We start from the raw sequence: 57,671 nt of genomic DNA on the forward strand, positions 1-57,671 counted from the left end.
GTGGGGCCGTCCCTCCCTTGCGGAGTGGTGCAAAGATAGGGACAAAATACGTTCACTTCCAAGGGGGAGGCCAAAGTATTTTTACCGCCGCCAGCTAACTCGCTGTAGCATTGCCAGATAATTTTTCCAAAAGACGGGGAAATACCGCCAAAAGGGGGCAACCGGGAGGGTTCCCGGGCCATTCCATGGTCTTGGCCCATCCTCCAATCCCTTTAATCCTGGTTCAAAAATTCTCCCCTTTCCACCTGACCTCATTCGACCCACATTCCGAAAATTCGCAACGCGAGCGACCAAATCCCCTATGCGTCCTCGGGTACGCTCCGGCCGGTTTACCTGTTCTCTCCGGACCATTCCCGAACATGCCCCGAACGAGTCCCGAAGGAGAGCCACAAAAAAACACCTCAATTCCAATCCAAAAAGAAACAAAAATCGGTTCCCTCCCCTCCAGCATCCTGAACAAAAAACAAAAAGGCCATCTTGAAATATTTCAAGATGGCCTTTATATCTTATCTATATATAAACTACTGCTTAAATACCCAAAACCTTTGGAGCGTATAATTGAACCCTAAAGAGACAATGATCTCCACAATAAGTTTGGACAGCAGGAAGTGCAAATGCCAGATGTCTACCAAAAGATGGATCCCCAAGGATTTAAGAGTAATGCTACCGACAACAACGATGATAAACTTCCACAGTTGGCTACCAATGGATTTCTGTGTATTCCCAAAGGACCAATACCGGTTGATGGTAAAATTAACAATGGCACCCAAGCTTCCCGAGATCACGTTGGAAAAGGGGGCAGTAAATTTCAGTACCGTATAACAAAACGTGTATATCCCAAAATCAGAAAGTCCGCCAATAAAAGCGGACAGCTGTGCTCTGAGAAATACCCTTAGTTTGTCGGACATGTCTTATTCTTTAATCTCTGTTTCCTTTAGCTTGTTTGCTTTTTCTTCCAGATCCTTTGCATCCCCAAGATCCAGTAATTTCTTGGTGTCGGTAATATTAATGAAGAACAGAATAATACAGATCAGCAATACCGAATAGTTAATGGAACCAGGAACGATAACTTCCAAGACCATGACCAAACTGATGATGACACGGATTTCGGTCGGGCCTAATAATCCGGCATCGATCGTATACTTGTCGGTGATCCTATACCTCAATTGGGAGATGATCATCGCCCATCCATATAATGCCACCAAGGTAAAGCCAAGGTATTTAAAATCACCGGTTGCATAAAAAACATAACCCAGTCCGATCATCACGGTTGAGATCCAGTCCATGACGATGTCAAGCGCAAAACCATACCATTTACGGGATTTATTCCTATAGAAAGCGATCCTTCCGTCCAAAGAGTCCCCGAACCATTGCACGAAGAAACCTACGATACCCAAGAAAAGGAAATTAATGTTCACATATTCTGCAAGCAAGAAACTTCCCAGGATCATAAAAGAACCGAAAAGACCGATGGCAGTCAGGCCATCAGAAGATATCCATGCGGGGATCTTAGGAACGAGATAGGATATTAACTTCTGTTCCGGATTACTTAAAATATTAGTACGCTTTCTGTCTTGAAAAAGCTTTTTATTAATTTTTTGTCCACTCATTTCAACTGAAAATTTAGAGCCACTTATTTTCTTTATACCAAAATAAACTCTCCTTCAATCCTTCATCCAATTTATATTGGGGATCAAAGTTTAAGTTCTGCATTGCATGTGTTATATCACATCCCCAGTTTTCTGCGGTTAGCTCTCTTAGTCTTTCGGGGTAGATGACGGGAGTTTTGGATGAGTTGCGATATAGTCTTTGTGAGAGTTCGGCAACGCTTTTCACCAGACTTAATGGAACATGCATTCTGAATAGTCGTTTGTTCAGGACTTCCTTGAAAATCTCAGCCATGGCATATCGGGAATAGACCTCGCCATCACTGATATTATATATCTGGAGTCCATCTTGTTTTACCATGCAACCTTTCAACAGTACGTCAACAAGGTCCTTGACATAGATAAAACTCAATTTCTGTGGATTTTTCCCGATATAGGGGTCCAATCCTTTGTTCATTGTATCGAAAAGGATAAAAATATCCTTTTCGCGGGGTCCATATACGGCCGTTGGGCGGAATATGGAAATTGGGGCATCGGGATATTTATCCTGAATCATCAATTCAGAAGCTTCCTTGCTCCTGCCATACACCGTCAATGGGCGATATGGCGTTGATTCGGTGATCAATTGGTCACTGCTGTAGGGAATCGGACCGATGGCTGCCAAGCTACTTACGTAACTGATCCTTTCCAAAGGCATGATATCCGCAGTTGCCGCCGACAGAATAGCATCTGTATAGCCAACATTGACTTCCCGCATTATATTTTCATCTTTAGCCTTAGTCATTGCAGCGGCATGGATGATATAATGGTACTGTTCTTTTTCGAAAAGTGCTTTTAATTCTTCCTGATTTCCCAGGTTGGGATAGACAAACTGATCGACATAGGGCTGTATATCTTGGATTTTGCTGGATTTACGAACCGCAGCGTGCACCTCAAGACCTAGGTTTTGGGCAGCCTCAACAAGGTGAGAGCCAACAAAACCACTCGCACCAGTTATGAAAATCTTTTTTTTCATATCGCTTTTTCGAAAAGGCGATAGCGCTTGTAAAATTCAGCGTTGATCTGTTCAATAGCGTGATTCATGAGGTAGTTGTGGTCCAACATCCAGGAACATTCCGCTTCGACGATTCCCGATGGGATTGCATTCTTGATGATCCGTCCGTAAAGACAGGCTTCAATACCTAATTTCCTGTAATTGTCCAGCACCCCTAACATTAAAACCCTTACAGATTTTACTTTTTTCAAGCCAAACAATAGCTTAAAGATACCGGTTGGGAACAACCTGCCGCGTTTGATCTTGATCTGGATTTCGTTGACATTTGGAATCCCTAGCGCAAATCCAATGATATCATCCCCTTTTTCTGCCACAATGCAATACTTAGGGTCAACGATCATTTTCAAATCTTTTGCGGTATGCATAAACTCCTCATCTGTCATGGGAACAAACCCTAGGTTTTTATCCCAGGCTTTATTATAGACTTTCTTGATCTTATCGGCTTCCCTTGCGAAATCTTTCATGTTGATTTCCCTCAGAATGATTCCAGAACGTTTCAGTCTAGTTTCCAATTTATCCAAAAGGAGAACAGAGCGTTTATTTGAGTTTTCCTTATTTACCAGGTAAGCCCTCAGGTCCACTTTCTTAACGAAGCCGGCAGCTAAGATCAAGTCTTGGTAATAAGGGGGATTATAAGGCATCATGGCCATTGGAGGCCTATCGAAACCTTCAACCAAAAGACCCACGCTGTCATTGGTAGACAGGTTGATGGGCCCCACCATATTGTTTGCACCCTTTCCTTTCACCCAGGCTTCAGCAGCTTGGAACAATTTATCGGCAACCTCCTGATCATTTACACAATCAAAGAAACCGAATTGCCCTTCATTTACATTATTAAACTGATTATGGTTTGTATTGTAAATTGCTGCAATCCGCCCGACAATCTTTTCATCTTGATAAGCCAAGAACAATTGCACGGATGAATGCTTATAGAACGGGTGTTTAGCGGGATTCAACATATCATCCTGTGCAACAAAAAGCTCTGGAACATAATTTGGATCTCCTTCATAAAGGTCATGAGGAAAATCGATAAATTTTGCTCTTTGTTTTTTGCTTTCAACAGGAACTATAGTAATCACTTTTATCTGATTTTATTCACTAATAAAACTTTCAACTTCCAATGCTTTGAACACTTTGGTCATTTTCTCGACAGCTTCATCGATTTGATCGAAGGTATGTGTAGCCATCAGGGAGAAACGGATCAGGGATTCTTCAGCCGGAACTGCAGGAGCAACGACAGGGTTTACAAAAACTCCGTCATCCTGAAGCATTTTAGTAACGATATATGTTTTTTCGTTGTTTCTAACGAAAACAGGTAAGATTGGGCTTTCGGTAGCACCAAGGTCAAATCCGTTTTCCAACAACAATTTTTTAGCATAGTTGGTATTCGCCCACAATCTTTCTATATGCTCAGGTTCTGTCTGGATAATTTCCAATGCTTTCAATGTTGAAGCTACAGAAGCAGGCGTCATACTTGCACTGAACATCAATGAACGGGCACGGTGTTTCAAGAACTCAATGGTATCACTGTCTGCCGCAACGAAACCGCCTAATGAAGCCAAGGATTTACTGAAAGTACCCATGATCAAGTCAACCTGGTCGGTCAGACCGAAGTGGCTTGCCGTACCTGCACCGTTATGACCGATTACGCCTAAACTATGGGCATCATCACATAATATTGCAGCATCAAACTCGTTAGCTACTTGAACAAGTTCAGGTAATTTTACGATATCACCTTCCATACTGAAGATACCATCAGTTGCAATCAACTTAAAGCTTTCTTCAGGAAGGCGGGAGATTTTATCTCTCAGGTCTTCGATATTGTTGTGAGCGTATTTAATAACTTTTGAGAATGACAAACGGGAGCCGTCGATAATCGAGGCATGATCACGTTCGTCCAAAAGGATGTAGTCATGACGACCCGTTAAGCAAGAAAGGGGTCCTAAGTTAGATTGGAAACCTGTACTGAAAAGGATAGCTGATTCCTTGCCGACATAATCAGCAAGTTTCTCTTCCAGTTCCACGTGGATATCCAACGTACCGTTTAAAAAACGGGAACCAGCACAGCCAGTACCGTATTTTTCAAGGGCATCCTGAGAAGCTTTAATAATTCGAGGATCGGTCGTCAGTCCTAGGTAAGAATTCGAACCAAACATTAATACTCTGCGGCCGTCAATTTTTACTTCGGTATCCTGTTTAGATTGGATCGGTCTAAAATAAGCATATAAGTTTTTTGACTTGATATCTCCTAACTCGCCATTTAAAAACCGCGCAGTTCTTTCGTTTAATTTTCCCTTGCTCATTCGTCAGGTATCTATTTTCTCAATAATATTTACTTTTTGAACTTTTAACAAAAATCGTCAAAAATCCCACAAAGGTACAAAACAAGTTCTATTCACATAAATTAAATCATGTTTATATTACTTTTTACTACCTTTCTTTACAAAAAATCGACGCAAACATACAAAACTTAAACCTCAAATCATGTTTCATTTGACATATAAATATCATAAAATTAAATTAATATTAAGAGAATGTTTAGTGTATATTACATGGAAATTTTGCAAAATTTCATAAATTCTTACATTTGTGCTTCAATATAATTAATAAAAATGGCAATTTCATCAACGGTTAACATTAAAAACAAACGCGCATCCTTTGAGTATCACCTACTTGACACGTATGTTGCGGGCTTAGCTTTACTGGGTACCGAGATAAAATCCATCCGTCAAGGCAAAGCAAACATCAATGATAGTTTCTGTGCCTTTTTTGAAGATGGCCTTTACATCCGTAACATGCACATCGCTGAATATTCATTTGGATCATTCTATAACCATGAATCCAAAAGAGACCGTAAATTGCTCTTAACCAAGAAAGAGCTGAAGAAATTGCGTGAAAAGGGAGAAGAAAAAGGCTTTACCATTGTACCATTGCGCATCTTCATCAACGATCGAGGTTTTGCCAAGGTAGAGATCGCCCTGGCACAGGGTAAAAAAGATTTCGACAAGCGTGAAACCATTAAAGAGCGTGAAAGTAAGAGAGAATTGGACCGCGCTATGAAACGCTAATATCTATTTTTCGCTGGTAATTACCTGGAGTCATATTTTCCCGAGCCTTGAATAATCGGCTGAAATAATTGACATCGGTAAAGCCACACGCGTAACAAACTTCCTTAATAGACATATTCGCACTCAGCATTTCCTTTGCCTTCCGCAAGCGTTCCCGAATGACGAGCTCCATCGGAGTAATCCCATATTCATCCTTAAACATCCTAAAGAGCGTAGCCTTGCTCATGTTAGCCTTTCGGCTTAGGTCTTCAATGGTAATTCTTTCCGTTAGGTTTTCCCTAATATATCTTTTCAGGTTAGACATCTCATCATTAGTTGTTGAATGAGGTTCAACCAGTTCGCCTAATTGCTGTTGCTGAATAATCCTAATCAACAGCTCCTTGAACAGTAGATCGGCAAGTACATCCTTAAAAGGATCGTTGCTGATCATATTGCTAAATAATTTATTGGTCAAACTTGCCAGTTCATCGGTATTTACCAAATGGAACTTGTTCCAGGAGAAATCCCAGGAAAGGCTATTATTTATTTTAGGGTATGCATTATTCAGGTAATCGATGGTTTCTTCGATTTTATCGGCAGAAATCAACAAGGCCGTACATTGGGTGGGCTCCATTATCTTTGCATCAGGAAAATCAATTTTCATGGATCTATCAGCAGGGAGCACGAGGGTTTCTCCAGGGAGATAGTCAAAGGCAGGCACATCTTCGAGGTGCATAATTTTCTTTCCCTTCAGCATATTGATAATGACCATATCATTAAACTGTAGGGGTACCAAGTGGCTCGGTTGATAAGTTTCATACACATTCAACTCAAAATTGTTCAATGTATACGCACGTCTATTTTCAACCAACGTGTTCAATTCCCTCTCCGACGAATAAGGAAGCTCTCGGACTAAATTATTCTTTCCCATACGACTCTATTTTATAATTGGCTGTTAACCAAAAATAAAAAAAAGTAAACAAAATCAAAAAACAAGCTATTTGAAAATATTATGCTATGATTAGCGACGATAATGCTATATAAAAAAATTGCCTCTTGGTAAATTTGAGAAAGAGTCCAATATAAACTATTAAAAACACAGAACTATGAGCGCATTAAATAGACCAACGTTCAAAGAGCGTTACGATAATTACATTAATGGAACCTTCGTTCCGCCCACTCAAGGAAAATATTTTGACAATATCTCCCCTATAGATGGCAAACCATTTACACAGGTTGCCCATTCCACAAAGGTGGATATTGATAAAGCTGTTGAAGCAGCAAGCAAGGCTTTTGAAACTTGGAGCAAGACCTCATCAACGGAACGCAGCAATATTTTATTCAAGATTGCAGACCGTATTGAACAGCACTTGGAACAGGTTGCCATTGTAGAAACGATTGACAATGGAAAAGCAGTACGTGAAACATTGAATGCCGATATTCCATTGGCAATTGATCATTTCCGTTATTTTGGTGGAGTGATCCGAGCTGAAGAAGGATCATTATCTGAATTGGATAGCACAACGGTATCCTTAATCGTTAATGAGCCAATCGGTGTAGTGGCACAGATCATACCTTGGAACTTTCCGATCTTGATGGCCGTATGGAAATTGGCTCCTGCTTTGGCTGCGGGCTGTACCGTAGTCCTCAAACCGGCAGAGAGTACACCTACATCCATCATGGTATTGATGGAAATCATTGGCGACTTGCTTCCTCCGGGAGTAATAAACGTAGTAAATGGATTTGGATCAGAATTAGGTAGACATCTAGTGACCCATCCGAAAGTAGCGAAAGCTGCCTTTACTGGATCAACTGCTACAGGTAGAATGGTCATGCAATATGCTACGGAGAACATTATCCCGGTTACCTTGGAATTAGGTGGTAAATCACCGAATGTATTCTTTGAGTCTGTCATGGACGAAGATGATTCATTTTTGGACAAAGCAATCGAAGGAGCAGTATTGTTTGCCCTGAACCAAGGTGAGATCTGTACCTGTCCATCTAGGTTATTGATCCAAGAGTCCATCTATGACAAGTTTATAGAGCGCGTCATTGAACGAGTGAACCAGATCAAAGTTGGAAACCCATTGGATCCAACCGTGATGATGGGAGCCCAAGCTTCCAAAATACAGAAGGACAAAATTATGTCCTATATTAAATTAGGAAAAGAGGAAGGTGCAGAAGTATTGACTGGAGGCGATGAAAACCACTTAGGTGGGGATATCGACGACGGATACTACATCAAGCCTACCCTATTCAAAGGGAACAATAAGATGCGCATTTTTCAAGAAGAGATCTTCGGCCCTGTATTGGCCGTTACGACCTTCAAGGATGTAGACGAGGCCATCGCCATTGCGAACGACACCATTTATGGTTTAGGAGCAGGTGTATGGACCCGTGATGCCCATGAATTGTATATGGTCCCTAGAGCCATTCAGGCTGGCCGTGTTTGGGTAAACCAATATCACAGTTATCCTGCAGGAGCTCCATTTGGTGGTTATAAACAATCCGGCATAGGACGTGAGAACCACAAAATGATGTTAGCCTATTACCGTCAAGCTAAAAACATGCTCATCTCATACAGCAAAGAAAAGCTTGGATTCTTTTAATAGAGTTTAATAGTTAAATGTGTGAAAAGGGGTTATGCTCTATAACCCCTTTCTTAAAACTGCTAGAATTATGATCTCAAGGATAGATGTAACCGAAAATGCGAAAGCCGTAATCAAGGAATTAGCGGAAAAGCATGGCCCATTGATGTTTTATCAAGCAGGTGGCTGTTGTGAAGGAACCCAACCACAGTGCTTTGAAAAGGGTGGATTTTATCCCAGGATGAACGATGCCATGATAGGCCTGGTCGAAGGTTTTGAGTTTTGGGTAGACCGCGATCTTTTCGAATACTGGAAGTTTTCACATTTTACATTGGATGTACTGGATGGGTTTGGACCAGGAGGATTTTCATTGGAAACCCCTATGGGAAAAACGTTCAAGATCCACTATCGGTTATTTACGGAGGAAGAACTGAAGGAATTACCTGAGGTCATCCGGAATGAATAATAAAAATTATTCTTTTTGGGTTCAATTGCTTTCTGAAAGTCAATAAACCCTAATTATGCTGTTTTTTTGATAAATGATCTGTAAATTTAATGAAAGGTCGAATTTATTAAACCCAGAAAAACAGATGACAAGCCCTTCCCTATTCTCTTCATTAAAACTTTCCCATTTAGAACTCAAAAACAGAATCGTTGTTTCGCCAATGTGCCAATACAGTGCAGTTGATGGCTTTGCCAATGATTGGCATTTGGTACATCTCGGCCAATTTGCCATTGGACGTGCAGGAGCAGTGATCCAAGAGGCGACTGCAGTAAGTCCTGAAGGCCGGATTTCTTATGGCGATCTCGGGATTTGGAAGGATGAGCATATCAAAAAATACAAACAGATAACCAATTTTATTAAAAGTCAGGGAAGCCTAGCGGGGATCCAATTGGCACATGCTGGAAGAAAGGCAAGTACGGATCTGCCGTGGATAAGCAGGAAACAATTTTCTCCAGATGAGGAACATGGTTGGCAGACTGTTGCTCCCTCTCCTATTCCTTACCATGAAAAAGAACATCCACCCATTGGTTTAAGCCAGAGCGAGATCCAAGAAATCATTGCCCAATTTAAGGACGCAGCAGCAAGAGCAGTTGAGGCTGGTTACCAGATCATAGAAATCCATGCCGCCCATGGCTATTTGATCCATCAGTTCCTTTCACCACTGGTCAATTTCAGGGAAGATGGGTATGGAGGTAGCTTCGAAAACAGGGTCAGGTTTCTGTTGGAAATCGTAGATGCCATCAAATCAGTTTTAAAAACTGAGCATTCGCTATGGGTCCGCTTATCGGCGACCGATTGGGCAGATGGCGGTTGGGACATTGAACAGACAGTTAAATTGACCCACCTCTTGAAAGGGAAAGCTGTTGAAGTGGCTGATATTTCTTCTGGAGGAGCTGTATCCTTCCAGAAAATCCCAGTTGAACCAGGTTATCAGGTACCCTTTTCCGATCAGGTCAAACAAGCCTGTGGGATTGGGACAGGAGCTGTAGGCTTGATCACTAGTGCCAAACAGGCACAGGATATCCTAGATCGAGGTGCTGCAGATCTGATTTTATTGGGCAGGGAATTCTTGCGACATCCCCACCTTGTCTATACTTGGGCCCAAGAATTGGGCGTACAGCAGAGCTGGGCACCTCAATATGCAAGGGCAAAGATTGAATAGGAATTATTCTACATCCAAACCTTCCAAGACTGGAATAGGCTTTTTGTCATCTCCCAAAGCTACGAAGGTAAAACGGCCTTGGATCGCCAGTTCGCGACCATCTTCATACATACCTTCTCTAAAGATTTCTACATAAACCTTTAGGCTTGTCCTTCCGACGGTCTCTACACGGGCTACAGCTTCTACAATGCTTGCAGAAGGTATAGCTTTATGGAAATCGATTTTGTCTGTAGATACTGTAACGAGGGATTTTCTACAAAAACGAGTAGCACACATAAAGGAAACCTCATCCATGATCGCCATGGCTTTACCACCGAACAAGGTGTCATGATGATTGGTAAGGGAAGGAAACACAGTCATGGTAATTCGTGTTTCACTTTGATCGATACGTTCTTGAATAGTCATTTTATGAATTGAGCCGCAAAGTTAATCAACTTTTTCGCTTTCTACGACTATTCCGATGCCTTTCAGCAGCATCGAAGCGTTAAAGATGGTACATGCACCATCCTTTAATTTGTAATCAAACAACATTTCAGAACCATGCACCTGTATATCAAAATGATAATTTTTAAGGTATCCCGGATAATCATTAACGAGTTCAGAAAGTTGAAGGTCATGGGTGGCCAACATTCCGCGTCCATGTAGTTCAATCAACTTCTTGATGATTGCTTTTGATCCCAAATATTTATCCACGGAATTGGTTCCCCTTAACATTTCATCGATCAAGAAATAGCTTGACTTAATATCCTGTACCCGCTCCAAGATAAATTTCATGCGATCTAATTCGGCCTTAAAGGTTGAAGTGCTTTCGTTCAAGGAGTCCTTGATCCGCATGTATGTCACCAATTGATAGATTGGGAGGGCGAACTTCTTGGCACAGACTACAGCACCAGTATAGGCTAATACCGCATTTATACCTATTGTCCTTAGGAAAGTACTCTTACCGGCCATATTGGAGCCTGTGATGAGCGCTATTTTATGGTCATGGGCATCATAATCATTTGCAATGGATTTATTGGCTGGGATCAAGGGATGATTGATATCTTCAGCAAAGAGTTGGTCTTTTTCAAAATCCTCCAAAATACTTGGCTGTGTCCAATCTGGATGGTTGTACGCAAGGATGGATAAAGAGACCAGACTTTCATATTTTGCCACAGCGTCAAAACCAGACAGAATGGAATCTTCATATTGATCTTTCCATTTGCTGATGGCCATGACCTGCTTAAAATCCCACAGGGCAAGCATGTTTAAGATGGCACCTATCAGCATATTATTACGTACGTCCAATTTATCGATCAACTTACCCAGTTCATTGATGATACTGGAAAGTTTCTTTTGCTGAGCGTCTACTTCGATCTTTTTTTGAAGCTCCTGATTTAAGGCAGCTGTATACTTTTTATCTTCCATCAATTTGATGGCATCGGCAAATCCAATCAATGATACGCCAATCTTATCGATCTTATTGGAGAAATGGCTGACCTTGCCGGCTTGGGCCATCGTCCATAACAGGTGGATGATACCTAAGCCTAGGAGATAGCCTCCAATATTATGGACAAACACAGAAAACAAGATTCCAGCCAAAAATATCCATGGAACTATGGGAACATACATTCTATAGAAGGCGTTGCCAAATTGGAAAGATTTATCGTGGAAATAGCTATAGATATAGGATCTTAAGTTGATCTTGGAGCCTAGATTGAACAACATTTTGGTTTGGAAAGCCTGCAGATGTTCAGGGTCTGCTTTCAGTTCCTGAACCGCTTCCTGCCTTGCAGATATCTCTTTTTTGTTAGATGGAGCGTCCATCCATGAATGCAAAACCGCAACTCCATCTTTTGTCGCACAACGGTTGACCAGCTCGAACAAGGAATTAGGGCCGAATATATCCAGGTCTGAACTATAGGGGTGTTTAGGGTCTTCGAATGCCTCCCCATCATCGTACATGTTCTTCTTACGGTCTTGAACATGCAGTTCATTTTCATTGACACTCAAAAAGACTTTTGCCTCCTGCAGTTTTCGATCCACCTTTGCCTGTCTATATACCAGGAATGCAAAGAGAAAGATAACCAATAGAAAAGCACCCAAGACCAGAAAGATATTGTTCAGGGAGAACAGTTGCCAAATACCTATAGCCCCAAGGACCATTAGCCCCAAACGGAGAAAGGCATTTTTATTGATTTGCTTCTCTAATGATTTTATTTCCTCTTTGGTCCTATTGACATTGCTTTGGTAGAAATCTGCACTCATAGGAGCTAAGGTAGGTATTAGATATGAGAATTGAGATGTGAGTAATGAGATTAATCTCAGCTTTAAAAACAAAAAAGACGCCATTACAGACGTCTCATATCTCTTATCTCCTATCTCAAATCTTCGGTACTACCAAGCCTGATCCCCTACAAGAGGCACGAACCTGAAGGTATCGAGTTCGATTCTTTCGAAGTCGTTTTCACCTACTCGAAGGATGGTGACCATTTTTTGGAATTTCTCATCACCTACAGGGATAACCAAAAGACCTCCCAAACGAAGTTGTTTCAGCATTTTTTCAGGTACAAAGGGAGCCCCGGCAGTTACGATGATTTTGTCATAGGGTGCTTTTTCGGGGATACCTTTGGAACCATCGCCCAAGAAAAAGTTTGGCTTATAGCCCATATAGGGCAATACCTGAATGGTTCGATGGTAAAGGTTTTCCTGACGCTCAATGGTATACACATCAGCTCCCAATTCCATAAGGATACAGGTCTGATAACCAGAACCCGTACCGATCTCCAGGACTTTATCACCTTTTTTGATGTGCAGCAATTGGCTTTGATAAGCTACGGTGTAGGGTTGGGAAATCGTCTGGCCATCACCGATTGGAAATGCAATATCCCGGTAAGCTTGGTTCCAGAAGGTTTCATCAAAAAAGAAATGACGAGGGACTTTTGCAATTGCCTGCAACACCTTCTTATCTTCAATCCCACGTTTTTCGAGATGTTTCACCAACTGCTTCCTTGCGCCCTGTTCCCGGTAATTGTCTATAAACTTATAAGCCATATGTCTCAAAATTACCCTTATTTTACCATATTATTAAGGTTAAAATGCAAAACATTCAAGCTCAGAACGGTTCTGAAAAATGAGAAAGAAAATATCCCTAAGCTTTATTTTTTGTACTTTTATACGTCTAGGAAATTAAAAAATAATATTCCTGGCCCTCACCCAAAAAATTGATAGAATGAAAAAACTGACTATTTATCTGTTTATCATATTACTGCAGTTTCAAGTAGTACTTGCTCAGGAGACTTCTCCGAACGATGATGATGTCATGAAGGTCCTTGCGATAGGGAATAGCTTCTCCGAGGATGCCCTAGAAAATTACCTACATGAGTTATCCACTGCTGCAGGCAAAAAGATTGTTATTGGCAATTTATATATCGGAGGTGCACCACTAGACCTGCACCTTAAAAATGCCCACAATAACCTGAAAGCGTACAGCTATCGAAAAATAAGCATGGACGGTTCCAAAAAGACTACGGAACAGACCAGTATTGAAGATGCCTTGGCAGATGAAAACTGGGATTATGTGAGCTTGCAACAGGCTTCACCACTTTCTGGAAAGTACAATGTCGTTATGCAAACCTTAACCGACCTTTGGACGTATGTATTTGCACATGTCCATCCAGATACCAAACTCGTTTATCACCAAACATGGGCCTACCAACAGGACTCTAAACATGAAGGCTTTACTAACTATGACAATAGTCAGAAAAACATGTACGACAGCATCATGAGCGTCACGTCGAGATTAGAAAAAACTGGTGATTATGGCTTTATCGTTCCTGATGGCACTACCATCCAGAATGGAAGGACCAGTTCCATTGGTGACCAATTCACTCGCGATGGTTATCACTTGAACCTGGACTATGGTAGATTTGCGGCTGCACTGACTTGGTATGCTAAACTTTTCGACCTTGATCCCACGAAAACAGACTATAAACCCGAAAAGGTGACGGATCTACAGGCGAAGATTGTAAAGGAAGCCGCAAAAAAGGCTGTGAAGAAACCATTTAAAGTATCAAGAGTAAAAAAGTAGATTAATAACATTTACTTAAAAGAAATTTAATTTCATGTTAACTTGCTTTGAAGGCTGTTGTTTTGTAAGTTTAGAATAGAACAAACAGGTGTGATATGGCAACTTTAAAAAATGGAAATCAAATCCCACTTAATGGAAAGGTGGGATTTTTTGTTTACAGTAGTAACAAAAGTCCAATCGCGACAAACCCAACTCAATTAAGATTGACCAAGGAAAGGATCTTTCCAAAGAAAAAATCAGACTCCAAATTTAATTTTCTCAAAGCATACATTGCGGAGATCCTCCCCTATATCCGGTTAGGGTTTAAAAATTATAATAATGGATGGACCAGCTATCAAGCTGCCATGTCGTATAATTTTAAACATTCCGTTCTTGAAAAGGAATCTAGGTTTGAACTGAATTGGGAGAAATTCAGTATCAGTAGAGGTTTTGAAAATCCGATCCAGGATGTCAAAATCAACTTATGTCATGATTCGGATTCATTTAGGATTTCTTGGGATTACGATAAAGTTCTATCTAGTGCTTATGGTATGGAAGGTTATAGGATCATGATCCTACTTCAACCGGAAATTAATGGGCCCAATAAAATCTACGGTATGGTAAATGGGAACCTTTTAGTGGAAAGACAACAACACCTCTTCTTAAGGAAACACAATAAGAATGCGATTTATCATATGTATGTTGCTTTTTTATCTAATGACGGCAGCTATAATTGTACAAATAGTTTGTACCTGGGGGAAATATAAATTAGGCGGATTGCCAAGAGTAAATAGCTTAATAACAAAAAAATATAATATTATTTAATCTGGGCTTTTGTAAATAAGGGGAGATTATATAAATTTGGCGCAATTTATAATTGTTCTAAATAAAAATAAGATGCACTACCTATACAAATTGTTAACGAAAACCCAGCTTTTACTGTTCCTGATTTTTCCAATTTCTTTAACCGCCCAACAACTGGAAATCCAGGTAAATAATGAAAACTCGGGTAGACAAGCCGATGTTAACATTAAGGTAAATGGAAAAACCATAGGAAAAACAGATAATAATGGATCATTCCTTATCAATTATGAACAGTTCAAACTACCATTAAACCTACAGATCAGCCATTCGGGCTATTTAACCCTATTTCATACCATTTCACCTGACACTGTAAAACAGCCACTGATCTTTACCCTGCAGGAAAAAAATGATTTGGATGAGATCGTAGTTACAGCAAGTCGCAAACCTGAACATATTTCAACAGTCCCATCTTCCATTTCGATATTAACGAGCAAAGAGATTGAAGCTCAAAGCCAAATCAACACGAATATTTCCAATATTTTGGGTAACAGCATTCCTGGTTTAGGGGTAAGTAGCAATAAGGCAACCAATACCGGACAAACCCTAAGGGGTAGGTCTGTTCTAGTGCTTATTGATGGAATTCCGCAGTCTACTCCGTTAATGAATGGAGCTAGAGATATCAGGTCTATTGATCCTTCAGTAATTGAAAGAGTGGAAGTAATCAAAGGGGCAACATCCATTTATGGCAATGGTTCTGCCGGAGGTATTATCAATTATATTACAAAAACCAATAAGGATGCAAACAAGGCAATTTCTGGAAGCAGCAATCTAAGAAGCATAATAAACCCTATCCATTCTTCAGAGACCATAGGCTATCGATTTGATCAAACATTATTTGGAAGGGCAAATAAATGGAATTATACAATCAGTGGTACAGCTGAGTATAATGGTCTCCAGCGGGATGCCGATGGCATTGCTCTTGGTCAGGTGGACGGTCTATCGAATTCACATCAGTACAATGCCTTTTTAAAGGTAGGATATGATATTAATGAGAATTCGGGTATTTCTGTTCTGTACAATTTTTTCAACAGTTCTCAACATGCCAAGTACATTAGTCAAACCGGTAAATATGGGCAAACTCCAACTATTGGAATCAAAGGTGAAGATCCAGGAAAACCTACAGGTACTCCATATAACCATAATGCCATGTTAAGTTATTTCAACAATAATTTAATAGGTTCTACTTCCATTCAGGCCTCCTTGTATTATAATACTTTTCGCTCAATGAATAGATATATTGAGAAAGGAACTGCTTGGTATGGCCCGGGGCAAACACAAATTAATTCAGAGAAAAAAGGTTTAAGGCTTAACCTGAACACACCCTTTAAGCTATTCAATGCCAATTCCGATATCACCTACGGATTAGACCTGCTGAATGATGTAACTGACCAAAATTTAACGGATGGACGTATCTATATCCCAGATATGAATATGGTGAACATAGCACCATATGCTCAATTGCGTGTTGATGTGTTAGAAAACCTGATTTTAAAGGGAGGTGTAAGGTATGAAAATGCTACAGTGAAAATCAAGGATTTCAATACTATCGCTACAGGTCCTAACAACGAAGGCAGTATCGCGGTGACTGGAGGAAAAATACCCTATAAAGGAGCAACATTCAACGCTGGACTTCGATACAATAAATATGAAATATTCAATCCATTCATTAGCTTCTCCCAAGGCTTTGCCATCAACGAGTTGGGAAGAATCGTAAGAAGGGCAACCGACAATGATCTGGATAGTATCAAAACTGACCCAGTAATCACCAATAACTACGAGATAGGATTTTCTAGCCATTACAGTATATTCAATTTCTCGGCATCCTATTACTATAGCACTTCAAAGATGGGCGTTGAATTAGTAGATGTTGGCGGATATTTAGTGGCACAGCGCCTACCTGAAAAAGTACAGGGACTAGAATTTACTTTGAATGCCGAGCTTTCCAAGCAATGGACCATAGGCGGAACATTTGCTCACGTGGAAGGAAAAGCAGAGGACTCTGAACAGGTATCTCACTACCTCAACGGCACGAGGATAGCTCCGAACAAAGCTACAGCCTACCTGATCTATACACCGACTGATGCATTAAATCTACAATTACATTGGATACATACAGGTTCTAGAGATCGTTTTGAACGCAATGATAAAGGCATTTACAAAAACAGCGAAGGTCCGATCAAAACCATAGACCTATTCAACTTATCAGCGAGCTATAGGATCAACAAACAATGGGGACTTGGACTTGGTGTGGAAAACCTATTGAACAAGGATTATTACCCGGTCATCAGTCAGTACAGGGCGGTGGATGCAGAATATGTAAAAGGTACTGGGACTACCGCATCATTAAATATTAATTATCGATTTTAAATGGTAAAAAGCTTCATCCTTTGGTTGCATAAATGGTTAGGCCTCACAACAGGAATCGTTGTTGTCATTTTAGGTCTGACTGGTTGTGTATACACGTTCTTTGATGAGCTAAAGTTAGTTTGTTATCCTGATCGATATATTTTAGATCAACGCTATCATTCTAGTGAGGCCCTCCCCCTAAGTCAACTTAAAGAAATTGCCGGCAAACAATTAAATGATGGCGAGTCCATTTCTAGGGTTGATCTGTATCCGGAAAAAAACAGGAGTTGGATTTTTCGCGTTCAGGAAATTGATCCCGATGCATTTGGTTATTGGAATTACTTCAAGACCTATAAAAGGATCTTTTTAAATCCATACACTGGAGATCTACTCTTTGTGGAGAATTCGAAAACCGAATTTTTCCAAGTTATTTTGCAGATGCACATGAACCTGTTGTTGGGCAATAAATACGGGACATGGGTTGTTGGAATCTCAACCATTATTTTTGTCGTCATCCTAATTTCTGGAATGGTCCTTTGGTGGCCAAAAAGATGGAAAGGAAAACCGTTGAAACGCAGTTTATGGATAGATTGGAAATCGAAATGGAAAAGGCTAAACTATGATTTGCACAATGTTTTAGGCTTTTATTCTTTTCTAATTTCATTGGTTTTAGCTATCACGGGTCTGGTTTTTACCTATCCTTCCTTTAAAAAGGCCTACATTTCATTTTTCAATTCCTTTGATGGCTCTGAAATCAAGAAGCTTGAAGGAGAACCTTTTAAAATCCCCAACTATTATCCAGAGGGTGAACAGCTTGATAATGCGCTCCACTTCCTATTGGAAAAGTATTCCAATGCTGGAATGATGTCCATTAGAAGTAGCAAAGCAGAAGACGAAACTTTTGATGTTCAGATCAGGATGACGGAAATGAAGACTGGTGATTTTAGATGGTATTACTTCAATAAAAAAGAAAACAATATTGAAAAGGTAACTTCTTCCGAAAATTTAAAAGCTGGTGACCGAATTGGGACATTAAATTACGACATCCATACGGGCAATATTTCTGGGTTGCCAACAAAAATCCTGGCTTTCCTTATTTCTTTAATTTGCGCGAGCTTACCAATTACAGGATTTGTGGTTTGGCGCAATAAGGTAAAAGGGCAAAAAAGAAAGGCAGAAAAGCAGATTAAAAAGCGTGATTTATTGAAATCCAATCAATAAGGGTCTACATCGACCTGAACGCGGACGCCCTTGTTTTTCTTATCCAAATCAAAATGCAATAATGCCTGTTTGATGAGTTCCTTTACTTTCGAAATAGAAATGTTCTTCCGTTCAATCTTCAAGGTAATGGTCTGAATAAAGTTATTCCTTACCCGAGCGACAAGCGGGGGTTCTGGCCCAAGGACACGTTCAGCTAACTGCTGTCTCAGTAGGGACGCTAATCTCTTTGCTGCATCATGTACAAGATCTTGATCGGTATGTTTTACATCAAGCTTGATCAATCTATAAAAAGGTGGATATTGATAATTCTTTCTTTCCGTAATTTCAGCCATAAACATGGCCATGTAGTCATGATTGGTGACCTGCTCGAGGATGCGATGGTTTGGAGTATTGGTTTGAATAATCACTCTTCCCTCCGACTGCCTTCTTCCAGCACGCCCTGAGACCTGTGAGAACAAAGAAAATGCCCTTTCATATGCCCTAAAGTCTGGAAAATTGATCATTCCATCGGCGTTAATAATCCCAATTAAGCTGACATTCCCAAAATCAAGCCCTTTCGTGATCATCTGCGTTCCGATCAACACATCGAACTCTTGATTATCGAAAGCCGAAATGACTTTATCAAAACCATATTTCCCTTTCGTGGAATCCAGGTCAAGGCGTCCAATTCGCAGATCAGGCAGTTGGATTTCCAACTGCTCTTCCACTCGTTCTGTTCCAAAACCTTTGCTCTGCATATTTGGCAATCCGCAGGCTGGACAAGTCTGCACCAGTTCTTCTGAAAAGCCACAATAATGGCAATGCATCAGGTTACTGGTTTTATGGTAAGTCAAACTAACATCACAGTTCACACATTTAGCCACATATCCACAAGTGCCACATTGCAAAAATGGCGTATGTCCTCTTCTATTTTGAAACAGGATCACCTGTTCTTTATTTTGAACAGTTTCTTCAATGGCCTTCAATAGCTTCAGACTAAAATAAGAGTACATCTCTTCCTTTCGGCCAGCTTCGGCAATATCCACAATTTCGATTGTCGGCAGCTTGGCCTCACCAAATCGTTCCGTCAATTCAATCAGACCATATTTACCGGCCTTAGCATTGTAATAGCTCTCCACTGAAGGGGTAGCAGAACCCAATAGAACTTTTGCTTGATGCTGATGAGCCAAGTAAATTGCCGTATCTCGGGCATGATACCTTGGAGCAGGATCATATTGTTTATAGGAGTTCTCATGTTCTTCATCCACAATAATCAACCCTAGGTTATGGAAAGGAAGGAAAACAGAGGATCTCGCGCCAATGACTACCTTAAACTCACCCTTATTTACTTTATGCCTTACTTCTGCACGCTCATTGTCATTGAATTTTGAATGGTAAACACCCAATTGATCCCCAAAATGCAATTTCAAGCGTTCAGTTATCTGTGCTGTCAAGGCAATCTCCGGTAATAGGTACAATGCAGATTTACCCTCTCGAAGCACAGCTTCAATCAAACGGATATAAATTTGGGTCTTCCCAGAAGCCGTTACTCCATGGAGCAAGGCAACATCTTTCTCAGCAAAGGAATTATTGATTTCATCAAAGGCCTGTTCTTGGGCTGGATTAAAACTAAAGTCTGGAGATAACAGAACATCCGTACCCTCAAATCTACTGACCACCTTTTCCTCAACTGTAAAGACACCTTTATCGATCAGGGCGGTTATTGCACCAGCTCCTGAACCGGAAACTTCCATGATATCCTGTCTGCTGACATCATTCTTTGTTTTGATAAGTTGGAGGAATGCAATGATTGCATCCTGTTGCTTTGGAGCTCGATTTAAACTATCCAATAATTCCCGTCTACCCTCCGGATCATTGAATTCGGAGGCTAACCTCAGAAAAGCTTTGGTTTTTGCCTTATATTTCTGCTTGATTTCTTCAGAGATCAGGATATATCCATGTTCAAATAGGTTCCTCAATAAAGGGAAAACCGTTTTTTGACCTAAGATTTTGATGACATCGTTTACCGTCAACTCACCAGCAAGATCCAAGGCTTCAAGAATCATATAGCCTTTATCTGAAAGCGAAGAACGATCTAAATTAGGGTCATCTGATGCGACGATTTTAGTTTCAGAGGCCATTTTTAGGGCTGCTGGCAAAGCCGCCTGCATCACATCACCTACATAACACATGTAGTATTCTGCGATCCAATCCCACATCTGCAATTGAGTTTCATTGACAATGGGATCATTGTCTACAACATCTAAGATATATTTGGCTTCATATTGATGAGGAGGTTCAGTCGTGATATTCTTGACCACAGCTGAATAAATCTTGTTCTTACCGAACTGTACGATCACCCGAACTCCTACTGCTACCTTATCATTCAATTCAAAAGGAACTCGATAGGTATAGGACTTAGCAATCGCCAATGGCAAAATAACCTCTACAAAATAAGTGACACGACCAGGAGCCGTTAAATCCAGTTGAGACATAAACAAAGGTAATAATAGTATTTATTAATAGCATTCAGTATAGGGAGCATGCTTGCCTGTTATTGATTTATTATTCGACAATAATCAGCCTTGCTAAGCAAAAAGGCACCAATGGTGCCTTTTTCAATTCTATTTTGAGAATAGTCAATACAGATTAAGCTCTATTTCTCATTGCTGCAATGAACAAGGCAACCCAGCCGACCATAAAGCATAGTCCTCCTAAAGGAGTCACCGGACCAATAACAGAGATATTTTCAATGCCAAGTAGGTTTCTTGTGCTCAACAGGTATAAGGACCCTGAAAAAAGGAATATACCGATAGTGAACATGATATACGAAACTTTAATGGACTGGCTTTTTGCTCTAGAAAATGTGGATAGGAATAAAAGTGCCAAGGTATGATAGAAATGGTACTGATTTGCAGTACCCCAAGTTTCTAGTTGTTTCTCAGAAATCTTACCTTCAAGACCATGTGCACCGAATGCACCAAGTATTACAGCTAACAAACCGAAAAAAGAAGCAGTTAGGATAATTTGTTTGTTCATAAATAAAGCTAAAATAATCGCTTATGATTTTTCGTTTATAAATGTATAAAATAACTTCTTAAAAAGCACTCCTATTTTTGCAATTTTGTCTATATTGAACACTAAAACAAACAAAAGGAAGACTATTCGTCCATGAGAAATACAATAATTGTTTCAATCCTTCTATTTATTGCGGTGGTGGTTGCGTCGGTATTTTACTTTGGGGATTTAAACAAGGAACAACAAGAATACGTAGGACCAGTACAGCATTTGCCGGAGGACACCTATTTAATCGCATCATTCCTAAATGATGCAACAACAGACAATATCTTCAAGGATTTTGAGATTTTTGAAGCCATGCTGGGCAAACACGCCATGCATGAACTCAAACAACTGAAACAAAACTTACTTCGTAACAAAGAACTGTCTCCATTGGTTGGAGGAGCTGAAATCTTGATGTCTTTCCATCCAGAGAAAAAAGGAATAAGCACCTTGTTTAGCATCCATAGCATGGATCAAGTCGACCAATCTGTATTGGATCAGACCTTCCTTACCCTGAGCAAAAAGTATAAAGTAAATACTGCCGATACAGCTGGAATACGCATCTATGAATTCAAGAACATCGAAAAGGACACGACTTTCAAGGATGACAAAAAACTGGACTCCGTTTTTTATGTGACCTACCAGGAAAATACCTTCTTCTCCAGTTTCAACAAGGGACTTTTGGTCAAAGTAAATGACAAGAAAGTTGAAAAACTTAAAAAAGAGCAGGTTACCTTCTTTAATGAACATAACAATCGGAATGCGCCATTTACCATTTATGTTCCCCAACAAAACATCGCATCCTTCATTTCTGTATTCAAGGAAAATCGCCCCGGTGATTTCTTAAGGCAATTTGTAAATCTAAAGGGAGAAACCGTTTGGAACATCAATTTCAAACAAGACGCCCTGATGCTGACGGGTGAAAGTCAGCTGGTTGATAAGGATAGCGAGTATATTGGACTTTTTGCAAACCAAAGCAAAACCAACCAACGCTTATACAATTATTTCCCTTCAAATACCATGATGTATGTGGAGTACTCTTTCAGTGATTCCAAATCTTGGTTTGAAGACCTAGCGATCTGGCAATCCAAGCAGGATAACTTCCAGCAATTACAGGGACAAGCCAAGGAAATCAACAACAATCGGGAAGGTCTATTGGCAGACTTCCAGTCAACCTTGGCTGGCAACTTTGCTGTTGCTGAGCAGAGCAATTCTGATTATTTAGGTTTCATCACCATTCAGGACAGCAGCAAACTGAATGAGATCATCGATAATATTGCGGAAAACGTAAGTGATAGTACTTATAGATTTAGATTTGCCAATATTCCTTATCGTTACTTTGGGGAAGGACTTAAAGCTTTTTCAAGACCATATTTCGTACGTATCAATGATATGCTAGTCATGGCAAATCAATTATCCACAGTGCAGGAATATGTGCGCAAATGGAAAAACAAGGATTTGTTGGTTGCGAGTCTAGGTTTTAAGAATTATGAACAAATACAGGGCAACGAGGCCAATGTCACCTTCTTTATCAATACTAAAAACGGCGGCAACTTCATTAATAACACCTTGAAATCTGAATATAGCCGTAAGTTCAGGGACGATGATGAATATGGATTCCAGGATTTTTATTCTTGGTCTTTACAATTATCAGGAAATACAGGGAATTTCATCAGCCGGTTCTACGCCATCTATAAAAGTAAAAACCGATTGGGAGTGACTCCCGAATGGACTTATGATATGGGCAGTAGGTTGATCAATGGCCCTTATGTTTTTGAACATTCCGATACTTCCCAATTCATCCTCGTACAGGAACAAGACCATACAGTGCATGCCATCCATCCTTCTGGGAATAAACTATGGTCCTCCGTGTTTTCGGGTAGAATTGTTGGCAAGGCAAAACAATTGGCCGACCGGAGTCTGTTATTGGTTACCGACAGAAGGAGATTATATCGATTCGATACCAGTGGAAAAACATTACAGGGCTTCTCCACCAGTGTTTCTTCTGAACCTACAGGAAGTCCAACCATCGCGGAGTTCAGTGGTGAACAGATCATTTTGATCCCTGCAAAGGACAGGATAATGGCATATGACATGGAAGGCGGACCGGTCAGCGGATGGGACAATGCAAGAATAGAAGGTGAACTTCTTGGACCAATTCACTTTATTGACCAGCAGGCCGTGGTTGCCAGCAGTTTCGGAAGAATTTATTTCTTTGACCAAACTGGCAATAAAACAAAGGAAATTGACATTCCAGGGGATGTTACGTTTGTGGGTTCGATGGGAATAGTGAACAAGGAAAATAATTATGAGTTTTATTGCACAGATAATGAGGGTAAATTACACCAAATAAAGGCAGACGGAACAAGCAAGGTCGTTCTGAATGGGGAATGGAAAAAAGGCTATGATGCTTACTTTGAAAATATCAATGGTACCACTGCTCCAGAATTGATCATAGTAGATGGCTCCTACCTTCAGGTTTTAGAACTTGGAGACAGCCCAAGACAACTTTATGACTATACGTTCACCCAAAATATAGATGCAGAACCTAATTTCTTCCCGGTTTCCAGCAGTATGTTTCAACTTGGAATTGCAGACCAAGAGAATTTAGTCTATCTATTTGCTGAAAATGGATCATTGGCAGACGGCTTCCCTGTGGAAGGATTACCACTGTTCTATTACGGCAAAATCAATTACAATTCTGGCAATTATTTATTAACGACAAAGCGAGATTACAAAATCTACGCCTTCCGACATTAACAGACTAATTTTCAATTGATTTAGATTGGCGATAATTTAAATAAAGTAAGATATTAAGCCGTAAAAATTTTTAATTGCAAACTTTTTTTCATTAGGTTTGCATTCACAAAAAACGTATGCTACAAGGAGAAGAATATTTAGAAGAGCTTTCCAGACCTAAAAAGATAATAATTACCACTCATCATAAACCCGATGGAGATGCTTTAGGCTCATCATTAGGACTATTTCACTGGCTTAAAGGAAAAGGCCATGAGGTGAATGTTGTGCTGTCATCTGATTTTCCAGACTTTTTAAGCTGGATGCCTGGCTTTGCAGACCTAATATACTTTCCTGATCAACCTGAGGAATCCCAAAAACTATTTGATGAAGCAGAAATAATCTTCTGTTTAGATTATAGTGCCCTTTCGAGGACCAATATTCTGGAACCCATAATCCGTGAGGCCAAAGGCCAGAAATGGATGATTGACCATCATTTAGATCCAGAAGATTTCGCAACCGTTGAGTATTGGGACTCCAGCGCAGCAGCAACGGCACAGTTGGTTTACACCTTTATTGCAGATGTCTACCACGACAAAGAATCCATCACTGCTGAAATTGCATCATGTTTATATGCAGGGATCATGACGGATACCGGTTCATTCCGTTTCAGGTCTACCACCTCTGCGGTTCACCATATCATTGCCAACCTGATCGATGCAGGTGCAAAGAATTGGGAAATTCATGAGAATATATACAATAGTTCCACAGAAAACCGTTTAAAGTTCTTAGGCTATAGCCTTTTGAACTGTTTGGAGGTGATTCCCGAATACAATACGGCCTTGTTTTCATTGACCAAAGATGATCTTTTGAAATTCAATGTCAGCACCGGCGATACCGAAGGTTTGGTGAACTATGCATTATCGATAAAAGGGATTAGATTAGCCGGTTTATTTATTGATAGAACTGAATTAATTAAATTATCTTTGCGTTCGATTGGCGATATCCCTTGCAATGAGATCTGCAGGAAATATTTCAATGGTGGAGGGCATTTGAATGCCGCGGGTGGCAATTCAACAGAGAAGTTGGAAGATGTGGTAGCAAAATTCAAATCTATCCTTCCGGAGTACTCAAGTTATTTAAAATAGAATATAATAAGCGTTATAAATAAAAAAATGAAAAAATCGATTTTAGTATTAACAGCATTAGCTGGTCTTTTTCTAGCTTCATCATGCCAAAGTTTCAAAAAAGGTGAAGGTGGTCTAGAATATAAATTCTTCGAAGACAAAGGTGGTGAAAAAGCTGTAGGTGGAGATGTTCTAGCCATGGATATTGTTGTTAAAACAGACCGTGACTCTTTATTGGCAAGTACTTATGATGTAGGATTGCCACAGATCGCCCCTGTAATCCCTGATTCATTGGTTCAAGGCGGATACGCTGGTGACAACAACACGATCTTGAAAATGTTAGGTGAAGGTGATAGTGCAACATTCAAATTGGACTTAGATACTATGGCTGCTAAAACAGGCCAACCAAAACCTGACTTCGCAGATAAATACATTCAATTTACTATCAAGGTTAAGAAACTTTTCAAAAAAGGAAGCTTAACAGATTCAGCTTTATTCGAACAAGTAAACAAATACTACTTGGCTGAAATGGAAGGTCTGAAAAAATCTGAAGAAGGAAAAATTGCTAAATACGTTGAGAAAAACAAATTGCAACCTAAGAAAACTGCAACTGGTCTTCAATACGTAATCAAAACTGAAGGTACTGGCGCAAACCCAGTTGTTGGTGATACAGTAGTTATCAACTATACAGGTGGTTTGACAAACGACAAAATCTTCGATACTAGCAACCCTGAGGTAGCTAAAGAAAAAGGTATCTTCCACCCAATGAAACAATACGAGCCATTGCGCGTACGTGTTGGTCATACTCCTGTTATTCCAGGATGGACTGAAGGTCTTCAATTATTGAAAAAAGGTGGCAAAGCTACGTTGATTATCCCATCTTCATTAGGATATGGTGAGCGTCAGCAAAGTAACTTGATCCCTCCTTATGCTCCATTGGTATTTGACGTTGAAGTATTGGATATTATCCCTGGTCCAAAAGGTGATACTCCACAAGTTATAGCTCCAACAGGTGCTCCAGTAGAAACTCCAGTTAACTAATAAGGAGTTCTTTTACAAAATTTATAAAAAAACGCAGTTTTCATTATGAGAACTGCGTTTTTTTATTCCATAGAACCAGATTAACTAACAATATATTAACTTTGGCAGCATGGAAGAGCAAATTGATCTGAAAAATCAGACTTTAACCGACACGCATACTCATATCTATTATCAAGCTGGAACCCCTAAACTGAAAGAACAGCTTGACCGATGTTTTAAGAATGGTATCAGCAGACTGTTTCTTCCGAATGTCGATGTGGAGTCCATCGACAAGGTTTTCCAAACCGTTGAAGCCTATCCTGAAAACTGTTTCCCTATGCTTGGTTTGCATCCTTGCGATGTAAAAGATGATTATCAAAAACAATTGGATCAGATCTACGCAAAGATTCAAGAGTCTAAGATTTATGCCATTGGTGAAATAGGGATCGACCTATATTGGGATCAATCCACTCTGGAAATCCAGAAAGAGGCTTTCAGAAAACAGATCCAATGGGCTAAAGACCTTGGACTGCCTATATCTATCCATTGCAGGGAGGCTTTTGATGAAGTCTTTGAGGTACTGGATGAAATGGCCGATGAGAAATTATTTGGCATTTTCCATTGCTTTACCGGTAGCTTAGAACAGGCTCATCGCGCTATTGCCCTAGGATTCAAACTAGGAATTGGTGGCGTGGTTACCTTTAAGAAAGCAGGCTTGGATGCCGTTGTGAAAGAAATCGACTTACAACATATTGTACTGGAAACAGATGCACCGTATCTGGCTCCCGTACCTTTCAGAGGAAAAGAAAACGAAAGCAGTTATCTGCTATATGTAGCCCAAAAGGTTGCAGACTTACATGAGATGGGAATTGAGAAGATCGCGGAAATAACTACCAACAATTCTAAACAAGTATTTAAGATTTAATTGATGTACAATATTTTTATCATTTATACCGGTGGCACCATTGGTATGGTAAAAGATCCAGAAACCGGAACTTTTATTCCTTTCGATTTTGAACTGATTGAAAAGAACCTACCTGATCTAAGTCGCCTGAACTATAAACTGACTGTGCACTCTTTTGAGCCTATCATCGACTCTTCCAATATGCGTCCAAGCATCTGGTTGGAGATGGCCAAGATCATCAAGGACAATTACGAGCTTTATGATGGTTTTGTAATCCTACATGGCTCCGATACCATGGCCTACTCCGCATCCATGCTGAGCTTTCTATTGGAAGGCCTACAGAAACCTGTTATTTTTTCCGGTTCCCAATTACCCATTGGGGAAATCCGTACGGATGCCCGCGAGAACCTGATGACAGCATTGGAGATTGCTTCTGCCAAGAGAGATGGCAAATCCATCATCCAGGAAGTATGTATCCTTTTTGACAATAAACTTTTCAGGGGTAATCGATCCTTTAAATACAATTCCGATAAATTCGAAGCTTTCCGTTCCCCGAACTTTCCCGTACTGGCCGAGGCTGGAATCCATATCCGATACAATGATGAGGTATTGGCCAATAATGCTGGGCAGGATTTTATCTGCCATTATCATATCGACAACCGTGTTGGGGTTCTTAAACTGTTTCCTGGCATCAGTCCCGAAACCATTAAGGCGGTATTGAATTCAGATGTAAGAAGCATTGTGATGGAAACCTTTGGTAGCGGAAATACCATGACGGATACCTGGTTCCTGGAACTGCTCCAAGAAGCCATCAAATCGGGAAAGAATATACTAGATATTTCGCAATGTAAGGTGGGTTCTGTAGAATTAGGCCGTTACGAGACTTCTCAGGGCTTGAAATGCATTGGAGTGCTCAATGGGTATGACATGACCTTTGAAACTGCTGTAACCAAGCTTATGTACCTTCAAGGTGAATTGGACAGTCAAGAGGACGTCGCACATTGGGTACAGCAGAGTCTGCGCGGCGAATTGACTAAAAATGATTAGTCAATACTTCCGCAACAACAAAAGTACTTCCACCGATAAATATGAGATCACCCTCTTGGTAATTCCTTAGGGTGGCTTCATAAGCTGCATCAATCGAAGCATATTCTTCACCCTTCAGGCCGAATGAATGTGCAAGTTCAGCCAGTTCCGCTGCTTTCATTGCACGAGGCATCTGGGGTGCAGCAAAATAATAGGTCGCTTGTTTTGGTAATAAAGGTAGAATGTGTGAAAGATCTTTATCCTTCATTGCTCCAATGACAAAGTGAAGGTTATTGAAATTTAAGGTGCTCAGATTACGAACCACAGCCTTTATCCCATCTTCATTATGCCCAGTATCACATATTATCCAAGGATCATTTGACAAGGTCTGCCACCTTCCCTTCAAACCTGTAGATTCTTGGACCTGACTAAGACCTTTCCTGATATCTTCTTCACCTAACTCAAAGCCCAAAGCCCTCAATTGATCAATAGCCTTCAGCACTCCAAGGATATTCTTCTTTTGATATGAACCTGAAAGATCCAATTGCCAAATGATACATTCTTCTGTCTTTTTGTTTTCAACCGTGATATCCAGGCCTGTCTGCTTCTTCTCAACCTGATGTACCTCATAATAGTCTTCAGCAAAAAAGATCGGGCTATCCCCTTCATTGGCTTTATTAATGAAGATATGTTCTATCTCACCCTGCTTTTCAGAAACAACTACAGGTACATGTGGCTTGATTATACCCGCTTTCTCCCCTGCTATCTGCTCCAATGAATCTCCAAGGATATTCATATGGTCCATTCCGATATTCGTGATCACACACAGCTCAGGCATAATGATATTGGTGCTGTCCAATCTTCCTCCTAGCCCTACTTCAATCACCGCAATATCAACTTGCTCTTTAGCAAAATAATCAAATGCCATGGCAACAGTCACCTCAAAGAAAGAAGGCTTAAGGTCTTCTATCAGCTCTCGATGTTCATTGACAAAATCAACAACAAGCTGCTCAGGGATCATTTGACCATCAATCCTGATCCTTTCCCTAAAATCCACGAGATGGGGGGAAGTATACAGGCCTGTTTTCAAATTAGACGCTGCCAATACAGAAGCAAGCATATGCGAAGTGGAACCTTTACCATTGGTTCCGGCAATATGGATTGATTTAAACTTTTGATGGGGATTGCCAAGAGCCTGGCATAGCAAAAGAGTTTTGTCTACATCGGGATTGATGGCACTGGCTCCATCACGAGTAAACATAGGTAATCGAGCAAACAAATACTCGATTACCTCTGCAAATGTTTTCATATAATTAGAATTATCTTACTCTAAATCTGAAGGTAATTAGCCCCGTTTGGGTCTGAGGCGCATTAGGCAGTGCATTCAATCGTGCTTGTTCAACTGCACGGATACACTTTTCAATTAATCTGTAGTCCGCAATGGTCGTACCTTTAGCCTGTCTGGCACGCACGATATTACCACTCTTGTCCACGGTAAATTCAATCTTGACAATACCGGTTTGCTGGCCATTGTCATCTATCTTCGGTGGCACCGTAAAACGTCTGTTTTCCAGTGATAACATCGCATCACCAAATCCCGAACCACCTTCGCCATAGTTACTAGCTAATGGATCCCCAAGTTTAGAACCTTGGTTCCCTGGTGTAGAACCAGTACCATCACCTGTACCTTGCGCATTATTTTTCTTGCCTTTGTACAAAGCATTAGGATTCACTGCTGGTGTCGCATTCTTTTTCTCCGCCGTAGCCTGCTCTGCATTTGCCTTTACGGGTTTCTCCGCTTTAGGAACTGCTGGTGCTTCTTCAACATCCTGGGTTGCTACTGCTTTATCAGCAATCTGCTGAGAAGGCGTAGGGATAGGTGTTGAATTCGGGTCTATCTTGTCCGGTTTCACATTGTTGGCATTCTCATCCATTGATGGTTCATCCACACTCATGTAATCATCTCCCATACCTTCTGGAGATGTACCATAGTTTACTATGATACCCCCCATACCGTATTCAGGAAGATTTTGACCAAATACAATAAAGAAACCAATAACGGCCAATCCAGCCATTACCAGTGATGAAATACCTAAAGCCTTTGGAAGATTATTATCTTCTCGATATTGATTGTAGTACATTTTCCTTGATCTCTTCTAATTCGACCTTCTACAGCCCAAAACGTTTAATAATAAATTATTAATCTTTCTTAGGCTCTGTTGCCAATACCATTTTGACCTTCAATCTGTTGGCAATATCCATTACCGAAATTACATTCTGGATAGGCACTGTACTGTCTGCATAAAGCATAACGGTCAATTCCTCACCAGTAGCAATATTGGATTGGATATAAGATTCCAGGTTCTCCAATGGAATAGCTTGTTTGTCCACATGGTAAACCAGATCACTCGTGATCGAGATCGTCATGGTCTTCTTAGCCACCGACTGCTCCCCAGCACTGGACTTTGGTAAAAGCAATTTTACCACCTGTGGGTTAGATACTGCCGAAGCCAACAGGAAGAACAACATCAGGAAGAACATGATGTCATTCAGGGCAGCTGTATGTACTTCTGCAGCGGGTTTATTTCTTCTATTACGTAAATTCATTTTTAGCCTTTCAATGATGGACCAGGTCTAGCTTACATGCTAGGCTCATCCAATAAATCGATAAATTCAATTGCATCAGTCTCAATGCGCAAGATCAAGCGCTCTACCATCATGTTCAGGATATGGTAACCGATATAAGCCAAGATACCAATGGTCAGACCCGAAGCCGATGCGATCATCTTCACATAAAGACCTCCAGATACCGAACCAATATCGATACCACCGGCCATCTCTACATCACGGAAGATCTGGATTACCCCAAAGATCGTTCCTACGAAACCTAACATGGGAGCAATACCGGCAATGATACCCAAGATATTGATGTTTTTCTCCAAACGAGAAACTTCCAATTTTCCTTGGTTTTCAATCGCGCCTTCAATATCCTTGATCGGACGACCTACACGTGTCAAACCTTTCTGCAACATTCTTGATAATGCCGAGTTGTTGGAACGACAAGCAGCCATAGCAGCATCGATTTTTCCGGACAATACACTGCTCTTTACAGAAGCTAATAATCCGCCTTCGGATTTACTGGCTTTGCGAATGGTAATGTATCGTTCAAAAAAGATGACCAATCCCAAGAAAAATAACAATAAGATTGGAATCATAATCCACCCACCCTTCATCAGAAGTTCAAGCAGGTTAAGGTTGTCTGTTGTAGCTAATGCTACCGGTTGTTGTTGTACTTGATTCAAGGTATCAACGATTGCAGGGTTTTGTACTAATGACATAGTTTATTAACGTATTTTGTGCTGTTTGATTGATTTACTTGTTTATTTTTTGATGCCAAGCATCCGCAACATAATGTTTCCTCACGTATTTCAGGGCAGAATCCGCCTGTTCTTTTGTTTCATAAGAATCCCAGATCACTTTCTTCTTGTTATGTGCAAGGTTGCTCGGAATTACCCGTACAGATTCTATTCCCGCCTTGTTAAATGACTCCGCCTGTTCATAGGCCTGAGCCAAAGTAGCATGCGTTCCTATAACGATCTGATAAGTGTGATTTGCAGGGATCAAAGGATTGTACACCTTCTTACCTGTACTTGTATTTGCTGTACTGTCTACCGTAGTAGCCGTCGCCGTACCGCTTGTATCCACAGGTTTTGCAACGGAGGTGTCAGGTTCTACGATACCGGCATTCAAAACGCTATCTTCCTTCTCCTCTGTTTTGCCTGAGCTGTTTGTATGGTTGACATAAAACAAACCAGCAATGACTACAATAGCCAAGACCGCAGCCCAAATATACCATTTTGATTTACCAGTGCTCTGAGGCTCCTCATAAACCTCTGGTACGACTTCCTGTTCTGCCACAGCGACTACCGGCTCTTCAACGATCTCTTCTTTTTCTTCCTCTTTTGGCAATTCCGCTTCAGGCTCTGGGGTCGTAGGTTCAACTAAGTCCACCTGTTCAGGGACCGGACTCGCTGCTCCTTCTATCGGCTGCAATTGGAATCCGCTCAGATCCTCAGCTTTAAACACCAGAGATGAGCCATGCTTGATCAATTGCCCCAAATGGTTCAAGGTCACCGATCCATTCTCTTTAATGGTTTCCAACAGATTCAATACGGCATCATGCACGTCAGCCTCTGCCGATTGTCTAGAGGTTTGTTTCGACTGTTGGATGTAATCTATAAAATCAACACCATCAGTAGATTTCCCGTCAAATTCCAAATATGTCACTGGAGGCAAATACACTCCGCGGCGATCATCATATACAGAAGGCGTGTGAATGCGTTTGAAAACTCCCAAACCCTTCACATACACCTCGTTTCTATGCTTTAATAGCTGATGAATGTATCTTCCTAAATCCATTTATTCCTTTGCTGCTGCAAATTTAAAGTTTGTTATATTAAAACGAAAAATTTAGACCACCTAAAATGTTGAAACCTAATTTAGGATAGTATAAATAACGTTGGTATTCTGTATTCAACATATTATTTGCCTTTACAAAAACACCTAGGTATTTCGTTGCTTTATATTCTGCTCCAGCGCTCAGATCAAAGAACGATGGAATGGTTTCCTTTTTATATGGGTTGCCATCAGGCACACCATTTAAGTAAGTGAACTCTTGAGCATAGGCGTTTCCGTGGAACAATGCCTCTGCATCAATGAACAATTTCTCAGAAATATTGAATCTAGCATTTGCCGCTAAACGCATTTTCGGCATATGCCAAGCCTCTTCCTGCTCCACCATGGTATATTGATCAATATTCAGACGACCACCCAAGTTCACCAATGAAGATAACCTCACATTGATCTCTCCTTCGATTCCCACATGCTTAACCGCATCGTCTCCATTTCCATCATAAACCAGATCAAAGTTGAACGGAGTCTCCATATTGTTCACGAACATGGCCATGCTTTCTACTTTTCTGTAGAAACCTTTTACCTTATATCCAAATGTCGCACCGGCATTACCCTTGATACCACCATAGATATTCATACGCTCCACTGTATTTTGGATGTTGGCATTTGGACCTAGATATGGGTTGATGCGTGTAAAATCACGGAACGAACCTTTTTCTACATTTCCTGTAACCCCTCCAAAGATGTAGAAGTACTCAGGCGCTAAAGCAAAATCAACTTCTGCTTCTGGGAATACGTTGAACCTAGAGTTATCGCCAAATTCAGAAACGATATTTGCTCCCAAGGTAATGTTGTAGTTATCTCCCTTGAAACGGATATACGGATTGATCGAAGCAATCGAGTTATTTAATTTTCCGCTTGAGGTGTTTACTCCCTTAAGACCGTTATAGTCCAAGGCCACATTCGCACCTGCGTTAAATGCACGGTAGCGTTTGTTCAAGTAACCTGATAACGCAACGGAATTTTCACCAGCCTCAAATTTATCCTTATAGGTATAGGCATCCGCCTTTACCGAGTAGCTTAATGCATCCTCATTCGCAGGATCATAATTGCTGGTCAACTCTCCACTGAAGTAAATATCATTGAATCGCTGTGCCTCACGGGTCGGATTGATGGTAGATCCATCTTGGTTAGTTGGAATACCATAAAAGCGGGTCCCATAACCATTGTAGCCAATTAATCCATCCAAAGTAAACTTAGGTAAGATACGGCGACCAAAAATACCGATCTCCTGTCTCGAGAATTTCTGGTCTTCCAAATTTCCTTTTTGGCTTAGGTGTTTTGCGAACCCACCAAAACGGATGTCTTCGTAATCTTCCACTGCAAAGTAAGCTTCACCCAAGATGGTATTGAAGTTACCCGCACCAAACTTCACATAATTACTCTTATGGTCCATGATTCTAGAAAATGGAGTTTCCATGATCTGTAATTCACTAAGGCCCGTATTGATGTCTAATTTTTTGTCAGGAACATTGCCATAGTTTAATTTAGGCATATATTCTCTTTTGTTTGACATGTCAGGACTACGACGGATTTTTACTGCATCAGCAAGAATAGGTCTATAATCACGAACGATATCAAATGAATCCAATGTTACGGGACGGTCGGTGGTATCTCTTTTTTGAGCATATGCCCCTACACCCATCCCCAACATTAAGGTTAATATAGCAGATTGTTTAAAAACAGTATTCAACTTCATCTTTTCCTATTCTTATTTAATTTTTTCCAATAATTGTTTCGCTTCATCCAAAATACCATCTTCTGTGTTCTCATAATTGTCGATTACACTTTCCAATGTTGATTTAGCTTGGAATTTATCGCCCTTACCCTCATAAGCCTGAGCCATTACAATAAATCCTTTCGCTACCCAATAGTCATATGAAGAGAAGGAATCAGATATATCCAGTGCAGATTTGATTGCACCATCGTAATTTTTATTTTTCAATTGTTGTTCCGCAACCAAGAATCTCGCTTCAGCGCCAGTCTCTGTTTTAGATTTCAAGGCAGCCAGGTTCAATTCTTTCATACCCTCAGACCCTTTTGAAGTAGATAGGTATGCTTTTGCAGCATAGAGATGTGCTTTTGCGATATCCTCTTCTGAAGATTTCTCGTACTTCTTGATGATATTCGCATAGGTCAATGTCTCTGCATAATCACCCATGTTGTAGTAACTTACCAATAGGTTGTTTACTGCCCATCCGTAGTTCTCCTTGTATTCTGAAGTCAACTCCAATTTCTTCAACACCTGTACAGCTTCATTGTAAGCTTTATTTCTCAAGTGTAGTTTAGAAACCGAGATCAAGGTACGCTCTGTATAGGCCGAAGTCCAATCATTCATGATGATATTGAAATCATGCATTGCCTCGGTATCCTTGCCTAGGTTCGCGTTACTTTCTGCACGGATAAAACGAGCATGTTTCTCTTGAATAGGTTTAGGGAATTTATCAAAGTATGCATTCACTGCTTCTACAGCTGCTTGCCAGTTACCACGGTCAAACAAGGTGCGCGCAATAGAGAAAGTATGAGAATCTTGTTCAGCTGTACTTAGGTCACCGATATTAGTGCTTGTAGCATAACGGATATATCCCGAAGCATCCCCTTTATCCAAATAGATGTTTTCGATAGATGCCAATGCTTGTTTAGCCTCATCCGTAGTAGGATATTGGTTTACCACACGTTGGAAAGTAGCTAATGCCGCATCGTTATCATCCTTGTTATATTGTACCAGACCGATCGTTGTCAATGCTCTAGGAACGTATGAACTTCTTGGGTATTGCTCAACCATTTTTTGCAGACCATCGATCGCACGGTCATGATCACCCATTAAGAAATAAGTATAAGGGATTTCAAATGCCACATCATCCGCATAGTTCGATTTTGGATATTTCGCCATTACCGAATTCAAGGTTGAAATCTTACCATTATTATCCCCCTGAAGACCTAACAGGATACCTTTTTGGAACAAAGCATAGTCCTGACTCTGCGCTCCAGAAGCGATCAAACGATCATAATAGTTTGCTGCCTTGCTGTAGTTTTTGATAGCTAAGTACGAGTCAGCTGCACGTGCCATCGCATCGTTTCTGGTATTCAGGTCGATGCCATCTTTTCCGCCACCGGCTAGGAAACGCTCGAAGTAATTTGCAGCCGTACTATAATTGTCTGCTCTAAAGGCAGCATATGCTAAAGCATAATTTGCATAATTGTAAACCTCTGTTTTTCTAGCTGCCGGCAATTGCAAGAATTTATTGAATGCAGCTACAGATTCTTTATACTTACGGACCTCATACATCGCTTCTGCTTTCCAATAGGTCGCCAATGCATAGATTTCTTCATCATTGCGGTTAGCTTCAGAACGCATGAACATAGAAATGGCATTTTCAAATGCACGCTCATTGTAGTATTCCAATCCGCGGTAGTAAGTTACTTTTTGGTATGCAGCATTTGCATCTTTACCTCTATTAGGCAAGTCTTCCAAAACATCCACCGCAGCACGGTAGTTTTTAGTGCTTAATAAAACCTCTGCCAATAAGGTCTTCGCCTCTTCTTGGCGCTTTGACCTTGGGTAAGTCTGCATGTACTCATTGATCGCATCCAAGGCTACTTGGTGAAACTCTAGATCATAGGACAGTTTTGCATAGTTGAACAAACCTTCTTCTTTTAATTGTGGATCAAAATCTAATTTTGAAGCTCTGAAGAATGCGTTCCGTGCGCTTTGCTTATTGCCTGTCTTCAAGAATGCATCCCCTAATGTGATCATGGCACTTTGGAAATAGGCATCCGGTTCTTCCAATTTCTCTAATTCAGAGATAGCTTTTTCGTACTCGCCTAATTTATAGTTGATATAACCGATTTGGTAGCTATCTTGATTGTTTTGGGTCTTACCTTGGTCTTGTGCTTGGAACCTATCGTAAAAGTCTTTCGATTTCTCCAAGTCACCTTTGATGAAATAGGTTGCTGCGATGATGCGCAACATCTCTGTCTCACTTTCCTGCTTAGTGGTTTCTAGCTTAGGCAATGCATAACTCAATACATCATCATAACGCTTATCCAAGAAGTACAAGGCTGTGATATAATATGGATAACTGTTCTCATAAGTTTTTGATCCTTCCAGACGCTCAAACTCATTTAGTGCAGTTTTATATTCTTGGTTTAAATAGCTTAGGTAAGCCGAATAATAGATAGAAGCCTCTTGGTACTGTCCCCTTAGATCTTTCAGTTCGTTGAAAACAGGTCTAGCAGCCTCATAGTCTCCCGTCATAAATTTTGCATAGGCCAATTTGAAACGGTATTCGGTATTCTCCGCTCCTGCTAAATTCTTACTGTCAATCTTTTCAAACCATTCAATGGCTTTTGGATAGTCTTTTTGAGCATAATAGGACTTTCCGATCTGGAAATAGGCTGCTTTGGAATTTGCACTTGCTGGATAATCTTTTATGTATTTCAAGAAGCGGCTCTCAGCATCTGTTTCTCCCAACTCTAAAGCACAAACAGCTTGATAAAATCGAACATTCTCTTTGAGTAAGCTTAATTCCTTCGTTTCGTCCAACTGAAGTGATGATTTCGTCCTGATCTCCTCAAACTTATCAAATTGTTTTGCAGCAGAACTGAACTTCCCTCTTTCATACAACTCCAGCCCATCCTTGTAGGCTTTATTCACCTCTTGCCATGCAGAATGTTGCGCCAATACCGGTGTACTCAATAAGCTCATCGCCACACCTAACTGGTAAATTTTTTTATACATATGATTGAATACTCCTTAAAATGAATGCGTCAGTATTTTTATTGAAAATCGTGCTGTAACACCTTGACAAGATGGTACAAGCCTTCAACCTACGAAATTAATGGATAACTTCAATGTTTTCCTCAAAAGTTGTTAACAACTGTGGATAACCTGAGCTATTTAACTTTATTTAACATTAGGTTGGGAAGTGAGATTTGAGATGTGAGATATAAGACATTTTTACTAAACGAAAGTGCTAAAACTTTAGTTTTTATGCTGCGTTTTCATCGACACGTTCCAAAATCTTTTTCAGCAAAATACTATCTGTTTTCCCTGATTAATTCCTGACCAATCAAGTTCAAAAGTTGTTCCAACATCAATAATTTTTGAATAAAGTTTTAAACAATACATTCACAAAAAAAAGAAGCTTGAAATCACATGATTTCAAGCTTCTTTTCTGTTTTTTATCTATTATAGCTAGATTTCTATCTCATATCTCAAATCTAACCTCTCAAATCTCTTACCCCCTCTTCCCTGCCAACAAATACAGAACGGCCATTCTCACGGCTACTCCGTTTTCTACTTGGTCTAGGATGATGGAATGACTGCTATCCGCTACATCCGAGGTAATTTCCACCCCACGGTTGATTGGTCCAGGGTGCATGATGACGATTTCCTTATCCAATGAATCCAAGATCTGTTTGTTCAAACCGTACAACATGGAATATTCACGCAATGAAGGGAAGTAAGCAATATCCTGACGCTCCAACTGGATCCGCAACATATTAGCTACATCACACCAGTTCAAAGCTTTCATGAGGTCATGCTCAACCTTCACGCCAAGGGAGGTAATATATTTTGGAATCAAGGTAGTTGGTCCACAGACCATCACCTCAGCTCCTTGTTTCTGTAAACAAAGAATATTGGACAATGCTACCCTAGAGTGAAGGATATCTCCAATAATGGCGATTTTTTTTCCTTCAACCCCACCTAATCGCTCACGGATAGAAAATGAATCCAATAAAGCTTGGGTAGGATGTTCATGGGCACCGTCTCCAGCGTTCACGATCTGGGCATCCACATGTTTGCTCAAGAAAACACCGGCACCTGCATAAGGATGGCGCATCACGATCATGTCCACTTTCATGGCCAAGATATTGTTCACCGTATCGATGAGCGTTTCACCCTTACTTACCGAAGAAGAGGATGCTGCAAAATTGACGATATCGGCAGACAGGCGCTTTTCAGCTAATTCAAAAGAAAGACGGGTACGGGTTGAGTTCTCAAAGAACACATTGGCAATGGTAATATCACGTAAAGAAGGCACCTTTTTGATTGGTCGGTTCAGTACTTCTTTGAAATTTGCAGCCGTATCCAAGATCAATTGGATATCGTTGCTATTTAAATCCTTGATACCTAATAAATGGCGGGTACTAAGTTGTTCAGATGTTGACATTTGTTAAACAATAAAATCTTTCTATTTCTTTTCGGTGATCAACACAATACTATCGTTATCATCCACCTCTTTCCAGCTTACAATTACTTTTTGCGAATCAATGGAGTCGACCTGTATACCTATATAGTCCGGTTGGATAGGAATCTGTCTCGAAAAACGACGGTCTACCAAGACCATTAATTCAATTCTGTTCGCCCTACCAAATGCTTGGATCGCATCCATCGCAGAACGGATAGTCCTTCCGGTCCAAAGTACATCATCAACCAAGATGACATCCTTGCCCTCTATAATAAAATCAATTACCGTACTGTTCGCAGCTAATGGACTGGCTCCTTTCATCCTGAAATCATCACGATAGAAAGTAATATCCAAAATACCCAATGGCACTTGAACTCCGGTCATTCCTTTGATTTCCTGTACTAATCTTTCAGCTAAATAGGTACCTCGAGGTTGAATTCCAATGATTACAGCGTTGGAGAAATCTCCATGGTTTTCAATTAATTGTTGAGACAATCGCTTGAGCGTAATCTGAAACTTCGGTCCATCTAATAATATCGATTGTTTCATCTATGGATTTATTTAGGCAAACTTAAGGCATTTTTTCCAAAAATCGTAATCTAAGCCACATTGGATTGGAAAAAATAAGGCAGCGTAAGATGGTTTAGTTGATGCAGGATGCAAAGGATGTTTTGAACCAGGATGGAAGTGATAAGAGGATGGGCCAAGATCGGGGAATGAACCAGGATGGAAAGGATGAGAGGATAGACCAAGATCTTAAAATAACATTGGCACTTATAACCATATTTGGACGCATTTCTGAAGAGGCGTATCGAATACGGCCGCTGCTAATGTCCTGTCATCGTTAACCGAAGGTTAACGAACTGTACGCCATTGCAGGCTTTATACTCATCAAGAGATTAGCCCTATACATTTAAACCAGGATATCATCAACAAACTACCAATGAACATGTTAGTTAGAACTGTGTCTGTAGTCTTTCAGGCCCATATTTATTTATCAGAAGGATATTTTTATCCGCCATACATCCCCAGCGGTGATGAATTATTTTAACAATGGTTTTAAACAATATAGGGTTAATGCAAAAACGATGTTCGATTAATCGAACATCGTTTTTGCGCGACCTCCAGGCTAACGTGCCATGTTTGCTAAAATAATGGAACCCCGATAGGGTTCTATATTTAAAAATAAAAGCGCTAATTTATTTTCATTGCCAACATGCTGTCATCACCTTCCAATAAATTTAGCCCAAATTTTTAATTCTCTCTACAAAAAAGGATGGCCATCTTTTCAGACAGCCATCTTTATTTTAAACTCTCATAATTTTATCTATCGCTCATACCAAAATATCTTGACACAAATGAATCATTAATCTTTTGATTTGGGTAACTTTTGGACAAGTATTCAATAGACTCCTTAGGCAATAAAGTTATCCTAATATCAACCTTCATTTCTGCGTCCAAATAGCTCATTAATTGATTTTGTGAATACGTTCCAAGAATGGAAACCATTCTATACGACCCAATAAATAGCTTTCCAGAATTAGGATAATATTGAAAAGATGCCGGCATAAACATCATTAAATATTCACGGTTACTTACTTGGTATTGTTTAATTATTTCTTTCTTATAACTAGGATCAAGAACAAACCATTCCCCACCGTTAATCCTAGCTTCATAAGTTACAATCCCATTGCTATAATATTGTTGGATATCTCCTACATTAATAAAAACTTCTGCAGTAGTAGAAGAATAGGTAGAATAACCTGGAGTCCAAGTTGTGGAATAAACAGAACATGCATCACAATTTCTAGAATAATCAAAGTACTCTTTAATTAAGACCCGTTTCTGTAGAGTTGAATTTCCTTTTAAAGAAATTGGTGATCCCCAACCATTACTTGTTAATGGTCCATAAAAATCCATTTTTGAAAGATCAATATAGAAGTCTCCAATATTTCCGGAATAATAACTTGGAATACCATTTCCGCTTAGAATAGTATTACCATTTGTCCCATTAGTACCATTTAAGCCATCTGCCCCATTTTGTCCATTTTGACCGTTCTGACCATTAAGTCCATCCTTTCCATTTAATTCTATCGCTGTTCCCCAATTCCCAGATTTTTTAGGACCAAAAAGCTTTTTAGAATTTAAATTCAGGTAAAAATCACCGTCTTTCCCAATTGCACTGCTAGGATCGGTCGTGCCACTTAAAATGGTACTTCCGTTTTCACCTTTAATCCCTTGGGATCCTGCAGCACCAGGAAGACCTTGTTCACCTTGAGGACCTTGAGCACCTTCTTTTTCACAGGCAGAAAAACTTAATAATAGAGCAATGCAGATCGCATTAAATACTAATTTCATATGATTAATAATTATGTTTGATTTGCCGCAAAAGTAGCCATACAGACATATTTAAGCTTACGGTTTACCGTAATTCAATAAATTAAAAATTGTTATCGGAGGTGCTTTCTAGAGATAGATAAGGTCATTTTGACTCTTGGTTCATTCCCCGATCTTGGCCCATCCTCCAATCCTTTCAATCCTGGTTCAAATCCAAATCTTGGTCCATCCTCTTATCCCTTCCATCCTGGTTCAAATACCCGAATACATCCCCCCACAAAAAAAGGGTTGCCGAACGGCAACCCTTTTCCCTTTCAAAGCAAAAATCTTATTGACTTGCTGCTTCGTATAACGGTCTATAAGTTTCAAAGATCTGATTAACTTCTTTCAATAGATCTTGTTGTTTGGCATCCGTCAATACCCTTTGGTAATTCTGGATAGCTGCCAAGCCGAAACGCATATTTCTAAATTCTAGGTTAGGCTTAGTTTCAGCGATGTTCATGTAGTAAGCCATATTTTCGCGAAGGAATTTCAGGTTTCTTTTCACGATTTCATTTGCTTTCTCGGCTTCACCTGATTTGTACATAGCATCGATCAAGGAGGTATAAGAAAACACTTCCGACATCAAGTAAGGACGCTTAGGCAAATTCTCATAGGCATTGTTCACCAATTTCTTAGCCTCGGTATTCTTGCCCATTGACAATAGGTTTTGAGCCGTTTCACCAAAGATATTACCAGCATACATGCTGATATAGCGGTATGAATCTGGATCTAGGTATTTGGAATGAGCGATATTTCCCCAAGTGAATTTGTTGATGATATTATTGTAAGTTCCCTCCACATCGGTAATCGGTCCTGAAACTTCACCTTCAGCAGCTAAAGCAACTGGCATCAGGCGCATGGCAAAACCTTCAGAAACCAGGAATTTCTCTAGACCGATCATATTCTCTTCTGGAGTAGTCGAAGTAAAATAAATAGGACGCTTCCATCCGTTGTTTGCCAATAGAGCCATGATCGAGAGGTCTGCTCTACTTACGATACCTCCACTGTAATTCCACTGCATGGTATCGACGATAGCATCTTCCCACTCTTTAGGTACTACTTTGTTAGCTATTACCGCTTGCTTATCAATCTTCAATTGCATATTCTTCGTTGGAAGGATATTTGCCCAATCTCCACTTTGCAACTGTACCTTATATTGTTGTTCATCGGAAAGCATGATTTGCAATAGATCCTCAACATCTACATAGCCAGGGATATTCATGTCACTGAAGTAGATTACATCACGAACACCATCCTTGATTTTCTCAGGATCGATGTTCAATGGCAATGCATCTGCATCATTTACTTTGTGCATCATCTGTTTCATGTACCAATCTGCACTTAATAAACTTAAGTTCACGACACGCACATCTGTACGGAAACCTTCAACCTCTTGAACATACCATAATGGATAGGTATCGTTGTCACCATAACTGAACAGGATGGCATTCGGCGCACATGATTCCAGATAATTCTTTGCCATATCACGGGCCAAGAATTTCTCCGAACGGTCATGGTCATCCCAGTTTTGGCTGGCCAATAGAACCGGTCCGCAAAGTAGGGAAACGGCAGTTGCCCCAATGGCCGCATTTTTGGCATTCACTTTCTTCGACAATAAGTCTGCAATCCAAATTACACCCATACCAACCCAGATACAGAATGCATAGAAGGAACCTGCATAGGCATAATCCCGTTCACGTGGCTGCAAAGGAGTTTGGTTTAGGTACAATACGATGGCAAGACCTGTAAAGAAGAACAATAGGGTCACTACAGAAGCATCACGTTGCTGTTTCTTGAACTGCCACATTGCCCCTAAGATTCCCAAAATCAATGGTAGGAAGAAATAGGTATTTCTACCTGCATTTTCCAATTCTGAAGTTGGAAGGGCATATTGACCTCCCAATCTTGCATTATCTATCGGTTTGATACCCGAAATCCAGTTACCTTCGGTAAATGAACCCTGCCCTTGTTGGTCATTTTGACGACCTACGAAGTTCCACATAAAGTAGCGGCTGTACATCTGTCCAATCTGATAACCAAAGAAAAACTTTAAGTTATCGACCATGGTAGGCACTTCATCTGGGCCTAAATTCAAGAACTCTCTATAATAGGATTCATGTTTATCGGAATATATACGCGGAAACAAGGTGCTGTGGCTCCATGTATAATCGAATTTTTTCTTCGCTACGACATATTTATTTCCGTCCTTACGGTAGATGTTTCCTGTCTCAAATACATCAGTGGGTTTAGCATCAAAGTACCTTCCTTTTAACAGAGGCTCATCGCCGTATTGTTCACGGTTCAGGTAACTTAAGAAGGTAAATACGTTGTCAGGATCAGAGTTGTTCAAAGTTGGGTTCGCCTTTGCCCTTACCATGATCATGGTAAATGAACTATATCCAAAGATTACGAATGCCAAACTCAACAAGGAAATATTCAAGATAGGTTTTACGTTTTTCCAGGAATACCAGATACCGAAAAGCAACAGACCAGCAACCAATAAAGTGAAGAAAGTAGCACCTGTACCAAATCCAAGCCCTAGACTGTTAACAAAAAACAGGTCAGAGAATGCTGCAAATTTGATCAGAAATTGAATTACTCCCCATAAAACCACCGCTAATACAATTACCCCAATGATCAAGGCTTTGGCAATACCGCCTCCAGTAACTTTGGACGTTCTTCTGAAATAGATTACCAAGGCTATTGCTGGAATAACCAATAAGTTCAATAAGTGAACCCCAATGGATAGCCCCATCACATAAGCAATTAGGATCAACCAACGGTCTGCCCCTGGCTCATCAGCCTTAGCTTCCCATTTTAGTATAGCCCAGAACACAACTGCAGTACACAATGAAGACATGGCATAAACCTCAGACTCAACTGCTGAAAACCAGAATGTATCCGAGAAAGTATAAGCCAATGCTCCTACAACCCCTGCTCCCATGATCTTGATCAGATTACCTTCCGAGATTTCCTCTTTAGCACTCAAACTAACATAAGCTTTCTTGGCAAGTGCAGTAATGGTCCAGAACAAAAAGGTAATGGTCAAACCACTACATACTGCCGATCCCACGTTCATCCAATATGCAATTCGGGAGTTATCACCCATGGCAAGGTTGGAGAAAAGGTTTTGGATCATCAAAAATAAGGGTGCTCCCGGCTGATGCACAATTTGTAATTTGTACGCCGAAGCAATAAATTCACCTGTATCCCACCAGCTTGTTGTCTTTTCAAGCGTCAAAATGTAAGTCAGTGTAGCAATAATACCCACTACCCATCCTAACAGGTTATTGATTTTTTTATAGTTCATACTAAAATATAGAAGGGTTTTCTAAAAATTATGCTTCGAAAATAAGGAATACAAATTATAATTAGACAAATAGTTTCTAATTTCTAGCAGTAAAAACCCATAATCTTAGCTACCGATAGTCTAATGAAAGATAAAGTGAAAAAATATCGGCTTGAAAATCAGTATATTTAATAATTAACGCACTTTTTTATTTGCAGAATAGAAAACTCGACGTATATTTGCATCGTCAAAAGGGAACAACCCGATGACAAAACCACAAAAGTTTGCCCAATAGTATAATGGTAGTACGACGGTTTTTGGTGCCGTTTGTCTTGGTTCGAATCCAGGTTGGGCAACTCAAAAAAAGGCTTGAAACAATGTTTCGAGCCTTTTTTGGTTTATTGGAAAACCAAAATACCAAAATTTTTAAAACCCTGACAAATAGCCATTTGACACGAATAGCAAAAAATTAGGATTTCAGTAGAAACTACTCAATATAAAACCTACATCCATTCGAATCTTATTCTAAAAAACAGAAGTTTAAGTCTTGCTTTTATCCCACTCTTATTCGAGACATATTCGAGAATTCATCGAAAATACTAAGCCGAATTGTTGACTATTGATTAGGTCATTTTGCGAATTTTCGGAATATGTCTCGAATAAGGTCAATATATAACCCAAAACATCTGCTTAATACCAGCTAGGAATAAGCTAAATATACCGATGCAGAAATGCTATATTCGAGTATTATGGATCTGTACCCTCCTATTATTAGGTATTTTTTAATGCGAGTTATTTAAGCATATTTGACTTTTGCTACTCACATGAAAAAAAGCTTCTACCTTTTTCTTTTTCTTCATATCAGCATTGGGGTATTAGGACAGCAATCCTTAAAGCCAAACCCGATTGTGGATAGCTTAATCCATGTACAAAAAACGGGTAAAACAGACAGCATCAAAGCGCGAGCAAACTTTTTGCTTTCTGATTATTACTATAAAGATACAACACTCTCCAAGTCCTACCTAGAGTCGGGAAGAAAGTTAATACAGAACAACAATTTCCTGACCGGTCTTTACCACCATTATTATGCAGGCATCTATTTTTACCTAGATTCTGAAATTGCCATTCGGGAATATAAATCCGCTATTGCGTACTTTGAAAAGGCACACAGCAAGGAAAGTCTTGCCTTTCAGGCGAAATCATGGCATAATATCGGGGTGCAATACCAGTTCCTTGGAGAGCCTAAAAGGTTTATGGAAATCTTGATCGACCATAGCATCCCTCTTTCCCAAAAGGCACAGGACCATGGACAGACTGCACTCTATTTTGGCGAGATCGGGATGATGCTCATGAATAATCAGGATTACCAGACTGCTTCCCAATATTTTCATAAAGGATTAAAGACCATGGAGGCTCATCAGCCCGTTGATCAGGCAGATCATTTGGAAATACTCGTCAATACCGCCAGGAATTTTCTTTTCCTAAAAAATCTGGATTCCGCAAAAATATTTATTGACAGAGCGGAACAAGTCGCTATGGAAATCAGGGACAACAGCCTTTACTATGATTTCATTGCCGTTAAGTCCAATCACCTTAATGAATCGAAGCAGTTCTTAGCCGCAAAAAAATTATTGTTACCCGCAATTGAATCTGCAAAGAGGGACAATGTATCCGATTCGCATACCTATAAAATCAATGCACTTTACTTCCAGCTGTACAAAGCATATTTTGGCAGCAACAATTTCCTACAGGCCAAGGACGCTCTTTATCAAGGCATGAAATACGAGCCCTATAAATCGGCCATCAACACGGTTATTCGATATTCCAAATTGGCCGAGGTTTATGAGAAACTTCATGATTATCCATCGGCCTATAGATATGCGCGACAGGCATTTCAGATCAGGGACTCCGTCTATAATGAGGATTCCAGGAAAGAAATCAATGCCATGGAAAAAAGATTGCAATTATCACAAAAGGAAAGGCAGATCAACCAACTCAAATCAGACAACGAGCAGATCAGTTTAATCCACAAAAATCAACAGTTAATACACAGTTTAATAGCAGTAGGAAGTTTTATTCTGCTTTTGCTGGTTCTTTTCTTGATCTATGTTTTCCAAAACAATAGACGAACGAGTAAAATAAAGCTCAATATGTTGGAGCAACAGAATAAAATCGAGGTAGCACAGGCTGTCATGCATGCTGAGGAGAATGAAAGGCATAGGATAGCTCGAGAATTGCATGATGGATTGGGCGGTACCTTATCAGCCATAAAGTATAAACTATCGATGGACTCCGAGAGCAATACGCCGGCATTGATGAAGGAAATCAACAAGCAATTAGAAAACTCGATATCCGACCTCAGGGGCATTTCCAGGAACATGATGCCAGGTACTTTAATACAGTCTGGATTGGATATAGCACTCAAAGATCTTTGTGCATCCTTAGCCACTGAACACCTACAGGTGGAATATCATTCCTTTACAATCCAGGACAGCCTTTCTAAAGACAAACAACTAAATATCTATAGGATTATCCAAGAATTGCTGACCAATAGTATCCGGCATGCTGAGGCTAGTAAGATCTTGGTTCAGTGCAGCCAGGCGGAAAATAAATTTTTCATAATGCTTGAGGATAATGGCAAAGGATTTGACAAAGATATCTTGAAAAACAACATGGGGATGGGAATTAACAATATCAGAAGAAGGATTGATCTGATGCAGGGAATTTTTGAATTGGATTCCACGATTTCCGAAGGGACAACGGTTAATATTGAATTAAATGTCTGAAGGAAGGAAAAAACTAGCATTAGTCGACGATCATCCTATCGTAATTGAGGGACTTAAATCAGTTCTGTCCAAATGGAACAGGCAATATGATTTAATCTGTTTCTCTAATGGCCTTTCTATTTTAAATTATTTGCATGATCATCATATTGATATTGTCCTATTGGACATTTCTCTGCCAGACATCAATGGTCTGGAAGTATGCAAAAAAATAAAGATAGAAAGTCCGAGGACAAAAGTCATAGGGTTAAGTAATCAAGCTGAGTACAGCGTAATCTCCATGATGCTTGAAAACGGAGCTTCGGGCTTTCTGCTCAAGGAGGTTCCTTCGCAAGAAATTATGGAAGGATTGGATCAAGTGGTAAGAGGTGAAACCGCTTTGAGTGCGGAGGTCAAGAACATCTTGTCCAGCCAATCGAAGCAGACGCAGAGTTTGCCTTCACTTACGAAACGGGAAAAGCAATTGATTCAATTGTTGGCCCAGGGAAAAACGACCAGCAAAATTGCTTCTGAGCTATCCTTGAGCAAATTTACAGTAGATACATACCGTAAGAATCTTTTGCAAAAGTTCAATGTCAAAAACAGCAGTGAACTATTGGTGTTACTCATAGAGAACAAGATGATATAATTCGTTGATAACAAATGCATCAAAATATATAAAAGAGCGAAAAGGATGTAAGGATATTGTAGGCAATCCCTATTCATATTTTATATTCTGAAACATTTATCTAACTTTGCGGCTACATAAAGTTAACAGGCTCAAAAGAAGCTTTAAAATGCTGCAGAAATCGAAATATCAATATAAAAACCCCAATAAATCATTTCACCATGCCTTTGCAATTTAACACCGTAAAATTATTTGCTGGTTCAGGAACTTTAGAACTAGCAGGCAAGATTTCAAAATCTTACGGAAAACCCCTAGGAGACATGACTTTGTCGAAGTTTTCTGACGGCGAAATTCAACCATTCTACAACGAGTCCGTTCGCGGTAGTGATGTGTTTTTAATCCAATCTACCAATCAACCCACAGACAATCTATTAGAGTTATTGTTGATGATCGATGCAGCTAAGCGTGCTTCAGCGCATTACATCACGGTAGTTGTTCCCTATTTTGGGTATGCACGTCAGGATCGTAAGGACAAACCACGTGTTGCAATAGGAGCAAAAATGATCGCAAACCTAATCACTGCTGCTGGTGCACACCGCATCATGACCATGGACTTGCATGCTGCTCAGATCCAAGGATTCTTCGATATCCCTGTTGATCACTTAGATGGTGCCATTATCTTCGTTCCATATATCAAATCATTGAAATTGGAAAACTTGATGATCGCTTCTCCAGACATGGGTGGATCTTACAGAGCTCGTACTTTTGCTAAATTCTTCAATGCAGAGGTTGTTATCTGTGACAAACGCAGAAAACGTGCTAATGAAATTGAATCGATGTCCATCATCGGTGATGTTACAGGACAGGATGTGGTATTGATCGATGATATCTGTGACACTGCAGGTACGCTTTCAAAAGCTGCTGCCCTGATCATGGAAAATGGCGCAAGATCTGTTCGTGCAGTATGTACACATGCTGTATTATCAGGTAAAGCATATGAAACCATTGAAAACTCCGTATTATCAGAAATGATTGTTACCGATACGATCCAACTGAATCCGGAGAAGGCTGCTCAAAGCACAAAAATCAAGGTTCTTTCTACCGCAGATCTATTTGCAAATGCTATCAAGAATGTAAATGAACATGGTTCTATTTCGGATTTATTCGACGTTAAATAAACCATTATTCTCATAGAACAAGGGAAAGGATGCTTCAAAAAGGCATCCTTTCTTCTTTTTGGAGATGTAGCCCACAGATTAACAGCAATTTATTTTCGCATTAGGACCAAAAAATCTTTCAGCAATTCAATTTAATGATTATCTTTGCACCTCAAATTTTAATATATTAAAACATGAAATCAATTGCTATTAGCGGTTCTGCAAGACAGAACGTAGGGAAAAGAGATGCTAAGGAATTGCGTTACGAGGGAAAAATCCCTGCAGTTCTTTACGGTGGTAAAGAACAAACACATTTCTCGGTATCCGCAGCTGATTTGAAACCAGTTCTTTACACTCCAGAAGTTATCTTCGTAGAATTGGAAATCGGTGGCAAAAAATCAAAAGCTATCGTTCAAGAAGCTCAATTCCATCCATTAACTGACGAAGTTACTCACGTAGACTTCTTACAATTATTTGATGACAAAGAAGTTTCTGTGAACATTCCAATCAAATTGGTAGGTACTTCTCCAGGTGTTAAAATGGGTGGTAAATTAGTTCAAAAATTACGTAACCTTCGCGTTAAAGCTCTTCCTAACAACTTACCTCAAGAAATCGAGGTTCCTATGGAAGGTCTTGAAGTTGGTAAATCTTACCGTGTAGGCCAAGTAGCTTTAACTGATGCTAAAGTATTAAACAACGCTGACGATACGATCGTTTCCGTTACTATGTCACGTGCTCTTCGTCAAGCTGAGCAAGAAGCTGCGAAAGCTGCTAAAGGTGGTAAAAAATAATTTACTGGCACAGTATAAAAAAATTGAAGGCATCGAAATATCGATGCCTTCTTTGTTCAAACTAAATATATAAGAGTTAAATGTTTCCTAGATCTTGGATGCTTCTTTTTCAATAGCATCTATGGTTGGAGCATAATCGACCCCTAAACCTTCCTGTTGATAAACCAATTCGCCCTGAGCATTGAATAAGCTGATGATATTGGAATGCGAGAAATCAATTGGCGATATCTGTTTATAATTCACCGCCAAGGTTGCTGCAAACTCCCGGGTATCTTCCTCATTGGACCTCAGGAATATCCATTGCTCCCCATCCATTTCATTTTCAATGGCAAATTGCTTGAGCCTTTCCGGTGTATCGACCTTTGGATCAATACTGACCAATAAGAATTTGATCTTGTCCTTGTTCTTGGACTTCACCGTTTTTTCAATATGGCGCATATCGGCGACCAATCTTGGGCATGCAGCCTTACAGGATGTATAGATCATGACCGCGACCACGACATTTCCCTTTAGATCTTTCAGCTCCATTTCTTCCCCATTCTGGTTGGTCCAATGCGAGGGAAGGTTATAAACGGAGAGGTCAGAAAGAGAGTCCGTCAGGGTAGGCTGTTTGAGCTCTACCTGGGTACTCGTTTCAGGATTCTGGCAAGCTTGAGCCAATAACCCAAACGCAAACAAGGCCATTAATAAATTCTTCATCATATCATTATCTATTTTACATCTCTTGCGCAGCGAAAACCAAGGTTTCTACTGCTATAGGAAGCTTTCATGCTTCCCCGAAAAGCATAGCGCATAAATGCAGCGTAATTCATCAGGTCGGAGGCATTTACAGAAGCCCCTCCGCAGAACAGGTTCCCATCTTCCCCTTTATCCTTCCTGGACTCGCCAGTCAAAAAGATACTGTTAAAATCGGAAGTCCATTCCCAGACCAATCCATGCATATCATATACTCCCCAATAGTTCTTAAAGGTACTCCCGACTTCATTATTATAGGTCTTAGCCGTCTCATACCAACTTAGGATATATTGATTATAGGATTTTTTGGTCCTGGCATCCATGGTTTTGGCATCCGACATCGCGGCATATTCCCATTCATCCATGGTCGGCAAGCGCATCCCTTTACTTTCACAGAACTTTTTGGCAGCATACCAGGACACATTGGTCACTGGAGCCTTAGCCTTGGCCGGTGCATAGTCAAAATCAGACTTCCAATAAGCCAAGTAGCTTTTATCAGCAAACAATTTTTTGATCTGCGATTTGCTATAGCTTTTATTTGTCTCTAAAAATTCCAGGTAGTCCTGATTGGTGACAGGGAAGACATCCAGATAGAAAGCTTTCACTGCAACGGGACGCTTATCTGCAGTACCATATAATGGCACATAGCTACCCTTTTTGATCAGGACCATATCTTGTGCTTGGGCGGCATGAAAACTGAGCAGGCCCAACAGTAGATATCTAAAAATTTTCCACATCATCAATTCTCCTAGAGTCTGGCGAAGCTACATCACAGCTCCCAAACGATATTATTTTGCGCGACGATCCCTCACATTAATAGGAGTTACGAAAGTCTTATTATTGTCCCAATTGTTATATACATAGTTCAACACATCGGCAACTTCTTGATCAGACAAAGCCTGTCCTGGCATGACTGAGTTATATTTCTCGCCATTGACGGTTATCTCACCCTTCAAACCGAACAAGACCGCATCGATTGCTTTTTCTTTATTGTTGTTCAAGAAATCAGACTTTGCCAATGGAGGGAATACACCTTTGATCCCTTGTCCTTCACTCTGGTGACAAGCCAAACAGGTTCTGCCAAAGATTGCTTTTCCATCTGCAATGGATTGATTTGGTGTTTTGGCAATAACGGATGTTTTCCTAGCCTTTTTAGGCATATGTTGAATGGTACCTCCTTCTGGCAGATAGATTCCTTCCATGATTTTACCCGAATAGATCTGGTGGTTTTCTTCACCTTCCACTTTCAGCATACCCAAGGCACCTTTGTTGAAGGCACGGAATATGGAGTGATCCACCAACACCAGGGTACCCGGTACTTCGACCTTAAACTCTACCATGGCGGCACCACCTGCGGGAATCAGGGTTGTTTGGACATTTTCGTTGATCAGATCACCGCCTTCCACATGCACTCTATCAAATATTTCACCGATAACATGGAAAGAGGAAACTAAGTTAGGACCACCATTTCCAACGAAAAGACGGATGGTTTCACCAACTTTGGCCTGAAGGGCATTTTCATTGACCAAAGCACTTACATTACCATTGAAAACTACATAATCAGCTTCTTCTTTGATGGCTTTATTCATATCAAATGCCTGTAAGCCTTGCTCACCATAGGAACCTTCGGTGTAGAAATCACCCTGCATCACATAAAATTCCTTATCCACTGGAGGCAATCCACCTTCTGGTTCGACAAGGATCAAACCGTACATTCCATTGGCAATGTGCATACCTACAGGTGCTGTAGCACAGTGATAAACAAAAAGACCAGGGTTCAAGCATTTAAAGGAAAATGAAACCTCATGCCCAGGCGCAACCAATGAGGATTCAGCACCACCACCGGGACCTGTTACGGCATGTAAGTCAATATTGTGAGGCAGTTTGTTGTCGGGATGGTTTTTAAGCAAAAAGTCAACCTCATCCCCTACTCTGGCGCGAATAAACTGGCCAGGAACGGAACCTCCAAAAGTCCAATAGGTATATTTAACCCCATCGACCATCTCACCTTCTAATTCCAATATTTCAAGGCTTACTTTTAGTTTTGCAGCATCTCGTTTACCGACAGGTTTCGGCACTAAGGGTGGCGAAGTAAGCTCCGCTACGATTTCCCCTTTGACCGGAATCTTGGTCGTATCGATCTGTTTATTTTCTGCAGAATGCTTACAGGCAGTAAATGCCATGGTAACCCCCAATAGTATACTAAATAAAGTGACTTTGTTTTTCATGTTTCAGCATTATTGTTAATTTATCTTCCTCTTTCTTAATAATTAAAAATACCGCAAAATTGAGTGTTTTTAAATGACACTAACCATACAAAAAAGTGGCCTTCATTACATTTTCATGACAAAATTCCTGACGAAAATCATGCACCATAAAAGCTGGCTAAAAACGGAAAAAAGAGGCTTTGGGAGAGCCTCTTTTTTCAATAAAAAATTTATTCAACGGTGTTTAAGGATTTTTGCTGGCGCAAAAATTGAGTCAAAATTTATGGAGAATCTTATTTCGTATTTTCCTCTAATCGGATGGATTTGGGAAATAGGATATTGTTTTCTAAGTGTATATGTTTATGCAGATCTTGTTCAAAGTCGCGGAGCATATCAAAGGCAACACGATAGGTATTGCAGGCATCTTCTGGTGCAGTATAATTGTCTGTCAATTCAGCAATTTTTGCAAAGCGGCCACCTTCAGTTTCGTGTTCATGGATCATCATGCTGATCGGGTTCTGAACGGAGCCGAATCCTGGCTGAACATAGGCTGCTGGATTTGATTTTGTTTCCTCTAATTTTTCAATATATGGGAAAAGAATCTTTTCTTCTTTTTCCAAGTGATGACCTAGGTCCACCGCACTTTCTTCGAACAATTTATTGATTTCATAGAGTTCAGGATGTCTTTCACCATGTACACGAGCCACTTTATTTAGGTAAGCCAAAAGAACCGGTGTTTTTTCCCGCACATATCTATGATGTGTTTTTACGATATAGGATACCAATAAATCCGAAGGCCATGAATTGAAATCTATTTGCTCGCCGGCAGATTCATTCAATACATTGTTTAGGTCATCCAATAAGCTATCCTTATTGATCCCTTTTTTATCGGCAACTGTTCCAATGGCAACTTGGCCACCACAACAGAAGTCCATTCCATACTTGGTAAATACAGCAGCTGTTTTAAAATTCTTTGCCACAACATTACCGATTTTTTCATTTATTAAGTTTTCCATGATTTTATTGTTTATTATTTTTAAGTGTTAAATCAAATACAAACCAAGCACATGCAAATACCCCGATGGCAAAAATGATGTCCCCAGGGGTCCGCATCCATTTCAGGAATACCATACCAGGTTCTTGCATCAACTCGGCCGAACGGGCATACCACATACCCTGCCCAATACTTTCAATGGCTTGCCAGATTCCTACAGGCAGCAAACTGAGGAGCGCCATTCCCAGCAATCCGATATTTAAGCTCCAGAAACCGACCTTGATCAATTTATCATTCCATTTGACATCGCGATACAGGCTTCGAAGTACAAAAAGCATCAAACCAATCCCAAGCATTCCATAGACACCGAATAATGCGGTGTGACCATGTAAAGGCGTGGTATTTAAGCCTTGCACAAAATAAAGTGCAATTGGCGGATTGATGATAAATCCAAAGACTCCTGCTCCCAGGAAGTTCCAGAACGCAACGGAAATCAAGAAATAGATTGGCCATTTGTAATCTTCCAACCATTTTGTGGCTTTTGAAATCTTATAGTTATGGTAGGCTTCAAATCCAATGATGGTCAACGGAACAACTTCCAAAGCACTGAAGGTGGCACCCAAGGCCATAACTGCAGTTGGCGTTCCTGAGAAATATAAATGGTGAAAGGTTCCGAGGATACCGCCCGACAGGAATATGATGGTGGAGAACAATACACTGGAAGTTGCACTCTTAGGTTTCAATAATCCTAAGCGAACGAACAGGAATGCCATAACCACGGTTGCAAATACTTCGAAGAAACCTTCTACCCATAAATGCACTACCCACCAACGCCAATATTCCGCAATGGCTAAATTTGTCTGTCTACCCCACATCAGACCTGCTCCATAGAACAGGGCGATGGCCGAACAGGAAATAAGGAACATCACGATCAGGTTCTTTTCTTCGCCACCATTTTTCAAGATCGGCAACAATGGTCTCACCATTAAGGCTAACCAGACGAAGAGACCAACGAAAAGGAAAATCTGCCAGAACCTTCCTAGGTCCACATATTCATAGCCTTGATGGCCAAACCAGAAGTTTTGGACCAAGTCCAGTTTTTGCATGACACCGTACCATTGCCCAAACATGGAACCAACCACGATGATCAGTAGCGCGATAAAAAGAAAGTTCACGCCGAAGACCTGGAATTTAGGGTCCTTTCCGGAAACTGCTGGCGCAATGTAAAGCCCTGTAGCCAACCATGCGGTTGCAATCCAGAAGATGGCTAATTGGGTGTGCCAGGTACGGGTAACCGAATAAGGAAGGAATTGATCGATCGGAATTCCGTACAGCCCATCCCCTTCTACACCATAGTGAGCAGTGACAATCCCTAAACCGACCTGTACCAGCATCAAGAGACTGACTATCCAGAAGTATTTCTTCACCAACTTCATGGATGGTGTAACCCCCTGTCTCAACAAAGGATCTTCAGCTGGATAGAGCAGTTCATCTTCAGCCCCGGCCCTAACTTGCCATATAACCAAAGCACCCACACAAAAGATCAATAAGATGATACTTACTCCTGACCAAGCTAATAGGTCCATGGTCATTTCGTTGCCCACTAATTTTTCGTTAGGCCAGTTATGGGTATATGAAACCTTAGAATCGGGCCTTTCGGTCACGGTCGCCCAAGTAGCCCAGAAGAAAAAGGCATTCATCTTATGCATCCTTGCTTCATCCTTGATGGAATTCACCGGAATGGCATAATCCTTTCTCAACTGGTCGAATTTGGGATCATTGGTAAATAACCCTTTGTAATACTCAGAAAGTGCTTTGATGGCAGATACTCGATCAGAATCAACAGTAATGGTATTCCTAGCTGCATCGAAGGTATTCTTCCTGATCTTAGATTTTAAGCGGGTTGCCAACATGGCCTGTTGATCTTCGCCTATTTCATCATATGGTTTAGAAAATTCATTATTTGCATAGATGTCCAATATATGTAAGGCTTCGCGGTGCAACCAATCTGCAGTCCAGTCTGGAGCGACATAAGCACCATGCCCCCAAATGGAACCTACTTCTTGACCACCTATACTTTGCCAAATATTCTGTCCATCCTTAATATCTTGTTCCGTAAAAATAGTTTCTCCAGATTCATCGACGATTTTTTCTGGAATTGGCGGGGAAACTTGGTAGATCTCATAACCGTAGTATAGCAGTACTGAAAATGACAATACTACCACGAGGATAAAGGCCCACCATAATTTTTTCTCTCTTTTCATTCTTTAAAGGCTTTAGCATGATAAGATGGTCCCATAGCTTGGGACCATCCAAAAAATTGTTTCAAACTATTCGGCTATGATCTTTCCTTTCATTACCGCAAGGTGACCAGGAAATGAACAGATGAAATCATAGGTTCCTGGGCTTTCAAGTGTAAAGTCGATTTTGCTTTCTTCGCCACCGCCAATTAAATTGGTATGGGCTAGAACATCAGCTGTTGCAGGGACATAGTCTGTAGCTTGTGCCTTTATTGCCTCTTCTCCGAACTTAATGGGGTCAGTACCTAGTTTCAAAACAACCAAGTTATGTCCCATCACTTCTTTTTTCATGGTACCAACGTGCTTTAATGTAAGACTGATTGGCTCCCCGGCTTTGACATGTAATTCATTTACATTGAACTGCATTTGATCGTTGCTTTCTACCACAATGGTATTTGAAGTTGCGGGAGCAGCAGATTCAGGCCCAGCTGCAGGAGCAGGAGTTTCGGTTGCTGTTGCTTCGGTAGCATGTGAACTGTGATCGGTAGAATCAGATTTAGGTTGTTCTGAATTGCCACATGAAGCTAAAAATAAGCATGAGCATAATGCAAGAGTTCCAATGTTAAAGGTAGTTTTCATATAATGTGTTTTGTATTTAAGACAAAATTGTCTTTTTTATCCCTTGAAAAAAATTCCAACGGTCACATTTTTCAGTGATGCTAGTAATATTTTACTTTTATTCAACATTTAAGACCTAGATTGAGGCCATAAGATTGCAGCGCAATAGGAGGATTGGGCCATGAAAAAACCTTCAGGAAATTCACTGAAGGTTTGATTAGAAAGAAGTATTTATATTTTTCTGAATTCCAAAGGTCATTTAAGGATTTATCCTGAGCAAATCTTGAATGCTTCTACCAGCAGCCTGAATTTGAACGGCAGAACTCTCGGGGATATATTTGATAAGGACATCAAAAGTAGCGTTCTCCCGAAATTTATTGAATTCAACAGAATTGGCTTGGCCAGATGCAAGGATTTCATTGCCTTCCCATATTAACTGCAAAAAATTGTTTTTAGTGTCGGTATTAAACCCCACTTTAAAAGGGGATATCCGGTACTTTAAATTGATAGTGGGACTAACATAGTCTACATACTCCCCATTTTTCACGAGTTCATTCCATTCATAACGGAAGTAATTTGAATAGAACACTCCATTATCAAGGATGGGATCATTGTATCTCCAATATATAAAGCTAATTCCTTTATTGATGTTGACATTTCCCAAATTAATTTCATTATTTAAATAAGAGAAATTGGGTTTGGTCACATCATAATCCTCCCCTTCTTTTGCAGGAAGGGAGAACTTCACATTTTTAATCAGGAAAACATGTACACCTGAATTTTGAGCACTGGCTAAGGGATATGATGCGCCCCAGTTATCAAGGTTCTTAGGTCCGTGGATGGTTAATGTCGATAGATTAAAATATAGGTCCCCAACTTTACCAATGTTCATGGTTGGGACAACATTTCC

At 40.3% G+C, this 57,671-nt stretch carries 46 protein-coding genes and 1 tRNA gene (1 of these 47 running past the window's edge); 18 read left to right on the plus strand and 29 right to left on the minus strand.

The features are described from left to right. Nucleotides 1–521 precede the first annotated feature (521 nt). Genes NLF99_RS15555 through NLF99_RS15575 form a run of 5 tightly spaced genes read right to left on the minus strand, consistent with a single transcriptional unit; the run spans nt 522 to nt 4,964 of the window. Nucleotides 522–908, minus strand: coding sequence for a GtrA family protein (locus NLF99_RS15555; protein ID WP_185213478.1), 387 nt, complete (start codon nt 906–908; stop codon nt 522–524). Between the two features lie 3 nt (nt 909–911). Continuing rightward, on the minus strand, nt 912–1,610 hold the full coding sequence (locus NLF99_RS15560; RefSeq protein WP_185213477.1) for a CDP-alcohol phosphatidyltransferase family protein: 699 nt from the start codon (nt 1,608–1,610) through the stop codon (nt 912–914). A gap of 13 nt (nt 1,611–1,623) precedes the next feature. Beyond that, nucleotides 1,624–2,622, minus strand: a complete 999-nt coding sequence (locus NLF99_RS15565; protein ID WP_254529456.1) for an NAD(P)-dependent oxidoreductase — start codon at nt 2,620–2,622, stop codon at nt 1,624–1,626. Continuing rightward, entirely contained in the window at nt 2,619–3,740 is a 1,122-nt protein-coding gene (locus NLF99_RS15570; RefSeq protein ID WP_254529458.1) for a hypothetical protein, read from the minus strand. Before NLF99_RS15570 ends, NLF99_RS15565 begins: the two co-directional genes overlap by 4 nt. A 12-nt stretch (nt 3,741–3,752) precedes the next feature. Then, nucleotides 3,753–4,964, minus strand: a complete 1,212-nt coding sequence (locus NLF99_RS15575; RefSeq protein WP_185213474.1) for a pyridoxal phosphate-dependent aminotransferase family protein — start codon at nt 4,962–4,964, stop codon at nt 3,753–3,755. A gap of 309 nt (nt 4,965–5,273) precedes the next feature. Here NLF99_RS15575 and smpB point away from each other — a divergent pair, with 309 nt between their 5' ends. Beyond that, complete coding sequence (gene smpB / locus NLF99_RS15580) at nt 5,274–5,729, plus strand: SsrA-binding protein SmpB (RefSeq protein WP_185213473.1); 456 nt, start codon at nt 5,274–5,276, stop codon at nt 5,727–5,729. On the opposite strand, the gene NLF99_RS15585 is transcribed toward smpB, so the two are convergent. Beyond that, nucleotides 5,716–6,639 carry a helix-turn-helix domain-containing protein gene (locus tag NLF99_RS15585; protein WP_254529460.1) on the minus strand — a complete coding sequence of 308 codons (924 nt, stop codon included), beginning with the start codon at nt 6,637–6,639 and terminating at the stop codon, nt 5,716–5,718. The genes smpB and NLF99_RS15585 overlap by 14 nt on opposite strands. A 175-nt stretch (nt 6,640–6,814) precedes the next feature. Here NLF99_RS15585 and NLF99_RS15590 point away from each other — a divergent pair, with 175 nt between their 5' ends. From NLF99_RS15590 to NLF99_RS15600, 3 genes are all read left to right on the plus strand, one after another. Next, entirely contained in the window at nt 6,815–8,317 is a 1,503-nt protein-coding gene (locus NLF99_RS15590; RefSeq protein WP_254529462.1) for an aldehyde dehydrogenase family protein, read from the plus strand. 70 nt (nt 8,318–8,387) lie between these two features. Further along, on the plus strand, nt 8,388–8,762 hold the full coding sequence (locus NLF99_RS15595) for a DUF779 domain-containing protein (protein WP_185213470.1): 375 nt from the start codon (nt 8,388–8,390) through the stop codon (nt 8,760–8,762). 124 nt (nt 8,763–8,886) lie between these two features. Next, complete coding sequence (locus NLF99_RS15600; RefSeq protein WP_254529464.1) at nt 8,887–9,963, plus strand: NADH:flavin oxidoreductase/NADH oxidase; 1,077 nt, start codon at nt 8,887–8,889, stop codon at nt 9,961–9,963. A gap of 3 nt (nt 9,964–9,966) precedes the next feature. On the opposite strand, the gene NLF99_RS15605 is transcribed toward NLF99_RS15600, so the two are convergent. From NLF99_RS15605 to NLF99_RS15615, 3 genes are all read right to left on the minus strand, one after another. After that, complete coding sequence (locus NLF99_RS15605; RefSeq protein ID WP_185213468.1) at nt 9,967–10,368, minus strand: acyl-CoA thioesterase; 402 nt, start codon at nt 10,366–10,368, stop codon at nt 9,967–9,969. Between the two features lie 21 nt (nt 10,369–10,389). After that, the gene (locus tag NLF99_RS15610; RefSeq protein WP_254529466.1) at nt 10,390–12,210 is read right to left on the minus strand and encodes a DNA mismatch repair protein MutS; all 1,821 of its coding nucleotides are present in this window, start codon (nt 12,208–12,210) and stop codon (nt 10,390–10,392) included. Nucleotides 12,211–12,339: 129 nt separating this feature from the next. Next, nucleotides 12,340–12,996, minus strand: a complete 657-nt coding sequence (locus tag NLF99_RS15615; RefSeq protein WP_093101430.1) for a protein-L-isoaspartate(D-aspartate) O-methyltransferase — start codon at nt 12,994–12,996, stop codon at nt 12,340–12,342. A 178-nt stretch (nt 12,997–13,174) separates the two neighbouring features. Between NLF99_RS15615 and NLF99_RS15620 the strand changes: the two genes are divergently transcribed. From NLF99_RS15620 to NLF99_RS15635, 4 genes are all read left to right on the plus strand, one after another. Further along, nucleotides 13,175–14,032 carry a DUF4886 domain-containing protein gene (locus NLF99_RS15620; RefSeq protein WP_254529468.1) on the plus strand — a complete coding sequence of 286 codons (858 nt, stop codon included), beginning with the start codon at nt 13,175–13,177 and terminating at the stop codon, nt 14,030–14,032. A 95-nt stretch (nt 14,033–14,127) separates the two neighbouring features. Then, nucleotides 14,128–14,778 (plus strand): DUF6266 family protein, encoded by a 651-nt coding sequence (locus NLF99_RS15625; protein WP_254529469.1) that lies wholly within the window; start codon nt 14,128–14,130, stop codon nt 14,776–14,778. A gap of 130 nt (nt 14,779–14,908) precedes the next feature. After that, nucleotides 14,909–17,242 (plus strand): TonB-dependent receptor, encoded by a 2,334-nt coding sequence (locus NLF99_RS15630; protein ID WP_254529470.1) that lies wholly within the window; start codon nt 14,909–14,911, stop codon nt 17,240–17,242. Then, a complete protein-coding gene (locus tag NLF99_RS15635) occupies nt 17,243–18,442 on the plus strand; it encodes a PepSY domain-containing protein (RefSeq protein ID WP_254529471.1) in 1,200 nt (399 codons plus the stop codon). It abuts the gene before it with no gap. On the opposite strand, the gene priA is transcribed toward NLF99_RS15635, so the two are convergent. Together priA and NLF99_RS15645 are read right to left on the minus strand one after the other, a co-directional pair. Next, nucleotides 18,436–20,916 carry a primosomal protein N' gene (priA, locus tag NLF99_RS15640; protein WP_254529472.1) on the minus strand — a complete coding sequence of 827 codons (2,481 nt, stop codon included), beginning with the start codon at nt 20,914–20,916 and terminating at the stop codon, nt 18,436–18,438. The two genes, NLF99_RS15635 and priA, sit on opposite strands and share 7 nt — an antisense overlap. A 154-nt stretch (nt 20,917–21,070) precedes the next feature. Beyond that, nucleotides 21,071–21,460, minus strand: a complete 390-nt coding sequence (locus NLF99_RS15645; RefSeq protein ID WP_185213461.1) for a DUF423 domain-containing protein — start codon at nt 21,458–21,460, stop codon at nt 21,071–21,073. A 132-nt stretch (nt 21,461–21,592) separates the two neighbouring features. Here NLF99_RS15645 and NLF99_RS15650 point away from each other — a divergent pair, with 132 nt between their 5' ends. From NLF99_RS15650 to NLF99_RS15670, 5 genes are all read left to right on the plus strand, one after another. After that, the gene (locus NLF99_RS15650) at nt 21,593–24,241 is read left to right on the plus strand and encodes a hypothetical protein (RefSeq protein ID WP_254529473.1); all 2,649 of its coding nucleotides are present in this window, start codon (nt 21,593–21,595) and stop codon (nt 24,239–24,241) included. A gap of 116 nt (nt 24,242–24,357) precedes the next feature. Continuing rightward, nucleotides 24,358–25,365: a bifunctional oligoribonuclease/PAP phosphatase NrnA gene (locus NLF99_RS15655; protein ID WP_254529474.1), complete on the plus strand. Its 1,008-nt coding sequence runs from the start codon at nt 24,358–24,360 to the stop codon at nt 25,363–25,365. A gap of 27 nt (nt 25,366–25,392) precedes the next feature. Beyond that, a complete protein-coding gene (locus NLF99_RS15660; protein WP_185213458.1) occupies nt 25,393–26,385 on the plus strand; it encodes an FKBP-type peptidyl-prolyl cis-trans isomerase in 993 nt (330 codons plus the stop codon). 109 nt (nt 26,386–26,494) lie between these two features. Continuing rightward, nucleotides 26,495–27,289: a TatD family hydrolase gene (locus tag NLF99_RS15665; RefSeq protein ID WP_254529476.1), complete on the plus strand. Its 795-nt coding sequence runs from the start codon at nt 26,495–26,497 to the stop codon at nt 27,287–27,289. A gap of 3 nt (nt 27,290–27,292) precedes the next feature. Then, a complete protein-coding gene (locus NLF99_RS15670; RefSeq protein WP_185217747.1) occupies nt 27,293–28,315 on the plus strand; it encodes an asparaginase in 1,023 nt (340 codons plus the stop codon). On the opposite strand, the gene NLF99_RS15675 is transcribed toward NLF99_RS15670, so the two are convergent. The 11 genes from NLF99_RS15675 to NLF99_RS15725 all read right to left on the minus strand — a co-directional run bounded on the left by NLF99_RS15675 (nt 28,302) and on the right by NLF99_RS15725 (nt 44,650). Next, complete coding sequence (locus NLF99_RS15675; protein WP_254529478.1) at nt 28,302–29,603, minus strand: folylpolyglutamate synthase/dihydrofolate synthase family protein; 1,302 nt, start codon at nt 29,601–29,603, stop codon at nt 28,302–28,304. The genes NLF99_RS15670 and NLF99_RS15675 overlap by 14 nt on opposite strands. Before the next feature lie 10 nt (nt 29,604–29,613). Then, nucleotides 29,614–30,435 (minus strand): energy transducer TonB, encoded by an 822-nt coding sequence (locus NLF99_RS15680; RefSeq protein WP_185217745.1) that lies wholly within the window; start codon nt 30,433–30,435, stop codon nt 29,614–29,616. 58 nt (nt 30,436–30,493) lie between these two features. Continuing rightward, nucleotides 30,494–30,901, minus strand: a complete 408-nt coding sequence (locus tag NLF99_RS15685) for a biopolymer transporter ExbD (RefSeq protein WP_185213453.1) — start codon at nt 30,899–30,901, stop codon at nt 30,494–30,496. Nucleotides 30,902–30,933: 32 nt separating this feature from the next. Then, nucleotides 30,934–31,632 carry a MotA/TolQ/ExbB proton channel family protein gene (locus NLF99_RS15690; protein WP_185213452.1) on the minus strand — a complete coding sequence of 233 codons (699 nt, stop codon included), beginning with the start codon at nt 31,630–31,632 and terminating at the stop codon, nt 30,934–30,936. 34 nt (nt 31,633–31,666) lie between these two features. Continuing rightward, a complete protein-coding gene (locus NLF99_RS15695; RefSeq protein WP_254529479.1) occupies nt 31,667–32,713 on the minus strand; it encodes a hypothetical protein in 1,047 nt (348 codons plus the stop codon). Nucleotides 32,714–32,750: 37 nt separating this feature from the next. Continuing rightward, the gene (locus NLF99_RS15700) at nt 32,751–34,466 is read right to left on the minus strand and encodes a TonB-dependent receptor (protein WP_254529480.1); all 1,716 of its coding nucleotides are present in this window, start codon (nt 34,464–34,466) and stop codon (nt 32,751–32,753) included. 12 nt (nt 34,467–34,478) lie between these two features. Beyond that, nucleotides 34,479–37,508 (minus strand): tetratricopeptide repeat protein, encoded by a 3,030-nt coding sequence (locus NLF99_RS15705; RefSeq protein WP_254529481.1) that lies wholly within the window; start codon nt 37,506–37,508, stop codon nt 34,479–34,481. 499 nt (nt 37,509–38,007) lie between these two features. Continuing rightward, nucleotides 38,008–38,943 (minus strand): aspartate carbamoyltransferase catalytic subunit, encoded by a 936-nt coding sequence (locus NLF99_RS15710; RefSeq protein WP_185213448.1) that lies wholly within the window; start codon nt 38,941–38,943, stop codon nt 38,008–38,010. A 21-nt stretch (nt 38,944–38,964) separates the two neighbouring features. Continuing rightward, on the minus strand, nt 38,965–39,510 hold the full coding sequence (pyrR, locus tag NLF99_RS15715) for a bifunctional pyr operon transcriptional regulator/uracil phosphoribosyltransferase PyrR (RefSeq protein WP_185213447.1): 546 nt from the start codon (nt 39,508–39,510) through the stop codon (nt 38,965–38,967). 774 nt (nt 39,511–40,284) lie between these two features. Then, entirely contained in the window at nt 40,285–41,319 is a 1,035-nt protein-coding gene (locus NLF99_RS15720) for a collagen-like protein (protein WP_254529482.1), read from the minus strand. Between the two features lie 307 nt (nt 41,320–41,626). Beyond that, on the minus strand, nt 41,627–44,650 hold the full coding sequence (locus NLF99_RS15725) for a DUF2723 domain-containing protein (protein WP_254529483.1): 3,024 nt from the start codon (nt 44,648–44,650) through the stop codon (nt 41,627–41,629). 264 nt (nt 44,651–44,914) lie between these two features. Here NLF99_RS15725 and NLF99_RS15730 point away from each other — a divergent pair. The 5 genes from NLF99_RS15730 (at nt 44,915) to NLF99_RS15750 (ending at nt 49,967) form a co-directional block, all read left to right on the plus strand. Then, a tRNA-Gln gene (locus tag NLF99_RS15730) sits at nt 44,915–44,985 on the plus strand. Between the two features lie 468 nt (nt 44,986–45,453). Beyond that, nucleotides 45,454–47,415, plus strand: coding sequence for a sensor histidine kinase (locus NLF99_RS15735; protein WP_254529484.1), 1,962 nt, complete (start codon nt 45,454–45,456; stop codon nt 47,413–47,415). Further along, on the plus strand, nt 47,408–48,040 hold the full coding sequence (locus NLF99_RS15740) for a response regulator transcription factor (protein WP_185217735.1): 633 nt from the start codon (nt 47,408–47,410) through the stop codon (nt 48,038–48,040). The genes NLF99_RS15735 and NLF99_RS15740 overlap by 8 nt, the downstream gene beginning before the upstream one ends. Nucleotides 48,041–48,240: 200 nt before the next feature. Further along, nucleotides 48,241–49,197: a ribose-phosphate pyrophosphokinase gene (locus tag NLF99_RS15745; protein ID WP_185213442.1), complete on the plus strand. Its 957-nt coding sequence runs from the start codon at nt 48,241–48,243 to the stop codon at nt 49,195–49,197. A gap of 173 nt (nt 49,198–49,370) precedes the next feature. After that, a complete protein-coding gene (locus NLF99_RS15750) occupies nt 49,371–49,967 on the plus strand; it encodes a 50S ribosomal protein L25/general stress protein Ctc (protein WP_185213441.1) in 597 nt (198 codons plus the stop codon). Nucleotides 49,968–50,054: 87 nt separating this feature from the next. Here the strand turns inward: NLF99_RS15750 and NLF99_RS15755 are convergent, their stop codons facing one another. From NLF99_RS15755 to NLF99_RS15785, 7 genes are all read right to left on the minus strand, one after another. After that, a complete protein-coding gene (locus NLF99_RS15755) occupies nt 50,055–50,669 on the minus strand; it encodes an SCO family protein (protein WP_214648472.1) in 615 nt (204 codons plus the stop codon). An 8-nt stretch (nt 50,670–50,677) separates the two neighbouring features. Then, nucleotides 50,678–51,442, minus strand: coding sequence for a formylglycine-generating enzyme family protein (locus NLF99_RS15760; RefSeq protein WP_254529486.1), 765 nt, complete (start codon nt 51,440–51,442; stop codon nt 50,678–50,680). Nucleotides 51,443–51,490: 48 nt separating this feature from the next. After that, a complete protein-coding gene (nirK, locus tag NLF99_RS15765; RefSeq protein ID WP_254529488.1) occupies nt 51,491–52,930 on the minus strand; it encodes a copper-containing nitrite reductase in 1,440 nt (479 codons plus the stop codon). Nucleotides 52,931–53,202: 272 nt separating this feature from the next. Further along, nucleotides 53,203–53,925, minus strand: coding sequence for an iron-sulfur cluster repair di-iron protein (gene ric / locus NLF99_RS15770; protein ID WP_185213439.1), 723 nt, complete (start codon nt 53,923–53,925; stop codon nt 53,203–53,205). A 4-nt stretch (nt 53,926–53,929) separates the two neighbouring features. Further along, complete coding sequence (locus tag NLF99_RS15775; RefSeq protein WP_254529490.1) at nt 53,930–56,167, minus strand: nitric-oxide reductase large subunit; 2,238 nt, start codon at nt 56,165–56,167, stop codon at nt 53,930–53,932. A 66-nt stretch (nt 56,168–56,233) separates the two neighbouring features. Then, a complete protein-coding gene (locus NLF99_RS15780; protein ID WP_254529492.1) occupies nt 56,234–56,782 on the minus strand; it encodes a plastocyanin/azurin family copper-binding protein in 549 nt (182 codons plus the stop codon). A 238-nt stretch (nt 56,783–57,020) separates the two neighbouring features. Further along, nucleotides 57,021–57,671, minus strand: partial view of a collagen-like protein gene (locus NLF99_RS15785; RefSeq protein ID WP_254529494.1) — the 3' portion only. Its footprint extends 327 nt past the window's final position; 651 of the gene's 978 nt are visible here — the last part of the coding sequence; the start codon falls outside the window, past its right edge — the gene reads right to left on this strand; it ends in the stop codon at nt 57,021–57,023.

This window comes from Sphingobacterium sp. LZ11T8, assembly GCF_024261425.1.
Classification (GTDB): Bacteria; Bacteroidota; Bacteroidia; order Sphingobacteriales; family Sphingobacteriaceae; genus Sphingobacterium.

Excerpts from the sequence above, each read along its gene's own strand:
- NLF99_RS15555 (WP_185213478.1), bottom strand. The coding sequence starts at position 908 with ATGTCCGACAAACTAAGGGTATTTCTCAGAGCACAGCTGTCCGCTTTT.
- NLF99_RS15560 (WP_185213477.1), bottom strand. The coding sequence starts at position 1,610 with ATGAGTGGACAAAAAATTAATAAAAAGCTTTTTCAAGACAGAAAGCGT.
- NLF99_RS15565 (WP_254529456.1), bottom strand. The coding sequence starts at position 2,622 with ATGAAAAAAAAGATTTTCATAACTGGTGCGAGTGGTTTTGTTGGCTCT.
- NLF99_RS15575 (WP_185213474.1), bottom strand. The coding sequence starts at position 4,964 with ATGAGCAAGGGAAAATTAAACGAAAGAACTGCGCGGTTTTTAAATGGC.
- smpB (WP_185213473.1), top strand. The coding sequence starts at position 5,274 with ATGGCAATTTCATCAACGGTTAACATTAAAAACAAACGCGCATCCTTT.
- NLF99_RS15585 (WP_254529460.1), bottom strand. The coding sequence starts at position 6,639 with ATGGGAAAGAATAATTTAGTCCGAGAGCTTCCTTATTCGTCGGAGAGG.
- NLF99_RS15590 (WP_254529462.1), top strand. The coding sequence starts at position 6,815 with ATGAGCGCATTAAATAGACCAACGTTCAAAGAGCGTTACGATAATTAC.
- NLF99_RS15595 (WP_185213470.1), top strand. The coding sequence starts at position 8,388 with ATGATCTCAAGGATAGATGTAACCGAAAATGCGAAAGCCGTAATCAAG.
- NLF99_RS15600 (WP_254529464.1), top strand. The coding sequence starts at position 8,887 with ATGACAAGCCCTTCCCTATTCTCTTCATTAAAACTTTCCCATTTAGAA.
- NLF99_RS15605 (WP_185213468.1), bottom strand. The coding sequence starts at position 10,368 with ATGACTATTCAAGAACGTATCGATCAAAGTGAAACACGAATTACCATG.
- NLF99_RS15610 (WP_254529466.1), bottom strand. The coding sequence starts at position 12,210 with ATGAGTGCAGATTTCTACCAAAGCAATGTCAATAGGACCAAAGAGGAA.
- NLF99_RS15615 (WP_093101430.1), bottom strand. The coding sequence starts at position 12,996 with ATGGCTTATAAGTTTATAGACAATTACCGGGAACAGGGCGCAAGGAAG.
- NLF99_RS15620 (WP_254529468.1), top strand. The coding sequence starts at position 13,175 with ATGAAAAAACTGACTATTTATCTGTTTATCATATTACTGCAGTTTCAA.
- NLF99_RS15625 (WP_254529469.1), top strand. The coding sequence starts at position 14,128 with ATGGCAACTTTAAAAAATGGAAATCAAATCCCACTTAATGGAAAGGTG.
- NLF99_RS15630 (WP_254529470.1), top strand. The coding sequence starts at position 14,909 with ATGCACTACCTATACAAATTGTTAACGAAAACCCAGCTTTTACTGTTC.
- NLF99_RS15635 (WP_254529471.1), top strand. The coding sequence starts at position 17,243 with ATGGTAAAAAGCTTCATCCTTTGGTTGCATAAATGGTTAGGCCTCACA.
- priA (WP_254529472.1), bottom strand. The coding sequence starts at position 20,916 with ATGTCTCAACTGGATTTAACGGCTCCTGGTCGTGTCACTTATTTTGTA.
- NLF99_RS15645 (WP_185213461.1), bottom strand. The coding sequence starts at position 21,460 with ATGAACAAACAAATTATCCTAACTGCTTCTTTTTTCGGTTTGTTAGCT.
- NLF99_RS15650 (WP_254529473.1), top strand. The coding sequence starts at position 21,593 with ATGAGAAATACAATAATTGTTTCAATCCTTCTATTTATTGCGGTGGTG.
- NLF99_RS15655 (WP_254529474.1), top strand. The coding sequence starts at position 24,358 with ATGCTACAAGGAGAAGAATATTTAGAAGAGCTTTCCAGACCTAAAAAG.
- NLF99_RS15660 (WP_185213458.1), top strand. The coding sequence starts at position 25,393 with ATGAAAAAATCGATTTTAGTATTAACAGCATTAGCTGGTCTTTTTCTA.
- NLF99_RS15665 (WP_254529476.1), top strand. The coding sequence starts at position 26,495 with ATGGAAGAGCAAATTGATCTGAAAAATCAGACTTTAACCGACACGCAT.
- NLF99_RS15670 (WP_185217747.1), top strand. The coding sequence starts at position 27,293 with ATGTACAATATTTTTATCATTTATACCGGTGGCACCATTGGTATGGTA.
- NLF99_RS15675 (WP_254529478.1), bottom strand. The coding sequence starts at position 29,603 with ATGAAAACATTTGCAGAGGTAATCGAGTATTTGTTTGCTCGATTACCT.
- NLF99_RS15680 (WP_185217745.1), bottom strand. The coding sequence starts at position 30,435 with ATGTACTACAATCAATATCGAGAAGATAATAATCTTCCAAAGGCTTTA.
- NLF99_RS15685 (WP_185213453.1), bottom strand. The coding sequence starts at position 30,901 with ATGAATTTACGTAATAGAAGAAATAAACCCGCTGCAGAAGTACATACA.
- NLF99_RS15690 (WP_185213452.1), bottom strand. The coding sequence starts at position 31,632 with ATGTCATTAGTACAAAACCCTGCAATCGTTGATACCTTGAATCAAGTA.
- NLF99_RS15695 (WP_254529479.1), bottom strand. The coding sequence starts at position 32,713 with ATGGATTTAGGAAGATACATTCATCAGCTATTAAAGCATAGAAACGAG.
- NLF99_RS15700 (WP_254529480.1), bottom strand. The coding sequence starts at position 34,466 with ATGAAGTTGAATACTGTTTTTAAACAATCTGCTATATTAACCTTAATG.
- NLF99_RS15705 (WP_254529481.1), bottom strand. The coding sequence starts at position 37,508 with ATGTATAAAAAAATTTACCAGTTAGGTGTGGCGATGAGCTTATTGAGT.
- NLF99_RS15710 (WP_185213448.1), bottom strand. The coding sequence starts at position 38,943 with ATGTCAACATCTGAACAACTTAGTACCCGCCATTTATTAGGTATCAAG.
- pyrR (WP_185213447.1), bottom strand. The coding sequence starts at position 39,510 with ATGAAACAATCGATATTATTAGATGGACCGAAGTTTCAGATTACGCTC.
- NLF99_RS15720 (WP_254529482.1), bottom strand. The coding sequence starts at position 41,319 with ATGAAATTAGTATTTAATGCGATCTGCATTGCTCTATTATTAAGTTTT.
- NLF99_RS15725 (WP_254529483.1), bottom strand. The coding sequence starts at position 44,650 with ATGAACTATAAAAAAATCAATAACCTGTTAGGATGGGTAGTGGGTATT.
- NLF99_RS15735 (WP_254529484.1), top strand. The coding sequence starts at position 45,454 with ATGAAAAAAAGCTTCTACCTTTTTCTTTTTCTTCATATCAGCATTGGG.
- NLF99_RS15740 (WP_185217735.1), top strand. The coding sequence starts at position 47,408 with ATGTCTGAAGGAAGGAAAAAACTAGCATTAGTCGACGATCATCCTATC.
- NLF99_RS15745 (WP_185213442.1), top strand. The coding sequence starts at position 48,241 with ATGCCTTTGCAATTTAACACCGTAAAATTATTTGCTGGTTCAGGAACT.
- NLF99_RS15750 (WP_185213441.1), top strand. The coding sequence starts at position 49,371 with ATGAAATCAATTGCTATTAGCGGTTCTGCAAGACAGAACGTAGGGAAA.
- NLF99_RS15755 (WP_214648472.1), bottom strand. The coding sequence starts at position 50,669 with ATGATGAAGAATTTATTAATGGCCTTGTTTGCGTTTGGGTTATTGGCT.
- NLF99_RS15760 (WP_254529486.1), bottom strand. The coding sequence starts at position 51,442 with ATGATGTGGAAAATTTTTAGATATCTACTGTTGGGCCTGCTCAGTTTT.
- nirK (WP_254529488.1), bottom strand. The coding sequence starts at position 52,930 with ATGAAAAACAAAGTCACTTTATTTAGTATACTATTGGGGGTTACCATG.
- ric (WP_185213439.1), bottom strand. The coding sequence starts at position 53,925 with ATGGAAAACTTAATAAATGAAAAAATCGGTAATGTTGTGGCAAAGAAT.
- NLF99_RS15775 (WP_254529490.1), bottom strand. The coding sequence starts at position 56,167 with ATGAAAAGAGAGAAAAAATTATGGTGGGCCTTTATCCTCGTGGTAGTA.
- NLF99_RS15780 (WP_254529492.1), bottom strand. The coding sequence starts at position 56,782 with ATGAAAACTACCTTTAACATTGGAACTCTTGCATTATGCTCATGCTTA.